Here is a 44230-nt window from a genome sequence, read left to right as displayed (position 1 = left end):
CTTTTGATTTGTTCTTCATTCTTTTCGGGCACGAGAGGCTTTCTCGCGTTACCTTTTGCTTTGTTCTTCATTCTTTTCGGGCACGCGAGACTTTCTCGCGTTACCTTTTGCTTTGTTCTTCATTCTTTTCGGGCACGAGAGGCTTTCTCGCGTTACCTTTTGAATTGTTCTTCATTCTTTTCGGGCACGCGAGACTTTCTCGCGTTACCTTTTGCTTTGTTCTTCATTCTTTTCGGGCACGAGAGGCTTTCTCGCGTTACCTTTTGAATTGTTCTTCATTCTTTTCGGGCACGCGAGACTTTCTCGCGTTAACTTTTGATTGGCGCGCTCCTCCGTTCGGGCACTTAACACCGCTTTTAGTTACCTTTTGAGCGGAATTCCCCCTATTTGAGTCACTAACTCTCACTTTTTAAACCTTATTTCTTTTTAATGAGTTTATTTTAAGTACATCTAACCCTACAACCACATTAGTGTAACAAAAAAGAACTAACACCACTGTTAGTTCTTTTCAATACTCAAAAATTATGTAACCACATAAAAAAAAAGGCTTTGTTAAAGTAACATAGCCAAAAAAAAAAAAAAAAAAAGAATGGCACGCCCTGAGAGATTCGAACTCCCGACCCTGGCATTAGAAGTGCCATGCTCTATCCAGCTGAGCTAAGGGCGCATGTGGTTATTCAATGAAAGATTGTTATATGAAAAAACTTCCAATTCCCAACTTCACAACATAAGTAATTAGGTAAGAAAAAACTTGGAAATTTACCAAGTTTTTTCTACAGATAGTACCGAGGGCCGGACTTGAACCGGCACGATAGTCACCTACCGCAGGATTTTAAGTCCTGTGTGTCTGCCAATTCCACCACCCCGGCATGTTACAAAAAAGACTTACAACTTTATATAATTTTTTAAATGGTGGCTCGGGACGGAATCGAACCGCCGACACGAGGATTTTCAGTCCTCTGCTCTACCGACTGAGCTACCGAGCCATTTTAACTTATTTCCTTCCAAAAATCTGTAAAACTTAAGAATGTAATCTAACTCACAAAAATTATTGCATTAATACTAATGGCGGACCCGACCGGGGTCGAACCGGCGATCTCCTGCGTGACAGGCAGGCATGTTAACCACTACACCACGGGTCCAAATTATATGGCGGAGGAAGAGGGATTCGAACCCCCGCGCGGTTTAACCCGCCTGTCGGTTTTCAAGACCGATCCCTTCAGCCGAACTTGGGTATTCCTCCACATATTTTAAAGTATAAAGTTAATTGGCTACCATTATCATTTTTTATTGAAAATTAGTGGGCCAACAAGAATATATACTATCAGGCAATGAATAATTTGTCAACAATTCTTGAAAAGTTTTTTTAATATATTTTTTTAAGGCTATTTGCGCTACATTTTCTTGCTAATTTTTGTACTACTTGCATTACTTTTTTTTGCATTGCTATTTTTGTACTACTTGCATTGCTTTTTTTGCTAAATCGCATTGCTATTTTTGGTACTTGTCTAGCTATTTATAAGCGTTACTTTCTTAATCTTCAATGCTCGCTAATAGCCAATATCTCATTTGTTTGTATTAAGATTAAACGCTGTTACAATATTCGTCTCACATTATAGTGACATAGAGTAAAACCGTTTTTGAATACCGTATTTTATTTTACATTTTTTTATTAAGTACAGCAACATATTTTTTTGTTTTTTGTCTGTGAAACTAATGCATATTGGTTAAGGAGCTCGTCCAACTCTTGACTATGTTTTAATGTGATTTCTGCACTCATACCATGATTTTTTGCAGCTTGGACCATCGTTTTTCTTTTACGTTCAATAAAGATTTTCATCGTTTGTTTCGATTCCACCTTCATCACACTCCTTGAGAGTTATCCCATTTCATTGATTTTACATCCTCCTGACTTTATAAACTGTGATAATAGTCACACTTTTGCGCTTTTTCAATAAAAAACTTCACAGTAATTTTCGACATTTTTTTTGTTTGACCTCCAACTTTTTAACCTCCTTAAAAAGTTAGAGAATGCAAACTCCTTAACACGTTACTTTCATTAAATATTGCTCTTAACCCATGATGAGAAATTTTATTCAAAAAAACGATCCATAAGCTCGAAATCTGTAAATTCCTAAGCAATAAGAAAAAAGCAAAGACCTTGAAATTTATATTTATAGTTCCCGCTAAAATAGGGATTCGTTTATAAATCTTGATTATGCAACAAAAAAACTGAGCACGAAAGCATTCGCCTTCTTACTCAGTTTTAGTGCATTGGTACTCGATTCGCTTGCAGATATTAAGTCGTAAAACACGTTACTTTTCGCAACGTACGACCTATTTTTACCGGACTCGTCTGTGACCAAATTTAATTGACATCGATCTTATTCATCAGCGAATCTTTTAACTGTTCTAAATTAAGTTGGCTTTTTTCGAGAGAATCGCTCGTTGTTCCGAAATAAAATTTAATTTTCGGTTCTGTGCCTGAAGGACGCACACAAAGCCAAGAGTTGCCTTCAAGAATGTATTTTAAAACGTTTGATTTTGGTAAATCAATTGCTTCTTTCTCACCTTTTCCAACGTCGAAGCGCTCTCTACTTAAATAATCTTCAACTGCGATTACATTCAATCCTGCAAATTGTTTAGGTGGATTTTCACGGAAGCCATTAATAATGGCATTCATTTTTCCAATTCCCGTTTTCCCTTTTAAAGTAATCGACTGTAAACCTTCTAAATAATACCCATATTTTCTAAAAACTTCCACCAAGCCTTCATACATCGTTTTTCCTTGCGATTTATAAAAAGTAGCAATTTCTGCAGCTAAAAGAACAGCTTGGATCGCATCTTTGTCACGAGCAAAATCTTTCACTAAGTAACCGTAGCTTTCTTCGTATCCAAAGAGGAATTCCTTTTCTCCTGTTTCTTCAAACTGTTTAATTTTTTCACCAATAAATTTAAACCCAGTTAAAGTATCTAACGCAGTTAAATTGTAGTGATTAGCAATAACTCGCCCTAACTCAGATGTTACGATCGTTTTAATTACTGCTCCATTTTCCGGAAGCACTCCTTGAGCTTGTTTTTGAGATAGTAAATACTCAAGCATAAGCGCACCTGTTTGGTTGCCTGTAAGTACAACATATTGCCCATCTAAGTCTTTCACAGCTACTCCAACTCGGTCTGCATCTGGATCAGTAGCAATCAAAACATCCGCATTCAGCTTCTCACCATGGTGGATCGCCAATTCAAAAGCTGCATGCTCTTCTGGATTTGGTGAAGCAACTGTTGAAAAGTTTGGATCTGGGACGGCTTGTTCTTCGATAATGTGGTAATTTGAAAAGCCAACCGCATCAAAACTACGTTGTACTGGTATTGTCGCAGTTCCATGTAGTGGTGTAAAAACAATTTTCACATCTTTGCCGTTTTTCTCCACGAGCTCTCGATTCACAACAACTGTCTTCAACTTCTCAACATAAGCATTATCGATTTCGTCTTCAACCATCACTAATTGGCCACATGAAACCATTTCATCATGATCGGCAATTTCAATCATTAATTCGTTTTCAATTTCATTTACTTTATTCACTAAGTCTTGAGCAGCGTCTGGAGTTAATTGAGCACCGTCATCACCATACACTTTAAAGCCATTATATTCAGGAGGGTTATGACTTGCTGTAATGACAATCCCTGAAAAAGCTCCTAAGTATCTTACCGCAAATGAAAGTTCTGGTGTCGGACGTAAATTTTTGAATAAATATGTTTTAATCCCATGTTTCCCTAATGTTAGCGCTGACTCTAAAGCAAATTCTCTCGACTTAAAGCGGTTGTCATAAGCAATAGCAACACCTTGTTCGATCGCTTTATCACCGTGAGATTTAATAAATTGTGCTAATCCTTCTGCAGCCTTACGAATTGTATAAACATTCATTCGGTTTGTTCCAGGTCCGATTTCGCCTCTCATTCCCCCGGTACCAAATTCTAAATTTTTATAAAAGCACTCCTCCAACAGCTCGTTATTACTTGCCATCTCTTGTAATTGAACTTTTAACTCACTGTCTAAACTTGCACAATTATTCCAAAGCTCATATGTACTCTTCCAACTCATTCGTGTTTATCCCCCGATTCAGTATTTTTTTCACTACAACAACCATTTTACCAATATTTTATGTAAAAAACATATGAAGTTGTCGACAGATTTTTTATGTAAAAAAAGAGTGTCCCATAAGTGTCTGACACCACGCGTTACTACTAAATATAGAAGTATAGATTTAACACCCGTCTATATTTGGCGTCTAACGGTGTCTGACACTTTGTTTAGGGACACCCTCTCAATCTTCAAGTAGCTATAGCACTGTAGATAGAATTCGATACACCGCTACCTTACCACGAAAAAACACTGTATTCGAGCTATTTTATAGTTATGCATTTTTTCTTAATTCAACCACTGCATCAACCGGTACTGTTGCATGCTCAATCTCTTCCTCAACTTTACCTTTGTGATATTGAAATTGTTCTGCTGACCAATGAAAGCGTTGTTTCATGTAATTTAAAACAGGTTGCTTCCATTCACGAACCCAATCAATATTAAAGAAAATTGCACTCGTACGGCGATTAAAAAAGTCAACAGGAGTTGCCACCATCTCTTCTTCAATCCCGTAAACGAGCGATGCAAACACAGCTGGTGATAAATCATGTTGCTTCGCCTCATCACCAATCGTACGAATGATTTCATAAACTCGATTTACGTTCGTACCGTATAAATTTGTCAGTCTTCTAGCTTCATCCGATGTCAGGCCTAATTGAATACCTTCATTCGTTTTTTCTTCTAAAAATTTCGCTAAGTTTTCAGATCCCCCAATGTCGCCACCTGAAAGTTTAATAGTTGCTGTTGTACAAGATTTGTTAATTCCTAATTCACTACTAATCAAATCAGCAATTTCCTCTGCCATTTTACGATAACCAGTTAGTTTACCACCAGCAATCGAAATTAAGCCTGAATCAGAGATAAATACTTCGTCTTTTCTTGAAATTTCTGAAGCACTCTTTCCTTCCTCATGAATTAACGGGCGTAATCCTGTCCAGCAAGATTCGACATCTTCCACTTTTAAGTTTACAGAAGGGAACATATAATTAACCGCTTTAATGATATAATCACGGTCAGCAACTGTCATTCGTGGATGAGTGATATCCTCATTATAAAAAGTATCCGTTGTACCTACATACGTTTTTCCATCACGCGGAACCGCAAACATCATACGACCATCATCTTCTGTATCAAAATAAACCGCTTGCTTTAACGGAAAACGTGATTGATCTATCACTAAATGGACACCTTTTGTTAAATGTAGATACTTTCCTTTTTTTGAATTGTCTTTTTCACGAAGTGTGTCTACCCACGGTCCAGCGGCATTAACGATTTTTTTTGCACGAATCAATGTTGTCTCACCTGATAATTGATCGACGACTTTAACTGCTACGACTTTTCCATTCTCGTAAACTAACTCTTCTGCTTTAGCGTAATTGGAAGCGACCACTCCACGCGCTACCGCTTCCTTTAATACTTCTAACGTTAATCTCGCATCATCTGTTTTATATTCGACATACACACCGCCCCCCTTTAATTTATCTTCACGAAGTAACGGCTCTTTTTCCAATGTTTGTTGTCGATTTAGCATGTAACGACGTTCTTGTTTTTTAACGCCCGCTAAAAAGTCATATACTTTAAGTCCAACAGATGTCGCGAACTTCCCAAATGTTCCGCCTTCAATCATTGGTAGTAACATCCATTCTGGCGTTGTTACGTGTGGAGCATTTTCATAAACGATCGCCCGCTCTTTCCCAACTTCTGCGACTAACTTTACTTCAAATTGCTTTAAATAACGTAATCCGCCATGTACGAGCTTCGTAGAACGACTTGAAGTACCTGCACCGAAATCTTGCATTTCAATTAAGCCTGTTTGAATGCCACGTACTTGAGCGTCCAAAGCGATACCTGCACCTGTGATCCCACCACCGATCACTAGTAGGTCTAACTCTTTACTACTCATTTCTTTTAAATAACTTCCTCGTTGTATACTTGAAAATGGATTTGCCATAACTATAACACTCCTTTTTTAAGGGGGAGAATAAAAGAGAAGCCAATACGCAGTGAATGGAGATGCTCAATTGTTTATCTATTTCCGATTTTACTTTAGAGCAAACAATATTGCGTTCATTTGTACACTTTTCAAACACCTAAATAGTGAAAACTTGAAAAAGTGTACAAAAAGACCACAACAGCCCTATCGCATTTCGCAATAGAGTGTTGTGGTCTCTCCTATTCTCCGACCGAATTTATTAACTTAATCTTATTATAACATAATGTGTCTAAATTGTGAACAATTATTTCAATTTAAATGCGGTCGTTGCTTCAATTGCTTTTTTCCAACCAGAATATAGCTTTTGTCGTTCAGATGCTTCCATATCCACTTCGAAAGTCCGCTCGACCTTCCATTGTTTCGCAATTTCTGATTGATCTTTCCAGAAACCTACAGCTAACCCTGCTAAATAGGCAGCACCAAGAGCAGTTGTTTCATTAATCACCGGGCGCTCGACTGGCACGTTTATAATGTCGCTTTGGAACTGCATTAAGAAGTTATTAGCCACTGCTCCGCCATCAACACGTAACGTCTTTAACTCAATACCAGAATCTGCTTCCATCGCTTTTAAAACGTCTTTCGTTTGATAAGCTAAAGATTCGACGGTTGCACGGATAAAGTGCTCTTTTTCCGTTCCACGAGTGAGGCCGAAAATCGCCCCACGAACTTCACTGTCCCAATAAGGTGTTCCTAATCCTACAAATGCCGGAACCATATATACACCATCAGTCGATGAAACACTAGTCGCATATTTTTCTGTTTCAGCAGCTGACTTAATCATGCGTAGCCCATCTCTTAGCCATTGGATTGCAGACCCCGCAACGAAAATACTTCCTTCTAGAGCATATGTCACTTTTCCGTCAATTCCCCAAGCTAACGTTGTCAGTAATCCGTGGTCAGATTTCACGGCTTTTTCTCCTGTGTTCATTAACATAAAGCAACCCGTACCGTATGTGTTTTTCGCCATTCCTTCTTCATAACACGCTTGACCAAATAACGCCGCTTGCTGATCTCCTGCTGCACCAGAAATCGGTACTGCTTCTCCGAAGAAATGATAGTCAACCGTGTGAGCATACACTTCTGATGAAGGGCGAACTTCCGGTAACATTGACTTAGGAACCGTTAACATTTCTAGTAATTCATCATCCCACTCTAAATCATAAATATTGTACATTAATGTACGAGAAGCATTAGAATAGTCTGTAACGTGAGCTTTTCCACCTGATAGTTTCCAAATCAACCACGTATCAATCGTTCCAAATAACAATTCTCCGTTTTCTGCTTTTTCACGAGTACCTTCAACGTTATCTAAAATCCACTTTACTTTCGTCCCTGAGAAGTAAGCATCGATTAATAAACCAGTTTTCTCACGAACCGTGTCGCTATATCCTTTTTCTTTTAACTCTTCACAAATTTCAGCCGTTTGGCGAGATTGCCAAACGATCGCATTATATACAGGGTGACCTGTTTCTTTTTCCCAAACAACGGTTGTTTCACGTTGATTTGTAATTCCAATTCCTGCGATTTCATTAGGTTTTATTTCATTTACTTCCATTACTTCTGCCATCACCGCTAAGACAGACGACCAAATTTCATTGGCATTATGTTCGACCCAGCCTGGCTTCGGAAATATTTGTTTAAATTCCCTTTGAGCAGAATCTACGATTTCCCCCGCTTTATTAAAAAGAATTGCTCTTGAGCTTGTTGTCCCTTGGTCTAGTGAAAGAATATACTTTTTTTCCATGATTGCGTTTCCCCCTAGTAAAAATAAATTGTAATTTATCATTATCTTTATTATAATTATTATAGTTTAGATTATCTATTTACGCCTTGTGGCCTATGCTGCAAGGTCTTTTTCTGTATTTGTAGTTGCCACTGGATTTTTATGAAAAAGAATTGAGGCGATCATTACAACTGCAAACGCTACCAAAAATATCCAAAGGGCCGAATAAACAATACCTTCAAATGCAGCTGCATAAAATAGTGCACCTAAGCCTCCACCAATAATTGGTCCAATTACTGGGACCCAAGCATACTTCCAATCTGAACTTCCTTTGCCTGCAATCGGTAATAAAAAGTGTGCGATACGAGGTCCTAAATCACGCGCTGGGTTAATCGCATAACCAGTAGTTCCTCCTAATGATAAACCGATAACTACAATTAAAAATCCAACAATTAATGGATTTAACCCTTCAGTAAATGCATTGGCTCCAATCGCTAAAAGGCCTAATACTAAGACAAATGTCCCTAAAATTTCACTAAATAAATTGGCTGGTGTGTGACGGATGGCTGGTCCTGTTGAAAACACGGCAAGTTTCGCCTCTTGATCTTGAGTTGCTTTCCAATGCGGATAATAATGTAACCAAACTAAAGTTGCCCCAATAAAAGCACCAATCATTTGTGCTGCAATATAACCAGGTACTTGAGACCAAGCAAATTCTCCTATTAAAGCAAACCCAACAGTTACTGCAGGGTTTAGGTGTGCTCCACTTATCTCCCCTACTGCGTAAACACCCATTGCTACTCCTAGTCCCCAACCCATCGTGATAACGATCCAACCTGAGTTTTCAGATTTCGTCCCTTTTAGAACAACACCTGCAACAACGCCCCCTCCAAGAATAATCAAAATCATAGTTCCTATTACTTCCCCTAAAAATGCTGACATAAGATTTCCTCCCTATTTTGTTTTTTTATGCGACAAAAAAAGGAGACCAAAAACAACTTATCTAGTAAACTACTAAATAAGAACTTGTTTGGTCTCCTTGTCTCCGTCACAAATTATTAACTTAGTTTATATTAAAACATGCTCTGAAACCGCTGTCAACATTTATTTTCCAAGTGATGGTTTGTGATTAATTCCACAAACCATCACTCAATCTCCTACGTTAGCTTGAGCAGGACTGCCCCATAAGGGTCTGACACTTTGTTCTGGAACACTTCCGTTCAAATACTAACGCCTTAGTTTTTAATTTTACGTCCACAACTCTCTCCTTGATGTCGTTACAGCTGAAGCTCCAGCTTTAAGCGCGTCTTCCACTTCTTTTTTTTCGCGGATCAAACCCCCAGCAACAATCGGAATTCCAGTTTTCTCATAAACTTCTTTAATAATATGTGGCATTACACCAGGTAACACTTCAATATAATCCGGTTTTGTTGTTTCTAACAACTTATAACTCGATTCAAGAGCGATTGAGTCTAACAAGAACAGCCGTTGGATCGAGATGAGACCATGTTTTTTTGCAGTTAGTACGACATTTTTCCGCGTTGAAATTAGACCAGCTGGCTTAACATCTTGACATAAAAACTGTGCGGCATATTCGTCATTTCGCAAGCCTTGAACTAAATCAGCATGAAGAAGCATTTTCTTCCCTTTACTTTTCGCTAATTGAACGAGACTTTTTAATTGACCAATATGGCTGTTTAGTAAGACTATGTATGTATAATTACTGTCAAGCATATCTTCTAGCTCTTTAATGCTGCGAGCAGCGGGTAAAGTCTTTTGCCCATGGAAATCCATTAAAACACCACCTATCCATTAATTTCTTACTACTTTACCACACGAAAGCTACTATACTCAATTACAGCTGAAAAACTTCTCGTAACTGCCACATAAAACGTCCCCTTGCAGAACTTTGCTCTCGATTGAACGATTTATGTTAGGTGGCGGCACTAGATTATGGGGCACATAATTTTTAATATGCTTCTACTAGTATCGGAAACGTTTCTTTTTGACGATATTTGCCGTCGTTTACCTCTACTTTCGCATGCCAGTTGCCTGATTGTAAAAATTGAACCTCAGTTTCATAAAGACCATTTTCTACATGGTAAAGGTTTTGCTTTATTGAATCCATCTCATTATTTTCGTCGCTTAAAGAAATACTTAACTTTGCTTTTTCTACAACTAAATTTTCGCTATCATAAACTAAAACTTGAAATGTTGTGCTATCACCGACTAAAATCGGCACATCAGTTGTATGTAGTTCAATGTTAAAATCAGCGACATCTTCAATTGTTGCATTAAAGTTTATATAGATGAACGCAGCCAAGAGAATCCCAATAACCACCAACAACTTATTTAGTTTTTGCTTACTTTGTTTTTCTACAGAAACTTCCACTTTTTTCAACTCCTATCACTAAAACTAGGATGAACGTAATAGAAGCAAGTTAAACGTTTCGACAAAATTTTTTCCAGCCTTCCATCTTTCCACTTTCCAACTAACCAACCAACTTACTTATCTCAACAAAAAAATAAACAGCCCACCACCTAGTGAGCTGCTCCCCCGCTACTTAATATTTATAATTAATTTCATACAAGTCTTTACGGCGGTCTCTTAACTGTGTGACATTACCAGACTTACGATGGCGGCGTAATATTTCTAAATCGACATCGCCGACAATGACTGTTTCAATGTTTGTCGGACACTCTCCTTCAATCCCATCTCGTGGGAACGTAAAGTCCGAAGGTGTGAATATCGCGGATTGTGCGTATTGAATGTCCATATTTTCTGCTTCTGAAAGATTACCAACTGTACCAGAGATGACGGTATACACTTGATTTTCTACCGCTCTTGCTTGTGCACAGTATTTGACTCGTAAAAATCCTTGTCGTTCGTCTGTACAAAACGGGACAAAAATAATATTTGCGCCGCGGTCTGTTGCAATTCGTCCTAGTTCAGGGAACTCGATGTCATAACAAATTTGGATCGCTACTTTTCCACAATCGGTATCAAAAACTTTCACGCGATCGCCTCCGGAGATCCCCCAATATTTCCGCTCATTTGGCGTAACATGGATTTTATATTGTTTTTCAATTGTACCATCACGTCTAAATAAATAAGCGATATTGAAAATTTTTCCTTCTTCCTCAACAAAGTGAGAACCACCTATAATATTAACGTTGTACTTTACTGCAAGGTCCGTAAATAGTGAAATATACTCTTCCGTGTATTCCGTCAACTTCCGAATAGATTGACTTGCCGATTTATCCTCTATAAAAGATAATAATTGCGTCGTAAATATTTCAGGAAACACAGCAAAATCCGACTGGTAACTTGCTGCAACATCGACATAAAACTCACATTGCTTTGCAAAATCGTCAAATGAATCGATTTTTTTCATTCGATATTGGATGACACAAATCCGTACTGGAAATGAAGTTTTAAAATGCCTTTTCGATTTCGGTTGGTAATCAACGTTATTCCATTCCATTAACGTTGCATATCTCATCGATGCTTTATCGTCTTCTAAGTAATTTCGATTAACACGCTTTAATGTAAATCCGTTCATTACTTGAAACGTTAGCACCGGATCATATATATTATGTAACATCACTTCTTCTACGTACTGCCGCGGCGTAAACTGATCTGCATGTTTATAATAATTCGGAATTCTACCACCGATAATAATACTTTTTAAGTTTAAATTTCTTGCTAAATCTTTACGAGCTTCATAGAGCCTACGCCCGATTTTCATACGACGGAACTCAGGGTCAACCATAACTTCCATACCATATAAATTATAACCTTCCGGGTCATGGTTTGTAATATAACCTTCATCCGTAATTTCGTCCCAAGTGTGTTGATCATCGTACTCATCAAAATTGACGATTAAACTAGAGCACGAGCCAATAATTTGCCCTTCATATTCAACACAAAACTGACCTTCGGGAAAAATTTCAATATGGCTTTCTAATTGTTGAATTTTCCACGGGTCCATATTCGGAAAACATTTCTTTTGAAGCTGTAAAATTTCCTGAAAATCGTCTTTCGTTATATTTCTTATTTCTATCTTCTTTTCATATTGTGATATATCTATTTTTTTCATCAAAAAGACTCTCCTTCAAACTGCTTAAATTAGCCTTACCTATAATTTAAACATAAAAAGAGAGTCTATCCAATTTATTTGCTTTTTTCAACTAGCTTAATAAATTTCATAATTCAATATTTTCGCCATTAAGTAAATATATGTAGTTACGTTAACCCGTTCGCAACTACATAATATTTTGATATGGCTCATTTTAGGTAATTATGAAATTCACTCACCTATTAATCATCTTCTTTAACTGATATATGAACATCAATAAGGCCGATTTTTGTATCTAACGGGACAGTAATAAACGTCTTCGTTGAACGAAAGTTTGACGTTCCTTCATTAATTACCGGTGGAGTTACGTCGATCATTACATCCTCTTTCGATAATTCCGTTGCCGTCGTACCTGCTACCCAATTGCCGAACTCTTGGATCGCACTCCAGCCCATATCGTCTAGCTCTTCAATTGTCATTCCGCCCATCATAACACCGACTATATTTTTAGCCGTTTGAACGTCTATCGTACAAATGATTTGTCCATTAAGATGTCCATTAACACCTAATATAACAGCTACTTGATTTGATGGTACAGCACTTTGTTGCACCCTAGGCTTTAACGGTGTTACCTCAACACCAAAATGGTTGACAAGTATCGATTCGGTTGCTCGACAAATTGCATTTACATGTTTTGCATTCAAAATTTTCGTCCCCTTTGCTGATCACCACTATCTCCACTAGTAGCTTGAATTCAAATTCCTTTATTATTACTAATTATATATGTTTTTACTACATATCGGCATAAAAACGACATTATGTAAGAAAAAATACACAATTATTCAGTTTCTTCCTGATCTTTTTCTCTAATTAAATACCATTGCTCGCGAGCCATATCAACGATTTTGGTCTCTAGAGAACGATTTTTATGTTCGATTACTTTTGAAAAATATTTAACAGCATCATTACGTAACCCTAAACGACGACTTAGCTCACCAATTAAATATAATATTCGCATTTCCGTCATTTGTGTACCGAGATAATCCGTCTCCATGTATGACTGTTTATATTTTTCCAATGATAGCTGCATAAAACGTTCCTCTTGCTCAGTGTCATTTTCCATTCGATAAAGCCATGACAATCTTAAACATAAACCAGCTAATACAATGCTTTTTTCTTGCTTTAATGATCCAGATAAAAGAGCTAATTTAAAAGTCTCGATCGCTTGTTGGAGCGTTCGTTCATCACCCAATTGACGTTCTTTCCAATTTGAACTTATTTGATCTTTTATTCGTTGTATCGCGCTCGCAGAAATCTTTTCAGAAAAATTATCGGCAAATGCATAACCACATTTAGGACAAACGTTTACTTCATATAGCATCGGATTTAATTCCTGATCTTTATAGACGGTAAAAAAGTCAGATTCAATTCTTTCAGTACGAAGAAACCTTGAACGCACTTTTTTCGATGAAAATGAACCGGAACAAATAGGACATTTTACCTTTTTATCATAAAGAGGCTTTAAATCTTCAGACATTATAACTCACCCTAACATCATTGTAGTATAAAAGTATATTTTTAAACTAGTGTATTACGCAAGAACACAACTAAAGTATCGTTTTTTCTAATACTTTCTATTGTACCTTGTTTTTTCCCGCCTCGCATAAGAAAATAGCACTATTATTTTAGAACCACTTTATCTCAGTTGATTTTTCAGCCTGAATCATTAAGAGCAATAAAAAAAGGGTCTGTCCAAAGGAAAGTATCTTACACCGTTAGCTAACTAAAATATAGACGGATGAAAAATCTATATTTATTAGTACCTAATAGTGTCACTTTCTGAACAGAACCCGAAAAATTATTTTCTTGTTACCTGAGCTAATTTCATAATTACCAAAAACGAGCCATATCACACAATATATAGTTCGTGAATGATTTTCACGCAACTATATATTGATCTCCGTGGCAAAAATAATGAATTATGAAATTCACTAACCTTAATGAATTTCACTTATCTACTACCTTTTTCATACGGTTTCCCGATCGCTTTAGGGGCTTCCGCTTTTCCAACAAAGCCTGCTAAAGCAAGGATCGTTAAGACGTATGGTGCAATTAATAAATATACTTGAGGAACGTTTGCTAAAAACGGTATAGCTTGCCCTGTAATACTAAGCGATTGAGCTAAACCGAAAAATAAAGCGGCTCCCAAAGCACCTAAAGGATGCCATTTTCCAAAGATTAAAGCGGCCAATGACATAAACCCTTGTCCCACAATCGTATTGCCGGCAAAGTTACCTGCCGTTGTTAAAGCAAATACGGCTCCACCCATTCCAGCAAAAGCTCCACTGAGCATGACACCGATATAGCGCATTCGATTTACTCGAATTCCCATCGTATCCGCTGCCATCGGATGCTCACCTACTGAACGAAGGCGTAAACCGAACGGTGTATAAAACACGATATACCAGACGATAAACGCTGCTGCAATCGCGATAAACGATGTGTAGTAAACTCTTTCGAAAAACAATGGTCCAATAATCGGGATGTCTTGTAAAACAGGAATATTCTCCCTAGATATTCGATTTGCTATATAATCCGTTTGACCTCTCCCGAAAATATTTCTTACTAAAAAGACAGATAAACCGACAGCTAAGAAGTTTAAAGCTACACCACTTACAATTTGATCCGCTTTTAAAGTAATCGAAGCTACAGCATGGAATAGGGAAAATAAAGCACCTACAATCACTGCAACTATTAAAGAAAGCCAAGGTGACCATGCCCCAAAACCGAGACCTTCTAAATAAAGAGTAGTCAAAATTGCTGTAAAAGCACCCATGACCATTAACCCTTCTAATCCTATATTAACGACCCCGGACCGTTCACTAAAAAGACCACCTGGTGCGGTAAAAATAAGAGGCGCTGCTAGGAAAATCATCGCTGGCACAACTAATGCTAAAATATCCATTACACCCATTTATTTTTCCTCCTTTTGGAGTCGGTTAATAACGATTCGAATTAAGTAACTAGAAGCTACAAAGAAAATAATTAATGCGATAACGATATCGACTAATTCTGGTGGAATTCCAGCTGCAGCTTGCATATTTGGTGCACCAATCTTCAAAGCACCGAAAAGACCTGCTGCTAAAAATACACCAATCGATGTATTTGCCCCTAGTAATGCAACCGCAATTCCATCAAATCCGGTTCCCGTAAAACCTGACAAAATCGACATATATCCGAACGTTCCTAAACCTTCCATTGCCCCAGCAACACCTGCGAATGCGCCTGATATAACCATCGATAATACGATGTTTCTATTGACATTCATCCCGGCGTAATGAGAAGCATGCTTATTATAGCCAACTGCCCGTAGTTCGAAGCCGATTGTTGTCTTCCATAAAATAAACCATAGAACGATACAAGCAATGATCGCAATGAAAAAACCATAATGTAGACGTGAGAAATCGGTTAAATTTTGTAGGAAAAATGATTGTAAAGAAGCAGTAGGACTAATTCGATCCGTCCGCTCCCCTGGAACTAATAAGTATGTACGAATCAAATAGTTACAGACGTATAAAGCTACATAGTTTAACATAATCGTCACAATAACTTCATGTACATAAAATCTTGCTTTTAGAAAGCCAGGTATAAACCCCCATAATGCTCCAGCTAAAGCACCTGCTAAAATTGCTAATGGTAAGTGAATGATCATTGGCGCTTCAATTAATACACCAACGGTTACAGAAGCAAACCATCCAACAATTAGTTGCCCTTCAACACCAATATTGAAAAGCCCTGTTCTAAACGCAAAAGCAACGGCTAAACCAGCTAAAATGAGTGGCGTCATCATTCGGAGCATTTCACCGAAGTAATAGGCATCACCAAAAGCACCATATAATAGTGCCCAATAGCCAGTAATAGGGTTTTGACCGATAAATAGCATGATGATTGCCCCAACAAGTATCCCTAGAAAAACTGCCAATATAGGAACTAAAATGTTGGTTGCTCTGTCATTTAACCATTTGTGAATCATTGTGCTTCACCTACTCTCTTACTCTTGCCACCAGCCATAAGTAAACCTAATTCTTTTTCATCTGTTTCCTTAGGGTTTACGACGGCAACAATTTTCCCTTCATAAATGACAGCAATTCGATCACTAACATTTAATACTTCGTCTAGTTCAAGTGAAACAAGTAAAACCGCTCTTCCCTTATCACGCTCTTCAATCAGTTTTCGATGAATAAATTCAATAGCCCCAACATCTAAGCCGCGTGTAGGTTGAGCCGCAATCAATAAATCAGGAGAACGGTCAATTTCTCTGGCAATGATAGCTTTTTGTTGGTTACCACCAGAAAGTGCACGGGCTTGTGTATGTTCACTTGGAGTACGAACGTCATACTCTTCAATTAGTTCATTAGCCTTTTTAAAAATCGCCGGGAAATTCATGATTTTATTTTTAGAGTACGGTTTTTGATAATACGTTTGTAACACGATATTTTCAGCAACTGAGAAATCAAGAACTAAACCATGTTTATGGCGGTCTTGAGGGATGTGAGCGACTCCAGATTCAGTGATTTTTCTTGTCTTTAATGCCGTTAAATCTTTGTCATTTAACGTGATCTTTCCACTGTCAATTTTCCTGAGGCCAGTAATTGCTTCAATGAATTCAGACTGACCGTTGCCGTCTACTCCGGCAATTCCTAAAATTTCTCCCGCCTTCACTTCTAAATTAAGACCATTGACGACTGGTACTTTCCTTACGTCTTGAACAACTAAATCATTCACTTTCAAAACAGGTTCCTTCGGCTTCGCTTCTTCACGCTCAACCGTAAAGTTAACTTCACGACCAACCATCATTGCCGCTAGTGAATCAGGATCAGATTCAGCAACTTCCACTGTCCCAATCCCTTTTCCGCGCCTGATCACGGTACAACGATCACATACAGCCATAATTTCTTTTAATTTATGAGTAATTAAAATGATGGATTTCCCTTCTTTGACTAACGCTTTCATAATTTGAATAAGTTCAGTTATTTCTTGTGGTGTAAGAGCTGCTGTCGGTTCATCAAAAATTAAAATTTCAGCACCACGGTACAACGTTTTTACAATCTCAACACGTTGTTGCATTCCGACAGAAATATCTTCTATCTTTGCTCGGGGATCTACTTTCAACCCATATTTTTCCGATAATTCAAGTACATCTTTTTCTGCTTTTTTAATATCAATTTTGGCGCCCTTTTTAGGTTCAGCTCCTAAAATGATATTTTCAGCGACCGTAAAATTATCAACAAGCATAAAATGTTGGTGAACCATGCCAATTCCTAGTTGATTAGCAACATTAGGGTCAGTAATATTTACTATTTCCCCTCGAACCTTTATTTCACCTTTTGTCGGTTGGTAAAGCCCAAACAATATATTCATTAACGTAGACTTCCCTGCTCCATTTTCCCCCAGAAGTGCATGAATCTCTCCTTGCCGCAGCTGGAGTGTAATATTATCATTGGCAACAATACCAGGAAATTCTCTCCTGATATTATTCATTTCAATCACGTTATTCAACAGAAACACTCCTAACGTTAATTGCATTATTAATTTCTTACTTAATTTAACTTATAAAGCCAAAAAATATACAATTATTTAACAAGGGCTGTCCCATAAGTGTCTGACACCAGGCGGAACTACTATCAATAGACGAAAAAACTGTACGTCCATCGATACTTCGGTGCCTAACGGTGTCTGACACTTATTTTAGGACAGCCCCATTATCCATTATATTTAATTATTGAATGAACGCTTCGTATTCTTCGTCTGTTTCTGGTACCTCAATTTCACCTTCAAGAATTTGGTTCTTGTAATCTTCAACTGCTTCTAAACTTTCTTCTGTTACGTTTTCAGTTGTCTCAGCAATGCCGACCCCTTCTTCTTCTAAACCAAACTCTACAATTTGTCCACCTGGGAATTCACCATTCATTGTTGTTTCAGAAACTTGATAAACCGCTTGGTCGACACGCTTAACCATAGAAGTTAGCGTTACATTTTCAGGCATTCCTTGTTCATGTTGATCGCGGTCAACACCGATTGCCCAAACATTTTCACCTGCTCTACTACGCTCTTGTGCTTCTGTGAAAAGACCGTTACCAGTTCCACCAGCTGCATGATAAATAATATCTGCGCCTTGTCCATATATAGTTCCAGCAATCGCTTGTCCACGACTTGCATCATTGAACGACTCTGCATATTGAACAATAATGTTAGCGTCTGGGTTTACTGCCTTAACACCTGCTTTAAAACCGTTCTCAAACTTTTTGATTAAACCACTTTCTACTCCACCGATAAAGCCAACAGTGTTCGTTTCAGTTTGTAATCCTGCTACAACTCCAACTAAAAATGATCCTTCGTGTTCTTTAAAAGTAATATGTGCAACGTTTTCTAAAGGATTGCCATCAGCACCTTCAACCACTGAGTCAACGATCGCAAGTTGTGCGTCTGGTTGCTGTTCAGAAATTGTTCGAACATCATCAGCCATTAAAAAACCAATCGCATAAACGATGTCATGCCCTTCACGCACAAGTCTGTTTAAGTTAGGTTGATAGTCAGCTGCGTCGCCAGATTGTAAGTAATTTACATCCACTCCGAAATCTTCTCCAAAACTTTGTAAGCCTTCCCATGCTGATTCGTTAAAAGAACGATCATCAACACCACCAACGTCGGTTACCATTCTTACAGAGAAATCTCCAGCTTCTTCAGTAGCCTCATCTCCTGGTTGATCACCAGGTGTTTCTGTAGGTGTTTCGTCTGGTGCTGGTTCTTCAGCAGGTCCACATGCTGAAAGTAGGATCCCTACTGCCAATGCAAAGGACATAAAGATAAGTATTTTTTTCATTTTATTGGTCCCCCTTCTAATTTAGGATTTTAGTTTCATGCTTACAATTTCCAAAAAGGTTAAATATTAATCAAACTTTTTTCATGTATGACGTCAGACATCATCCGTTATTTTAAATAAAGATAACATGTTTTTTTTTTGACAACATAAATTTTTTTATGGGAGTTTTCTATGAGTGAATTTCATAATTACCAAAAATGAGCCGCATCAAGCAATATAGTTTGCGAATGGTTTTGACGCAACTATATATTGAACTTAGTGGCGAGAATAATGAATTATGAAATTCATTGAATTTAAATACAAATACAGAGAAGTTTTTTCTTCATTTCGTTATTTTTATGGAAAAAACTTAAATGAGGAGTGGATATATGTTTTGTTCAATAGAAGACTTTAAAACAACTTTTAAAAAAAGGCTTGAAACGAAACTGAGTAAAAGTATTAACGACGCAACAAATAATGATGTTTATAAAACACTAGGGCAACTCGTGCGAGAAAACGTCTCAAAAAATTGGATTGATACGACAACTTATTATCAAGAAAATAAGCAAAAACAAGTTTACTATTTTTCAATGGAATTTTTAATGGGGCGACTTTTACAAACGAATATTGAAAACTCAGGACAATTTTTAATAATTAAAGAAGGATTAAAAGAGCTTGGATTTAACTTAGAAAATATTTTTGAAGAAGAACACGATGCCGGGCTTGGAAATGGTGGCTTAGGGAGACTTGCCGCTTGCTTTCTCGACTCCCTCGCCTCTCTCAACCTCCCTGGACACGGTTGCGGGATTCGCTACAAATATGGCTTGTTTGAACAAAAAATTATTAATGGGTACCAAGTTGAACTACCTGATTATTGGCTTCAAGAAAGTTATGTTTGGGAGGTAAGACGCCCTGATCGTGCCGTTGAAGTAAAGTTCGGTGGATATGTCGATATGGTTGAAGTCGATGAGAAACTTCAGTTTCACCATAAAAATTACGACACTGTATTAGCGGTCCCTTATGACGTTCCTGTTGTTGGATATCAAAACGAAACGGTCAATACGCTTCGGCTTTGGAGTGCTGAATCATGTAGAGAAGACTTCAATTTCTTCACTTCGAATAAAAATGACTATTACCATTTTTTACAATATAAACGTTCCATCGAAGATATTTCCGGATTTTTATATCCTGATGATTCAACGTATGATGGAAAGCTCTTAAGATTAAAACAGCAGTATTTCCTCGTTTCTGCAGGTATTCAAAGTATTATTAAACAGTTCAAAGCAAAATATAGTGCGGATTTATTACAACTCCCTGAAAAAATTGGTGTTCATATAAATGATACTCATCCTGTATTAGTAATCCCAGAATTAATGCGAATTCTCCTTGATGAAGAAGGTTTAAGCTGGGAAGATGCTTGGAGAATTACAAAACGGACCGTCTCATTTACGAACCATACAACATTAAGTGAAGCGCTAGAAAAATGGCCTGTCACAATGGTGAAAGAGTTATTGCCAAGAATATTTATGATCGTCGAAGAAATTAACGAACGTTATTGCCGTGAGCTTTGGGATCTTTATCCTTATGAGTGGAATAAAATTTCTGCTCTTGCGATTATTGGAAATGGCGAAATTCGCATGGCGCATTTAGCGATCGTTGCTTCCTATTCTGTTAATGGAGTTGCCAAAATTCATACAGAAATTTTAAAAACAAAAGAAATGAAAGATTTTTATAAACTTTATCCACAGAAATTTAATAATAAAACAAACGGTATTACCCATCGGCGCTGGCTTTTAAACGTTAACCCCGACCTTGCTTCTTTAATCACAGAGACGATTGGTAATAGATGGATTGCTCATCCGAAAGAACTGACTAACTTAATTAAATATTCGAAGGATACAGCATTCCAAGAAAAAGTCGCTCAAGTAAAAAGAATGAACAAAGAAAAGTTAGCAAGATATATTAAAGAGCACAACGGAATTACTGTAGATACCAATTCAATATTCGATGTTCAAGTAAAAAGGTTACATGCTTACAAACGACAATTACTAAATATATTTCACATCATTCACCTTTATCATATATTATCGGAAAATCCGAATATCGATATCACCCCTCGTACGTTTATTTTCGGTGGTAAGGCAGCACCTGGCTATCATTTTGCAAAAAAAATTATTAAGCTGATTAACGCTGTTGCTACAGTTGTTAATAAGGATCCACGTATCCAAAATAAACTAAAGGTTGTCTTTTTAGAAAACTATAGCGTTTCATTAGCTGAAAAAATTATGCCTGCTGCTGATGTTAGTGAACAAATTTCAACTGCTAGTAAAGAAGCCTCCGGTACGGGAAATATGAAATTTATGATGAACGGTGCGATCACACTTGGAACATTGGATGGAGCTAATATTGAGATAAGCGAATGCGTAGGGAACGACAATATATTTCTTTTCGGGCTGAAAGCAGAAGAAGTACTAAAACTTTATAGTGAAAAAACATATCGCGCCCGAGATATTTACAATATCGATTTCCGAATCAAAAAGGTGTTAGATGAACTGATGGGTAACCATCTTCCTGGTGGGGAAAGTGAATTTAAAGATATTTACTATTCCATCCTTTCTAACAACGACGAATATTTTGTGCTGAAAGATTTTGACTCATATTGTGAAGCTCACGAACTCGTTGATCAAACCTACCGCGACCAACAAAAATGGCTTTCGATGAGCATCACAAACATCGCTCATTCCGGAAAGTTTTCGAGCGATCGAACGATTCAACAGTATGCAACAGAGATTTGGGGGATCAGACCACGTTTTTAAGTATTAATTATGTAATTCTTTAGTTGTCCAATTTCTCGTTTTTGCTGTCCAATTCTTGTGGTTTGTTGTCCAGTTACTAGTTTTTGTTGTCCAATTATTTTAGTTTGTTGTCCAAAAGACCCTATTTGCTATCTAAAATCAAAAAAGAGATAATCAAGGGCTTTAAATTAGCTCTTGATTATCTCTTTTCCCATGTATATTTTTTCGGCAAAATTATTCAAAACTTTAAGAAAGGATCATCTGCTCTGATTTTGCATCGAAATCTAATTTTTTCCCTTCAAAATGCCATTGATCGTTTTCGGTGATAAAGAACTTAACTCCATTCACTTCGATTACGTGAGCTTCTTCTTCTAAAAGATCTTTTTCTACTCCTAAAAAGAAGCCTTCAGCACCTCGAACGAATAGACGAATTGCTTCATTTCCTTGTAATGAAAATTCATTTTTATAAAAGTTTGCTGCGTTTTGACTAATTTCAAGTAACATAAGAAGTTCCCCCTCAGATAGTTATTTCATTTAATTTGTGAACAACTTCACAATTCCTTTTAAAAAATTTTTATTAACTCCCAAAATAGTTCTCTCTATTAGTGAAGTCATTCACTTATCTTATAAATCTACTTTACTATTAAATCCTGGTTTATTCAATAGACTTCACAAATGCTACAAATATTTGCTAACATTTTCTAATTTATTGGAATTTATGCGAACATTTGTCGATGATAATTTCAATCTTTTAAACATATAAATTTAGAAGGAGCAAATTCAACAGAGAGATAGTTACTAGAGGGGGAAGCGTATTGAAGATGCCATATAAATTACCGAATAGCTGGAAGACATTCTGTTTTACTTATTGGATAAAATTTAAAATTCAATGGTACACGTTTTGGAGAAATTGGCACCATGTCAAATATTTTTATTACAATTCATCAAGACATCTTTTAAAAACGAGAAAGTATAACCGCAAACTTAGAAGTGTTAAAAAAATAATGGTACAATAAATGAAAGGTACTTTCTTAGCATGGCGTGTACCAAAAGCTAAAAGTTACCCTTTTAGTAAACACAAATAAAAAACGAGGTTGAAAACGATGAATTTTTATAAGCAATTAAGTGAATTTTACGACACTATTTTCCCACTAAATGAGCAATCGGTTACTTTTATAAAAAGTAAAATTACCAAAGGTCCTATTTTGGATTTAGCAGCTGGCACAGGAAATCATTCTATAGCTTTAGCTAAATTAGGATACAAAGTTACAGCGACGGATTTAGATCAGAATATGGTTGAAAAAATTAAAGAAAAAGCTGCAGCAAATAATGTTCCTATTGAGACACATCAATTAGCAATGGAAGAGCTTGATCAATTTCAAGAAACTCGTTTTACCACGATTATTTGCATTGGTAACTCGTTTGTTCACCTGCAAAGCTTCGAAGATGTAGCGAACGTAGTTTCCGAAATGTACGATTTATTAGATGCGGGTGGAAAGCTATTCATACAAACCGTCAATTATGATCGAGTGTTAAGCGATGGAATTACGAAGCTTCCAGACATAGAGCGTGAAAACATAGCCTTTTACCGTACGTATGAACACCAACAAGATAAAATTATCTTCAAAGGTACCCTAACCGTTGCAGACCAAACATATGAAAACGAAGTCTCATTACTCCCACTAACTAGTGAACAATTAGGCCAAATTTTGCGGGAAGCTAATTTCACGGTAAATATGTATGGATCTTTTAAAGGAGAACCATTCGAAATAACATCTCCTGCGTTAGTTGTTGAAGCTACGAAATAAATGAACGATGGTAGGGCTCCACATATATTGTTGCTTTATATTATGGGGGTTATGCGCAGTAATTCGCACTCGCTCGGTAGTATGCACTATGGGGAGAGTATGCTGTAGTTGGGTTCCTTATGGGGTCGGCATGCGAGAAGATCTTGCGTTCCTTTTGGTGAGTGTGACGCTTTGTTCGGGCACGGGAGAAGATCTCGCGTTACCTTTTGGGTAAAGTGACGCTTTGTTCGGGAACGCGAGAAGGTCTCGCGTTACCTTTTGGGTAAAGTGACGCTTTGTTCGGGAACGCGAGAAGATCTCGCGTTACCTTTTGGGTGAAGTGACGTTTTGTTCGGTAACGCGAGAAGGTCTCGCGTTACCTTTTGGGTAAAGTGACGTTTTGTTCGGGAACGCGAGAAGGTCTCGCGTTACCTTTTGGGTAAAGTGACGCTTTGTTCGGTAACGCGAGAAGGTCTCGCGTTACCTTTTGGGTGAAGTGACGTTTTGTTCGGGAACGCGAGAAGGTCTCGCGTTACCTTTTGGGTAAAGTGACGCTTTGTTCGGGAACGCGAGAAGGTCTCGCGTTACCTTTTGGGTGAAGTGACGTTTTGTTCGGGAACGCGAGATCATCTTGCGTTCCCTTTTGGGTGAAGTGACGTTTTGTTCGGGAACGCGAGATCATCTTGCGTTCCCTTTTAGTTGAATTCAGGCACTTACACTAATTTACACATCAATCCCTGTTTTACTGCACACTCCCCCCATACTTCGAAACATCATCGCTCAATGCATAAGCAAGATAAGACAGACCGAACCCAAAAAACATCAACTAATATTTTTGCAAATAATTAATAATTACTGTGTACGTTTTACGATCAACTTTAATGACTTGATGAAGGATGACCTGGTACTGTTTATTTTGGCTTTGCTCATGCTTTACAACTTCAAGTAATTCTCTTCCTAAGTCTTCATTTCCTAGTAATTCAATATCATAAATAATTTGGTCTACTATATTCATTGTCTCTCCCCCATTATAAAGAGTATTTATTTATATATACTCATAGCTTGTCTAAAACTTGAGGAAGTTTTTTCGACAAAAAAGACTCTCCCATAAGTGTCAGATCGCCCGGTAAACTATACTACTAAATATAGACGTATAGATTTAACATTCGTCTATATTGGTGTACCTTACCTAACGGTCCCTAACACTTTGTTTTTAGGACAGCCTCTCTGTTGAAAATTAAAACAATTTATTCACTTCTAAATTTTTATTTTCTAAAATCTCTATTTGATTTTTCGTCGTTTTACCAATCTCGATTGTTCGCTTCACTAAGGTTATTGTATTATGGTATGTTTGTTTGGCTCCTTTAACTAAAAGAGGGATACCAATAAAATCAATATGTAAACGTCTTGAAAACAAGCCTCCGAAAGTCATTGCTAAAGGGACCGTCGGGGATGCATTTGAGAATATCACTTTATCTGTTTTTGTACCGTCGTTAAGGAGTAAAAAAAGCTCATTCAAAGCAGGAATCATCGCTTTTGAACTACCGCGACCAAGTGTATATACTTTATGGCCGTCCTCATCTATCCCATGAAAAATAATTCTCCCCATATCTTTCGGGGTTAATTTATTGAAGATATCAATGTTTAAAATCTCTTCTTTACTAGGAATTCGGTCTTCAGGAAGTTTCTTTAAATGATATGCTGCGGCCATTGCTGAAGAATGAGTCCCCCCATAACAGTTATAAATGTAAATCATTTGCAACATCCTCTATCAAAGGTTTTTTACACTAAGGTCATCTAATCACAAAACAAAGGCTTTTTACTCCTTGTCAAAAAATATATTAGCTAAACGTCATATGTAAAATTTCCTTGATAGTATTTACTTACCAGCGTTTTTTTATGCTTGCCTCGAGACCTCTTTTCCATCTAACTGTCCAAGGCTCATGCTCCTCACCTAACGGATGCACGAGTACTGTTTTCATCCCTAGCATTTTCCCGCATAAAACGTCTGTAAATAATTGGTCACCTAAAAAAAGGCTATCTTCACTCGTTACACCGACTTCCTTCATAATTTTTTTTATTTTACTCGGCAACGGCTTTCCGCACATTCCATTGCCAATAATATTGTAAGGTTTTGTGAAACGATCCACTCTTCCTTGACTGTTATTTGAGACAACGATAAGCTTCACTCCGTTACTTTCTAACTTTTCATGCCATTTCGTAAACTCGTCATCACCTAATTCGTCATGCGCCGCAAGCGTACTATCTAAATCCGAAAAAATCGCTTTCACATTATGGTTTCTTAAAAAATCTAGAGATACATCGGTAAAATGTTCAAATTCATAATTCGGTTTTAAAAATTTCATTTCGAAATCACATCTTTCTGTTTAAAATTCGTCTATTTATTTTTCCACTTAACGATAGTATTACACATATTTTATTTATACCATTTATTAAAGCAAATAAACAAAGCAAAAATACCGACACACTGCGAAGCGAATGCTTCCATTTCCAACTATCCTACAAACCACAAACCACAAACCAACTGTACGCCTTTTTTTACACAAAAAACATGAAGGAAAGAAATTTTTCCTTCATGTAACTGAGTGAATTTCATAATTACCAAAAATGAGCCACATCACGCAATATATAATTTGCGAATGATTTTGACGCAACTATATATTGATCTAAGTAGCGAGAATAATGAATTATGAAATTCATTGAACTTAATCTCGATTTTCTACAAGGTCATCATTATACACTTTTTCAATAAACATCGTAGACTGTTCACTTAAATCGAGTTCTTTATTTATTCCTTGCACTTTAACAATTGGTCGGTGAAGATGACTTTCTATTCTAGTGACAATGCCAAGAAGCCCATTGTTTAGCCGTACATGTGTCCCTGGTGGGTAGCTAATAATTCCATTTGTAAAACTTAAAACAGCACTATGACTATACTTTTTCTCCGATAACGCCATAATTCTTTCTAGTGCTTCATGTGGTTGAACCTCTTCTTTAGAGATCATATTTTCATAGTCATTAGCTACACTGCACACTTGAGCGTAGTCAAGAATATCGTTTCCCTTTATTCCTCTAGGAAATCCAGAACCATCAAATGACTCGTGATGCTGAAAAGCGATATGGGTGACTAACAAACTTAATTCACGGTTTGACTTTAGAAGTTGAAACCCTTTTTCTGGATGTAGTGCATGATCATCTGTCACTGCTTTACCAATGTCATGGAGTAAACAACCTAATCCTAAGCCATTGAGCTTTAGTTGATCAAATTTTAATTTAATTCCAATTTGCAGAGAAATTAAGGCTACATTTACAGCATGAGCGTACTGTGCTAAGTTATCAGCGATCGTAGATGTTGGAATTAGTACGATTGCTTTACGTGCCGATACTTCACCAATTAATTTTTTTACCGTCTGTTGCAGTTCTATTAACGGTAATTCTTTTCCAGCTTTTACTTGATCAAAGGCTTTCTCAACAACAGCAATTGCGTCAATCCATGTTGGCATATCTATCATTTCATCAAGCGTTATTCCTGCTGATTTCGCATCCTCAATAATTAAACTTCTAATACCTATCTCTTTTAACTTCTCCATATACTTCGGATGAATAGTTGAGCCACTAGCAAGTAAAACCCTTTTCTTAAAATCATAAATAGGTTCTGCTAATTGCATCGTATTTTTATCATATTCATCGATACCGATCATTCTCATTTTAAAAACTCCTTACAGCTTTATCTAGACAATACTTTACCGATCGATTCGTTGATTCGTTCAGCATTGAACGGCTTTACGATAAAATCTGCAGCCCCCGACTGTATTGCCTCAATAACCATACCTTGTTGTCCCATCGCTGAACACATAACTATTTTCGCATTTGGATCAAAGTTTTTAATTTCTTTTAATGCCTCGATTCCATCCATTTCTGGCATCGTTATATCCATTGTTACTAGCTCAGGTTGTGTCGCTTTATATTGTTCAATCGCCTGTATTCCATCTCCAGCTTCCCCTACTACGTCATGACCAGCTTCTGTCATGATATTTTTTAACGTCATTCTCATAAATGCCGCATCATCGACTATCAAAACTCGTGCCAAGCTATTTCCCCTCCTGGTATTACATTGTATGTATAAAATCAAATCGAAATTGGACTTTTAAAGTAACAGAATAATATTTAATATAAAAATAGACTTTTTTCATAGTAACAAATAACTATGACTATCGATTTAATTCTATGTTCATTTTACTTTGAATTGAATGTCGTTTCAACATGTTTCATAATAAAACTTGTTGAAGTAGACAGATAAATCTATTTTTAGTAAGAAAACCGACCACCAGAGTTATTCTCCATACAAAACGCGCATGACGAAGTATCGCCACTATTTAATATGGAAAAGTCGAATGATTTCCTTCACTTCGCTTTGACCTTCTTCCGAATCTCAGAGGCTCGTTCACGAAATCATTCGACTTTTTTCATACAAAATCGTCATGACGTTACTCTGTCACCATCTAGTAAGCAAAAAAAACAAAAAATGTCAGTTCCCTTATATACTCGCTATGTGATAAAACACAACTAGAGTATAAAGAAGAACTGACATTTTCATATTTTTTCTATTTTAACTAGTTTTGTGCTGGGAAGAAGTTGTTTGTTGCGTGTGTATGTTTTTCAAACGGATCTTCTTCATTTAAAACAGCTTCTTTTACATTTTCAATTTCTGTACGGAGCTCACCTAGATCTACGTTTAAGTTCGATAGTTCTTCAATCGCTAGCTTTATTGCATTGTTAGATGCATCAGATGCCATCCTTAATGTGTCCATCGACCCTTGTGGGTTATGGAAGCCATCAGAGTTTTCTGCAGCAATAATATCTGTATACCATTGACCTTCACGAACATACTGCTGAGCTTGTTCAATTTTATCGTCTGGTGCACCTGCTGTAATCATTCGGTTAACAAAGTAATGTGCTTCAACCGTTAAATCTTGAGCCTCATGAACAGCCTCTAAGTGACGTTCCTGAATATCACCAACACGGTCAATAAGATACCTCTCAGTTTTATCAGAGTGACACGTGCGACAAGAGGTTTCAATGTTTTCTAAAGGAGAAGCCCAAAAGTGGGATGAAATCTTTCTTCGATCATCTCTTCGTTCAAATGGCATATGGCAATCTGCGCAAGAAACTTCTGCACGCCCATGCGAGCCATAACTCCACATTTCATATTCTGGGTGCTGTGCTTTTAAAATTGGTGCTCCCGATACGGCGTGAATATAATCATAATCAAACCCTTCCTCGATCGCCGTTGTTTCAAAATAATGCAACATTTCCTCAGGTTTTGTTCCGTAATCCCAAGGGAAACGTACTTTTTCTAACTCAGGTTCAAAATAATACTCAACGTGACATTGAGCACATACGTAAGTACGCATTTCATTTCTCGTTGCCTCGGTAACATCGATACCTTGGCGAGCCAAAGCATGTGTTAGTGACGGACGAGTTATTCTTAACTCCATCGTCACTGGATCATGACAATCAGAACAACCAATCGAAACATGTCCAAATTCACCAAGTTCTTCTGATGCTCCTACAGCAGCTAACTCTTCCATTCTCGGAACAATATCTCCTCTAAAATTAGCTGACCAATAATCATCACCGAATTCTTTTAATAATGGCGTTACTGTCGAACTTTTACACGTCATACACGAACCGATCGAGCGGTCACCGATTCTGGCAATTGACAATACATCTTCAACTGCATAAGGATGTCCTCTAGTCGTATTATATTCCTGTTCAAAAGGAAATCCGGCAAACAAAATAGGTAAGTACGGCTCATAGTCTGGGATAAACTTCGAAACCGGTGGTCTACCGTTGCCCATGTTTCTTAAGTAACTTTCATAATGTATCGGAAATGCATCTTTAAATGCAGTATTTACATATTCATCAGGAGATAAATCTGTTAAAGGTTCTGTTTCATCAACAGTTAAATCTTCTGGGCTTAAACAAGCTGGTAATATAAATAGCGCGAGAGCTAAAATAAATAGTTGTATTTTTTTCAAATTAAATCACCCTTTCTTCTATAAAAATTTTATTTCGCTGCGTCAATATTTAATTTCAAATGCCAATCTGACGTTTTAAAAATACCTAATCCATGTGGGACATGACGATGACAATCAATACAAGTACCTTTTGAATCGTGAGCGACATTATCAATCGTATATTGATGACAGCTAATGCAATTTTGATTGATTACATCAACAGAATCATCTGTTGCATGAAGAACATCAGGAATTTGACTGGCACCTATTGTGTTCATATATATATGTCCAATACCTGCTCTAGCTTTAAACGCCATTTTATTTACAACGTTATCTGTCGGTGCATGACAATCGTTACAGTCGAGCCTTGCATGTGGAGATTGCGTAAACGCTTCATAAACTGTCCCCATGACGTGACAACTTGAACAAAACTCGCCAGTATCGGTAGCTTTAATCGCTGTTACTGTTCCTGCATAAACAATGATACCGATCAAAACTCCTAATAACACGAAAAAAAGCAATTTATTATTCATGTCTTTAAACCTTTCTTTCAGCCTCTTCATTAGCACAACTCATCTCCTTTCCGTAAGTTTCTATCTTCATGTATTTCCAACTCACATATTTTTACACATTTTTTCATAGATTTTTTTCACTTTGTTATATGATTTTACAATTGGTGAAATCTATTTTATGATTTATTTAGCAAAGCGAATTAAATTCATATTCATTTAGGGGGATTTTCATGCAAGCATATATTAACGCGACAATTATTGTAGGAAATGGTGAAGTATTAAAAGAAGGGACGCTCCTCGTTGAAAGCGATAAAATTAAAGAAGTTGGTCTGAATATAGACATCCCAGACAATGCTGAAGTTTTTGATCTAACAGGAAAAACAATTACTCCTGGTATTATTGATGTACATACACATTTAGGGGTTCATGAAGAAGGTATTGGGCCAGCTGGTGCAGACTTTAATGAAATTACGTCAGCCTCTACACCTTATGTCCGTGCATTGGACGGAATTAACCCGATGGAAAAAGGGTTTGAAGTCGCACGTCAATCAGGAGTGACCACTGTTCAAATATTACCTGGAAGTGCTAACGTTATCGGTGGGGAAATTATTACGGTGAAAACGGTCGGAACGATTGTTGATGAAATGATTGTCAAAAGTCCATCTGGAATGAAAGCAGCATTCGGAGAAAACCCGAAACGAGTTCACGGCGAGAAAACAGCCAAAACGAGAATGGGAGTGGCTGCCGTATTTCGCCAAGAGTTCATTAAAGCACAAAATTATTTGCAAAAACTAGAAAATGGTGAAAATGTACCACGTGATTTAGGATTGGAAAATTTAGTAAAAGTCCTTAAAAAGGAAATTCCACTTCGTGCCCATGCTCATCGCGCTGATGATATTGTCACTCTCCTTCGCCTAGTGAAGGAATTTGATATCGATGTGACAATTGAGCATTGTACAGAAGGGCATAAAATAGCTGATTATATTAAAAAACATGATGTTATCGTTGCCGTCGGTCCGACAATGTCTTCGAGGTCAAAAGTAGAAAATGCTGATAAAGGTTGGCACACACTTCTTGCACTTGAAGAAGTCGGTGTTCCTTTTGCAATTACAACTGACCACCCAGTCGTTGGCATCGAGTATTTAATTACATCAGTTGCTCAAGCGGTGAAAAATGGCTTGAACGAAGCTAGTGCCTGGAAGTCGGTCACATTAAATGCTGCAAAACATATCGGCATTGAAGATCGCCTCGGGTCACTAGAAAAAGGGAAGGATGCAGATCTTGTCATTTGGAGTAGCCACCCATTCGACGTTACTGCTAACGTTGAAAAAACAATTATTGATGGCGAAGTTGTGTTTGAAGCGTAAAGGACTATAGCAAATTCGGTCAACGGTCTTAGAGTAAGGCGTCTTTCCAAGTACAAAAAATATAAAACTATTCTTTTTAAAAAAGGGTCTGTCCCAAAATAAGTGTCAAACACTTTTGGGACAGACCCTTTTTCGTTTTATAAAATAATCTGCCAAAACTTATTTAATCAAAAATCTTTTGCAGGCGCACAGTCGCCTTGCGTATTTCTAACATTCTTGCATTTTGTTCGTTTATTTGCTCACTGATTGAAATGATTTTGCCTGTGGTATCATCGTTTTTATTCGTAACGTCATCCAAAGCCGAAGCTACCTCTTGAGTAGAACTAGTAATTTTCTCAGTATTATCATTGATTTTGTTGATAAAATTCGTATTATTAAGGATTGTCTTCGTAATCTGCTCGAAACTCTCACTAATATCATTGACGTAATCCGTACTTTTAGAAATCGTTCCAGCTCTATCTTTGGAACGATTTACAGACACATCTACGTCCTCAATAATCGCATTGACCGTTTCCGTAATTTGCTTTGTTGCATTTCCCGAACTTTCCGCAAGCTTACGTACTTCATTAGCTACGACTTCAAAGCCCCTGCCGTGTTCACCAGCTCTTGCTGCTTCAATTGAAGCATTTAACGCTAGTAAATTCGTTTGCTCAGAAATCTCATTAATTAATGATAAAACTTCTTTAATTTCCGTTACCTTTTTTGATAACGTAACTAAGTCATTACTAGATACTTGCACTTCATTTGAAATATTATCCATTGTATCATTAATTCTCGTTATATTACCTTTGCCTTTTTTCGCCATATCGTTCATCATATTAAATGATTCTGTTAAACGGTCAAGCTGGTCATTAATCGTAACCATACTTTCGCCGACACTCTCAGCTGAAGAAGCAGTTTCTTCATAAACAGCTAACTGATTTTGAGTTTCCGCACTAATTTCATCAGTTACTTTATTAACCTCTGATGATTTGCCCGTTAAGTAATCTATTTGTTCATAAATATTTTCCGTTTCAACTTCTAGACGTTGAAGTTGATTTTGCTGCTTCGTTTGAAAACTTTCAATATTATCAAAAAGACGATCTAATCTTCGACCGAGTTTAGCGACTTCATCCTTCCCTTTAAAATTGACCCTCGTCGTCATGTCTCCCTCTTCAAACTGAGCCATTTTTTTCTCTAATATTTTAATCGGTTTTAAAATGAAGATGTTCATTAAAAAGCCAATTAAAGCCGTTGCAACAATCACATTCATAAAGGTTGATAAAAATACTCCAATAATCCCTAAGTCTAACCCCGCCAATTCTATCGCACCTAATATAAAACTAGAAATCGTTGAATTTACTAATAAAATAACAACAATTATCGTTATAAACCTTAGTTTTAAGCTATTCCAAAGCTTCATTAAAATTACTCCTCCTAAAACGAATTTCCTTCTATGTCTTTTATCCTAGATACTAGTCTACTATAAAAAATGAATGGAAGTCCACTGAAAACCTAGTAAACAATTAAGTTTTGAATGTTGAGTTTTGAGTTAATGATGCTTCGGAGTTTTCTCGTACGTATATAAATGAGTAAAAGTGGGTATCAGAATACTATAACTTAATTTTGTAACTTTTCATGATATGCAACGTCAAATGTATTAAGAGTGTAAACAACTATACCTCCTTATAAATGAAATGCATATTTTCACTTGAGAAGTAATAGTTTAAGAAAAAAGCTATTTTAATAGGGAACGGAGGAGAACGTGTGAAGCGTATACTTTTAATAACTTTTAGCCTCTTTTTAATAGGCTGTTCCGCAGCTGAAATACAGTATATAAATGAAGCAAGTCTTGAAAAATACCAACGAGCAGAAGCTGCGCAGCCAAATACCGTACATGACATTGATACAACAGTAGCTGAACAAATAAATAGTGATATGAATGAAGTCACAAAAGCTGATTTTAAAAATACTTATAACGACATTAATCACGGAGATGACCTTCCCAATTTCAAAAAGATTAACAATGAAATTTATCAAACTGTCAAACATGATGGTGATGATCCTAACGATGCTAGCTGGATTTTCAAAACTTGGCAGTTCGATCAAGCAACATCAACTTTTCTAGTCATTGACGAAACGGTTTATAACGATGATACCATCGAGCATGGCTATGAATTAGGTCAATATTGGTATGACTTATGGAAAAGTGCTGATGCTAATTATCACCCATACCACAATTTAACGTTAACGGAAGAAACCTTAATTAAAGCAGCAGAAGGAAAGTTAATTGGTGTTGAACACCCGATTGGAACGAATATCTCAACAATAAAAGAGGAACGCCCTCCAGCAATGGAACACGGGTTTTATGAAGGTAGCCCATACCTCTTTTATCCTGAAGATACTTATTTTTATAATGAGGACGACGATCGCGTGACAGCTGTCGCTTATAAAGGAGATCGCTTAAAAATCACATTGGACGAAGTTGAAGAAACCTTAGGAACGCCAACCTATGAAGGATTTAACGAGATGGAAAATGAACCGTATTTCCTTTATGAAGCAGGCGAATATACGTTATATATATCAGGCGATAAACAAACACAAAGCGTACGAGATGTGATTTTAACAGAGGGTAGTTGGTTTGTTGGTTTGTAGCTAGTTGGTTTGTTGGTTTGGCTGCGGCCTCGCCTGACTTTTACATCGTAAATGGTGACACTGCATCATCAGGATGGTTTTTTACGAAAAAAAGAATGAGTAATTTCCTGAACGAGCCTCTAAAATTCGATAGAATTTTCAGCGAAGTGAGGGAAATTGCTCGTTCTTTTCCATATTAGAAAGAAATGCTCCTACGGTTACTTATCGTAAAGTAAGCGGTTTACATTTCCCCGATAGCAATTAATCGTTTATAATGAATCCGTATACATTTTTAATTGTAAAGGGGTATCATAATGTTAAATTGCCGTGAGGAACTACTTTTTTTAACAAAACAACTTGTGAATATAGAGAGCATCGTTAATACAGAAGGAGAAAAAGAAATTAGCCAAGCGGTTTTTACGTTAATTTCTCAATATGATTATTTTAGAGAAAACCCAACTCAAGTAATGAAGCAACAAACAACAGATGATGAACAAGAACGCTATAATGTGATTGCTTATGTAAAAGGGACAAAGAGCAAAAGCAATAAAACCATCATTTTAATAGGACATATGGATACTGTTGGTACAGATGATTTTAATCATTTAAAAGATCAAGCTTGTGACCCTGATGAGCTGATGAACTCATTAAAGCAGGAGCAACTCCCTCCACTAGTAGAAGAGCATTTAAATTCCGATGATTACTTGTTTGGTAGAGGTGTGCTCGATATGAAAAGTGGGGTTGCTAGTAACTTATTTTTATTAAAATATTATTCTGAACACCCTGAAGAACTAGATGGGAACTTAGTCGTTGTCGTTGAATGCGATGAAGAAGACGGCTCACGCGGGATATTATCAGCTTTGGACGAGTTAAAAGCTTTAAAGGACGAACATTCCTTTGAGTATGTCGGTGCCATTAATTCTGATTTTGTCGCCCCACGTTTTGAAGGCGACGAAAACCGTTATATTTATAAAGGAACAGTCGGGAAATTACTTCCATCCTTTTTTATTACAGGATCTGAGACTCATGTCGGTGCATGTTTTGAAGGGATCGATCCGAATTTTATTGCCGCAGAACTAACGAGGCAAATCAACTACAATCCAGAACTTTGTAATGAAGCTTTCGGTGAAACGACGACACCACCTGTCTCTTTAAAGCAAATGGACTTAAAGCCTTCTTACACTGTACAAACAGCTTTATCAGCTTACGTATATTTTAACTTCTTTATTCACTCTTGGTCTCCTAAAGAAGTACTTGAAATATTAAAACGACAAGCAGAAATCGCCATGACGAATGCTTTAACAACTTTCAAACAACGATACGAGAAATTTAGTAAAATGAGTAAGCAGCCGTACGTTGAAGTTCCATGGCAAACGCGCGTAATGACTTATGAAGAGATGGAAAAGTGTATTATCGCAGAACACGGAGAGCGTTTCGTAACCCATATGACGGATTTTAAAGAAACGCTTTTATTGGACAAACAGTTAGACACACGGATGTTCAGTGCAAAAGTTGTTGAAGAAGCGTGGAAGTGGATGCCAGACCGTAGCCCTGCAATCATAGTTTTTTACTCATCATTATATTCACCTAGAATTGAAGTGACCGGTAAAAATGCATTAGAAGAAAACTTAATCACTTCATTAGAAAAAGCAGTGAATAAAATGCAACCAAACTATGCTCATCCTATTGAAACGAGAAACTTTTTCCCTTACATTTCTGATATGAGCTTCGTTGCTTTAAGTGATGATGTTGAGGGTATTAATGCCGTTTCTAACAACACTCCTTGTTGGGGTAAAAAGCTGTACGTTAACTACGAGGCCATCCGCGACATTAACGTACCTGTCATTAATATCGGACCTTATGGCTTTGATGCACATAAGCAATTCGAGCGCGTCGAACTAACGTACTCACTAGAAATTGTTCCCAATTTAACCAATGAAGTCATAAAAAACTTGTGTAAGTAATGAAATAATTGTAATAAGAAGATGGTGGTCGTGCTGCCATCTTCTTTTATGCAATAAAATTACAATTTCAGAAAAAACCCTGTATGTTGACTGCTTCAACGTACAGGGTTTTACTAGTTTTTTACTATTCCGTGCGTATTGAACGCTTCATTATGCATCATTCTACCATTTTTTTACTATTTCATGCGTATTGAACGCTTCATTACGCATAGTTTTTCCAGTTATTCACTATTCCGTGCGTATTGAACGCTTCATTACGCTCATTTTTCCCTTTAAGTTTCATCTTCCTTCGATGGAATTAAAATTTCACCATTTTTTTCCTTACGTAATAAAGTTTGCAGTATAAGCTTTGTTAATTGACTTGGTTGGTAAGGTTTTGTTAAATAGTAATCGGCTCCGAGTGCGAGTCCCTTATCTTTTTCATCGAGCGCTGTCGAAATAAAGATCGGCACATGGCGTAATTTTTCATCTTTTTTTACTTCCTTAATAACAGCCCAACCATCAAGATCACCTTCTAACAAAATATCTAAAACTACAGCATCAGGAAGATATTTTTTCATCATCGGTAGTGCCTTTGAACCGAAACTTGTATGATGAACATTAAAGCCGCTTTCATTAAATTCCTCTTTTAATAATGATGCTAAGCTCTCATCATCTTCTACAATCATTAATGTTGGTTTATTTTTATGATCGATAAGGTCATTCACTTCTAGGTCCAGCTCGATCGTTTCTAATACAGGAAGTTCAATAGTAAAAGTACTTCCTTTGGCGATTTCAGAAGTAAAATAAATCTCCCCTTCATGAGCCTTAACGATCTCTTTACAAATGGCTAAACCAAGTCCCGTCCCACCGATTTGTCGTCTATCAGAATTGTCAATTCTATAAAACTTAGTAAATATTTGCGTACGAACATCTTTTGGAATTCCTAAACCTTCATCCTTTATTTCCATCAATAATTGTTTTTCCTTATTTTTAAAAGTTAAGGTAACATTCCCACCATCAGGTGAATACTTAACTGCATTACTAATTAAATTCATTAACATTTGATTCATTTTGTCAAGGTCTGCTAGTACAATCGTATTTTTTGCCGTATTTTCAATGATAAATTTATGTAAAGGCGATTGAAGTTTAAATGACTCTACAACATCTTTTGCTAAGGTCATCACATCAAGCGATTTCTTTTCATATATGTGTTTTCCAGCTTCCATCCGTTGTACATCTAAAAAGTCATTGATTAATGAAGTTAATCGCTTCGCCTCTTTATGAATCGTCGTTAAATATTTTTTTTGCCGTTCAGGCTTTAAGTCTTTCGTTAGCATTAATTCTGTAAAGCCTAACACACTTGATAATGGTGTTCTTAACTCATGGTTAACCGTACTTATAAATTCCGATTTTAGTTGATCAACTTTAAATTCCTTCGTAATATCTCGGTACACAAACATTAATTCTTTGTAGTCTTCACTTTGCAAAAAAGTTTCGTAATACACTTGAAAAACGGAAGGATCTTGCGACTTCGTTTTTAAGACAAACATTTCTTGTGCTCTATTTTCTTGATTTAAAACAGTTTCAACAAATGCAATAAATTCATCACATTGTTGAAACTTTTTTTTCATATAAGATAGCCACTTCTCTTTTTTCATACCAATAACTTTGCTCATGTCATCTAAACCTATCATTTGACACCATTGTAAATTAACCTTAAGTAACGTACCGTCGTTACTTATAAACTGAATACCTACCGGGTCTGTATTAAGCTCACCTTGATATTTATTCACTTAAGATCTCTCCAACAATAGCGACTAATTCACTCGGGCTGAAAGGCTTTGCTAAGAAGTAATTTGCACCTGCTGATATTACTTTTTCTTGATCGGACTTTTGACTTTTTGCGGTAAGCATTAATATTTCTAAACCTTTAAATTTTTCAATGGCTCTCACTTTTTCAATAAGTTCCAAACCTGACATCCCAGGCATCATATAGTCTAATAAGACTAAGTCATAATCATTGGTTTGTAATAGCCCAAAAGCCTCAATACCATCAGCTGCTTCATCGATTTCGTAGCCTTCATCTTCAAGTGAATCAACGACAAGCATTCGTAGTACTTCTTCATCTTCTGCCAATAAAATCCGCTTCACATTTATCACTCCATATCATTTCGTTATTCACGACGCTTCAACAGGATGTTCAAAAAGTCCGGTAATCATAGCTGTCGAATCTCTTCGGATCTGATTATCCCCCTTTTTGAACACGCACTTCAAGATAAAGCGAAAAACATAATGATCTATACAAGACCATTGGAATATTCTACTTTAACGAATCACCCGTAATAATAACCGCTTCACCCTCGCTTCAAGTTCTCCCATCCCGAAAGGTTTCGTTAAATAGTCATCAGCACCTAATTCTAATGCTCGAACGATATCTTTTTCCGATTTACGTCCGGTTAACATTAAAACGGTAAATTGACTTTCAGGATATTGACAACCGATGGCTTGAAGAACTTCAAATCCGTCTAGTTCAGGCATCATCACATCAAGAATAATTAAATATTGCCCTTGCTGTTGACTCCATGGTGAGTTTAAAAATTCACTTCCACTATGAAAACGACAAACGTCAATATCATATGTATCGATGACTAAATTTGTAAAATGATCTCCAACAAGCTCTCTTACAACTTCATCATCATCAATTATTGCTATGTGAACAGGTTTTGATGCCGGTAAGTTTTTACTATTATCCGAGTCACTGATCATCACTTTATTTCGTCCTGCTCTTTTGGCTTCGTAAAGAGCATCATCAGCTAGCTTCATCCAATGGTTAACACATTTATCATGCCCTTCAACTTCAACTACCCCTGCAGAAAAAGTGACAGAAAAGCTGCGTCCGTGACTATTAAATACTTCTTTAGAAAAACCACTCAACAATCTTTTTACAACTTGCTCGCCATCTTTAGCCTTCGAACGGGGAAGTAATAAAACAAACTCTTCTCCACCGTATCGAATTAAGTAATCCGACTGTCGCTTTTGTTCGTTAATAAAACTAACAAACTTCTTTAAAACCTCATCACCAACTGCATGACCATACGTATCATTGACGTTTTTAAAATGGTCCAAATCAAGCATTGCAATCGTAAATGAAACATTAGAGCGTGTATATTCATATATTTCTCGTTCAATTTCTAAATTAAGGAATTTTCGATTGTAAGCACCTGTTAATTCATCTAGTAAAACTGCACAATCTATTAAATCTTTTCTTTGCAATTGTCTTTTTACACGGACAACGAATTCGTCCAAATCAAATGGTTTTACAATAAAGTCATCAGCCCCAGACTCGAACCCTTTAATCCGTGTTTTTTTCGACTGATCACCACTAATCATGACAATCGGGATAAAAAACGTATTTGCTTTTTCTTGAATCGTAGTTAATACGTCTAACCCATCTTGTTCCGGTAAATAGTAATCTATAATTACACAATCAGGCTTTTGATCGTAAAAAATGTTGATACCTTTTTCAGCGTCCATCGCCACTAAAACCATTAAACCGGCTTCTTCTAATGCGCTTTTTAATACCGTCAGCATACTAATATCGTCTTCTATTAATAAAACAAGTTTGTCTTTTTCACCTTCAAAAAGGATTTCTTTGTCGAGTGAAGGGCATAAAATATCATTTTGTTGTTCGTTACTAAGGTCAATGATCGAAGAAAGCAATGTTGTCACATCTTCTATTTCCCAATAAGAAGAGTCATCCTCATCCATATTTTCTAGTAGACCATTAGCCACTTCTGACCATTCAGGCAATTCAATAGATGCTGCTGTTCCTTTAATCGAATGTAAAAACCGATAAAGGTCTTTTCCTAACACTTTCTTTTCTTTAGACCATCGCGTCAACGTTTCATTCGTTCGCTTAAAAAGTAACTGTTGATATTTACTCACTTGTAAATCAATGCCCCTTTCACTTTAATGAATTTCATAATTTATTATTCTCGCCGCACTAAGATCAATATATAGTTGCGTCAAAACCATCGACAAACTATATATTGCGTGATGTGGCTCATTTTGGTATTTATGAAATTCACTCACTTAACTAAAAAAAAATCATTGTGAAAAATTCGATTTTTCGAACTATAAGTAACTATAAGTCGTAATATTCGACATCAATTTCAATTTACATTAAAATATTTGGTTATGCAATAAAATGTTACAGGACATCTTAGGAAAATAGAATTATATACTTTTAGAAAGGAAACTTTCCTATCTAGTTTTAATTTGATCAAGCTCTTCTAAAGAATCGTGGATCAAAGTAAATAGTAATTGTTTTTTCATGGCAAAAAAGCTTAGAGATAAAACATTCTCCAAGCCTTTTTAATAGATTTTTCTTGAGTTCATCTTTGCAAAGTCTCTGTTTTAATATTTTTCGGATTGTTTTACGTTATGACGGAGACTTTGAGTTTTTGAATGGCAGGTGAATTTTAACTTGTGTTCCTACGTCTTCTTCACTTTTAACATTAATCTTGCCACCGTGTTGTTGTACTATCTTATGGCTTACTGTTAAACCTAGCCCGGTTCCTTTTTCTTTTGAAGAATAGAAAGGTTCACCTAATCGCTTTTGAAACTCCTTAGGTATCCCACAACCATCGTCTTCAACAGTAACTAAAACATTTTTCTCGCTTCCTTTTTCTATATTTACCGTAACATTACCGTTCTCTTTGCACGCTTCAATGGCATTTTTGATAATATTAATGAATAGTTGTTTAAGTAGATTTTTTTCACAATCTATTAAAAGTGATTCTTGCGACTGAAAATGAATGGTAACTTCCTTCATATTCGCTTGAGTTTGTAGTAAAGAGACAATGTCTGCAACAATCTCTTTTACATCGTACGTCGAAAAAACAAGTTTTTGAGGTTTGGCTAAAAGTAATAATTCACCGACAATATGATCAATTCTCTCTAACTCTTTTGTCATAATGTCATAATACATCTCATCCTCTTTGTTCTTTTTCCCTAAAATTTGCACAAATCCTTTAATTGATGTTAACGGATTTTTTATCTCATGACCGACACTTGCTGCTAGTTCTCCGACGATTGAAAGCTTTTCTTTTTTTCGTAACTGTTCTTCAGCTAATTTCCGATCAGTAATATCACGACCGATCACCACTAACCCTTTTCTACTACCATCCTCATTAAATAGCGGAACTTTGATCGTTTCAAAGTATTTTTTTGTACCATCTGGGATAGGTAATGTTTGTTCAGAGCGTGATATATCCCGATTGAGCCAAGCTTCTTCATCCAATTTTTCACAATGCATTAACGCTTTATGATAAAAATCTGTGTATTTCGCAAGCTCACAATCTTTTTTTCCTTGGTAATCTATATTTTCTAATTGAAAGAGCTTTAAACAGGAAGCGTTCGCTTTTACCCAGCGCCCTTGACCATCTTTAAAGGCTACAAAGTCGACCATTGAGTTAATTAACGTAGAGAGCTTGTCTTCCTGCTCTTTACAGCAGTTTAGTTCTTCTATTTTTTTCAAAATATAATAAATACAAATTCCTGTTAAGACAATGAAAAAAATTCCTTTAGTTTTTTGAACAGTCATCGCCAATTCTATCGGAACATATTTTTCTACTAAAAAGTCAGTGATAATGATCCAAGAAATTCCAAACGTTATATATATCCATAAAATTTGTCTTTTTTTCAAGTGAAAGACTCCTTTTTTATTAAATAATAAATACGAAGTCTATTTTAACATTTTTATAAGTGTGAAAGTGTTGGTAATTTTTTAAGTAATACGAATACGCCACAGATCAGTCGGACATTTTTCATACAAAACGCTTTTGGCGATTAATCGACACCATCTAAAATGATAAGGTGGACACTTTCCCTCACTTCGCTGTGAAGCAACTGACCTCAATCACATCATGAGGTACATCTAAGAATTTACTTCAAGCAGTTTTGCGACGAGTAACCGCAGGAGCACTTCTATCGAATCTCAGAGGCTCGTTCACGAAAGCATCCACCTTTTTTTCATACAAAATCAAGATGACGGTAACCGTCACCAAAGCTACTGACCTCAATTACGTCATGAGACACATCTTAGATGCAGTTTTGCGACGAGTAACCGCAGCATTTCTTACTAATATGAGAAAGTCAGGTTTTGGGTTGGCCTAACCAACAAATTAACAAACTAACCAACTTTTCCTTACAAAACAAGGATACACATTCATTTGAATGAACGTGTATCCTTAATTTCGGCAGAATCATCATTTTTGTTATTCGATTATGCTGCATCTTTTTGTTTTATATTAAATTTGCTTGCAACCATTTGTCGTAAATAAGGAATTACCCAACGGTCACCACCGAATTTTCCAGCGTTATATCCTGCTGCTAAAACGAACATGGAGATTAATAGCATCCAAGGGTTTGTAGATACTGTACCAGCAAACATGAATGAGAAGTTCATCACGACACCGAAGAACACTGCTGCTGTAGTTAATACTCCTAAAATTAAGCCCAGTCCTACTAGTAACTCCCCCCATGCAACCATAATGCTAAACAAGTCTGCATTTGGAAGTGCGAAATTTTCAATAAATGCGTGATATCTTGGATAAGTTTCCATTACTGTTTCGTTATTGACGACACCGTTTAAATATCCACCTGCATTAAATGGATCACCTGTTACTTTTCCCCATCCCGCAGTTAACCATTGCCAACCTAAATATATTCTTAAAAATGTTAAAATACCTGCTGCATATACGTTATTTCTTAAAAAGTTCATAAACATAAGTTCTTCACTCCTTGTTTTGTATTTTTTACTAATTTGATAGTTTTTTGTTTTGTTAGTTTGTGTTAGTTAGCGCTATCTAACTTACTTTTATTATATTACATTCCCTTGTGAATGAATGAGCAAATAGTGACAACTCTGTTACCTTTCCTTGAATAAACTGTGACAAGCGAAAGTTAAGGGCTCCGGAACGTCTTTTTATGTCGTTATTTTTGTTTTTACCCCATAAAGTGGTTAACATAAACAATTTTAAGTTAATAAACTACGTTGTTTTTAAATCTACGAGTATATTTTAATGTTAAAGACATTTATATATTTTACGAGCATAAATATAATAAATGGTAAAATTTTCAACACATAACTGTATTTCTCTTTTTTTATAGATCACTGAATTGTTCAATTAGGAGGGAGAGCTATGTATCAGCAAGACGCACTAGCTAATATGGTTTCGATTATTCGAAAGGGGTTACCAAAAACAAATACACCTAAAAAAATCATTATAATCGGTGCAGGCTTAGCTGGATTAGTATCGGCCACATTATTAAAGGAAGCAGGACATCACGTCATAGTTTTAGAAGCTAGCAGTAGGGTTGGCGGACGAGTTTTCACGATGCGTGAACCTTTTTCGGAGGGACTTCACTTTGAAGCTGGAGCGAAACGGATTCCTACTACTCACTATCTCATGTGGGAGTATATTAATAAATTTAAATTAAAGTTTAATGAGTTTATAAACAGTACTCCAGATGACTGGCTTTATGTGAATGGCTTAAAAGCTCGGCGGTGGTACTACGAAGAAAATCCAGATTATTTCGGCTATCCAGTCGCACCTCACGAACGAGGAAAGACAGCTAGTGAATTATTAAGGTCTGTTGCCGAACCACTTTTCCCGTCCTTCGGAAGATATACTGATAGAAATATACCAACCCAAGTTGCTCAACATTTGGATCAATACTCCTTAGATTCTTTTTTGCGTCGAAACCCATTTGGTGAACCGTTGTCACCTGGGGCGATTGAAAAAGTAAACGTTATGATGGGGGTTCAAGGTTTTTCTGAATACAATGCCATTGACGTAATTAGGGCTTTCATGCCTGTCATCATGCCTGATGTAAGTTTTTATGAACTAACAGATGGTAATGATCAATTACCAAAAAAACTTTACCAACAATTAAAAGAAGAACTATATTTTAATGAGAGGGTTAGGAGCATTTGTTCGGACGTAAATGAAGTGAAAGTAACCGTTGAAAACACTAAAACAGGTCAATACTCAGAGGTAAGAGGCGATACGGCAGTTGTTGCTATCCCTTTTTCTGCTTTGCAACTCGTTGACCTTGAACCTTTTGATGCTTTTTCTAAGGAAAAGCGACGAGCAATTCGCGACCTTCGTTATATGCCAGCGACAAAAGTGGGGGTCGAATTTAAAAGTCGTTTCTGGGAGAAGGACGGTCTTTTTGGCGGTCACATGCTGACTGACCTCCCAAGTCGATTTACTTACTATCCTAGCCGCGACATAGGAAAGCCTGGACCTGCTATTGTTGTTGGTACTTATACGCTAGGAGATGATACGTTGCCTTGGGATAGTCA

General features: G+C 36.7%; 34 protein-coding genes and 5 tRNA genes (1 of these 39 running past the window's edge). 6 read left to right on the top strand and 33 right to left on the bottom strand.

Features of this window, described 5'->3' with window-relative positions:
- Window positions 1-590: 590 nt before the first annotated feature.
- The 19 genes from BKP35_RS11055 to BKP35_RS10965 form a co-directional block, all read right to left on the bottom strand.
- Window positions 591-667 (bottom strand) — tRNA-Arg (locus BKP35_RS11055).
- A 116-nt stretch (window positions 668-783) separates the two neighbouring features.
- Window positions 784-869, bottom strand: a tRNA-Leu gene (locus BKP35_RS11050).
- A gap of 41 nt (window positions 870-910) precedes the next feature.
- Window positions 911-986 (bottom strand) — tRNA-Phe (locus tag BKP35_RS11045).
- 80 nt (window positions 987-1066) lie between these two features.
- Window positions 1067-1142, bottom strand: a tRNA-Asp gene (locus tag BKP35_RS11040).
- 8 nt (window positions 1143-1150) lie between these two features.
- Window positions 1151-1243 (bottom strand) — tRNA-Ser (locus BKP35_RS11035).
- Between the two features lie 429 nt (window positions 1244-1672).
- Complete coding sequence (locus BKP35_RS11030) at window positions 1673-1858, bottom strand: aspartyl-phosphate phosphatase Spo0E family protein (RefSeq protein WP_071313409.1); 186 nt, start codon at window positions 1856-1858, stop codon at window positions 1673-1675.
- 510 nt (window positions 1859-2368) lie between these two features.
- Window positions 2369-4102, bottom strand: coding sequence for a phospho-sugar mutase (locus BKP35_RS11025; RefSeq protein WP_071313408.1), 1734 nt, complete (start codon window positions 4100-4102; stop codon window positions 2369-2371).
- Window positions 4103-4415: 313 nt separating this feature from the next.
- Window positions 4416-6092: a glycerol-3-phosphate dehydrogenase/oxidase gene (locus tag BKP35_RS11020; protein WP_071313407.1), complete on the bottom strand. Its 1677-nt coding sequence runs from the start codon at window positions 6090-6092 to the stop codon at window positions 4416-4418.
- Between the two features lie 286 nt (window positions 6093-6378).
- Window positions 6379-7878: a glycerol kinase GlpK gene (gene glpK, locus BKP35_RS11015; protein WP_071313406.1), complete on the bottom strand. Its 1500-nt coding sequence runs from the start codon at window positions 7876-7878 to the stop codon at window positions 6379-6381.
- A 93-nt stretch (window positions 7879-7971) separates the two neighbouring features.
- Complete coding sequence (locus BKP35_RS11010; protein ID WP_071313405.1) at window positions 7972-8799, bottom strand: MIP/aquaporin family protein; 828 nt, start codon at window positions 8797-8799, stop codon at window positions 7972-7974.
- A gap of 306 nt (window positions 8800-9105) precedes the next feature.
- On the bottom strand, window positions 9106-9651 hold the full coding sequence (locus BKP35_RS11005) for a glycerol-3-phosphate responsive antiterminator (protein ID WP_071313404.1): 546 nt from the start codon (window positions 9649-9651) through the stop codon (window positions 9106-9108).
- A 175-nt stretch (window positions 9652-9826) separates the two neighbouring features.
- Complete coding sequence (locus BKP35_RS11000) at window positions 9827-10249, bottom strand: FixH family protein (RefSeq protein ID WP_071313403.1); 423 nt, start codon at window positions 10247-10249, stop codon at window positions 9827-9829.
- A gap of 172 nt (window positions 10250-10421) precedes the next feature.
- On the bottom strand, window positions 10422-11957 hold the full coding sequence (locus tag BKP35_RS10995) for a bifunctional GNAT family N-acetyltransferase/carbon-nitrogen hydrolase family protein (RefSeq protein ID WP_071313402.1): 1536 nt from the start codon (window positions 11955-11957) through the stop codon (window positions 10422-10424).
- A gap of 221 nt (window positions 11958-12178) precedes the next feature.
- A complete protein-coding gene (locus BKP35_RS10990; RefSeq protein ID WP_071313401.1) occupies window positions 12179-12640 on the bottom strand; it encodes a chemotaxis protein CheX in 462 nt (153 codons plus the stop codon).
- Between the two features lie 134 nt (window positions 12641-12774).
- The gene (locus tag BKP35_RS10985) at window positions 12775-13473 is read right to left on the bottom strand and encodes a DUF2225 domain-containing protein (protein ID WP_071313400.1); all 699 of its coding nucleotides are present in this window, start codon (window positions 13471-13473) and stop codon (window positions 12775-12777) included.
- A gap of 474 nt (window positions 13474-13947) precedes the next feature.
- Entirely contained in the window at window positions 13948-14910 is a 963-nt protein-coding gene (locus tag BKP35_RS10980) for an ABC transporter permease (RefSeq protein WP_071313399.1), read from the bottom strand.
- Window positions 14911-15969 (bottom strand): ABC transporter permease, encoded by a 1059-nt coding sequence (locus tag BKP35_RS10975; protein ID WP_071313398.1) that lies wholly within the window; start codon window positions 15967-15969, stop codon window positions 14911-14913. It abuts the gene before it with no gap.
- Complete coding sequence (locus BKP35_RS10970) at window positions 15966-17495, bottom strand: ABC transporter ATP-binding protein (RefSeq protein WP_139192857.1); 1530 nt, start codon at window positions 17493-17495, stop codon at window positions 15966-15968. Before BKP35_RS10970 ends, BKP35_RS10975 begins: the two co-directional genes overlap by 4 nt.
- A 220-nt stretch (window positions 17496-17715) precedes the next feature.
- Complete coding sequence (locus tag BKP35_RS10965) at window positions 17716-18819, bottom strand: BMP family lipoprotein (protein ID WP_071313396.1); 1104 nt, start codon at window positions 18817-18819, stop codon at window positions 17716-17718.
- Between the two features lie 368 nt (window positions 18820-19187).
- On the opposite strand from BKP35_RS10965, the gene BKP35_RS10960 reads away from it, so the two are divergent.
- Window positions 19188-21614, top strand: a complete 2427-nt coding sequence (locus BKP35_RS10960; RefSeq protein ID WP_071313395.1) for a glycogen/starch/alpha-glucan phosphorylase — start codon at window positions 19188-19190, stop codon at window positions 21612-21614.
- A gap of 225 nt (window positions 21615-21839) precedes the next feature.
- Here the strand turns inward: BKP35_RS10960 and BKP35_RS10955 are convergent, their stop codons facing one another.
- A complete protein-coding gene (locus tag BKP35_RS10955; protein ID WP_071313394.1) occupies window positions 21840-22097 on the bottom strand; it encodes a hypothetical protein in 258 nt (85 codons plus the stop codon).
- A gap of 599 nt (window positions 22098-22696) precedes the next feature.
- On the opposite strand from BKP35_RS10955, the gene BKP35_RS10945 reads away from it, so the two are divergent.
- Window positions 22697-23401 (top strand): class I SAM-dependent methyltransferase, encoded by a 705-nt coding sequence (locus BKP35_RS10945; protein WP_071313392.1) that lies wholly within the window; start codon window positions 22697-22699, stop codon window positions 23399-23401.
- Window positions 23402-24206: 805 nt separating this feature from the next.
- Here BKP35_RS10945 and BKP35_RS10940 read toward each other — a convergent pair.
- The 7 genes from BKP35_RS10940 to BKP35_RS10910 all read right to left on the bottom strand — a co-directional run bounded on the left by BKP35_RS10940 (window position 24207) and on the right by BKP35_RS10910 (window position 29984).
- Complete coding sequence (locus BKP35_RS10940) at window positions 24207-24395, bottom strand: hypothetical protein (protein ID WP_071313391.1); 189 nt, start codon at window positions 24393-24395, stop codon at window positions 24207-24209.
- A gap of 222 nt (window positions 24396-24617) precedes the next feature.
- Window positions 24618-25136 carry a DUF3189 family protein gene (locus BKP35_RS10935; RefSeq protein WP_071313390.1) on the bottom strand — a complete coding sequence of 173 codons (519 nt, stop codon included), beginning with the start codon at window positions 25134-25136 and terminating at the stop codon, window positions 24618-24620.
- A 127-nt stretch (window positions 25137-25263) separates the two neighbouring features.
- Entirely contained in the window at window positions 25264-25746 is a 483-nt protein-coding gene (locus tag BKP35_RS10930; protein ID WP_071313389.1) for a YqeG family HAD IIIA-type phosphatase, read from the bottom strand.
- A 360-nt stretch (window positions 25747-26106) separates the two neighbouring features.
- Complete coding sequence (locus BKP35_RS10925) at window positions 26107-27108, bottom strand: HD-GYP domain-containing protein (RefSeq protein ID WP_071313388.1); 1002 nt, start codon at window positions 27106-27108, stop codon at window positions 26107-26109.
- Window positions 27109-27128: 20 nt separating this feature from the next.
- A complete protein-coding gene (locus tag BKP35_RS10920) occupies window positions 27129-27491 on the bottom strand; it encodes a response regulator (RefSeq protein ID WP_084031595.1) in 363 nt (120 codons plus the stop codon).
- A 523-nt stretch (window positions 27492-28014) separates the two neighbouring features.
- Window positions 28015-29442: an ammonia-forming cytochrome c nitrite reductase subunit c552 gene (locus tag BKP35_RS10915; protein WP_071313387.1), complete on the bottom strand. Its 1428-nt coding sequence runs from the start codon at window positions 29440-29442 to the stop codon at window positions 28015-28017.
- 29 nt (window positions 29443-29471) lie between these two features.
- Window positions 29472-29984, bottom strand: coding sequence for a cytochrome c3 family protein (locus BKP35_RS10910; RefSeq protein WP_139192856.1), 513 nt, complete (start codon window positions 29982-29984; stop codon window positions 29472-29474).
- 179 nt (window positions 29985-30163) lie between these two features.
- Between BKP35_RS10910 and BKP35_RS10905 the strand changes: the two genes are divergently transcribed.
- Window positions 30164-31300, top strand: coding sequence for an amidohydrolase (locus BKP35_RS10905; protein WP_071313386.1), 1137 nt, complete (start codon window positions 30164-30166; stop codon window positions 31298-31300).
- A 163-nt stretch (window positions 31301-31463) separates the two neighbouring features.
- On the opposite strand, the gene BKP35_RS10900 is transcribed toward BKP35_RS10905, so the two are convergent.
- Window positions 31464-32702, bottom strand: a complete 1239-nt coding sequence (locus BKP35_RS10900; RefSeq protein WP_071313385.1) for a methyl-accepting chemotaxis protein — start codon at window positions 32700-32702, stop codon at window positions 31464-31466.
- Between the two features lie 344 nt (window positions 32703-33046).
- Here BKP35_RS10900 and BKP35_RS10895 point away from each other — a divergent pair, with 344 nt between their 5' ends.
- Both BKP35_RS10895 and BKP35_RS10885 read left to right on the top strand, forming a co-directional pair.
- Window positions 33047-33934: a DUF4309 domain-containing protein gene (locus BKP35_RS10895; RefSeq protein ID WP_071313384.1), complete on the top strand. Its 888-nt coding sequence runs from the start codon at window positions 33047-33049 to the stop codon at window positions 33932-33934.
- Between the two features lie 293 nt (window positions 33935-34227).
- Window positions 34228-35877, top strand: a complete 1650-nt coding sequence (locus tag BKP35_RS10885) for a M20/M25/M40 family metallo-hydrolase (protein ID WP_071313382.1) — start codon at window positions 34228-34230, stop codon at window positions 35875-35877.
- A gap of 272 nt (window positions 35878-36149) precedes the next feature.
- Here the strand turns inward: BKP35_RS10885 and BKP35_RS10880 are convergent, their stop codons facing one another.
- From BKP35_RS10880 to BKP35_RS10860, 5 genes are all read right to left on the bottom strand, one after another.
- Window positions 36150-37652 carry an ATP-binding response regulator gene (locus tag BKP35_RS10880; RefSeq protein WP_071313381.1) on the bottom strand — a complete coding sequence of 501 codons (1503 nt, stop codon included), beginning with the start codon at window positions 37650-37652 and terminating at the stop codon, window positions 36150-36152.
- Complete coding sequence (locus BKP35_RS10875; RefSeq protein ID WP_071313380.1) at window positions 37645-38010, bottom strand: response regulator; 366 nt, start codon at window positions 38008-38010, stop codon at window positions 37645-37647. The genes BKP35_RS10880 and BKP35_RS10875 overlap by 8 nt, the downstream gene beginning before the upstream one ends.
- A 174-nt stretch (window positions 38011-38184) precedes the next feature.
- On the bottom strand, window positions 38185-39804 hold the full coding sequence (locus tag BKP35_RS10870) for a GGDEF domain-containing response regulator (RefSeq protein WP_084031594.1): 1620 nt from the start codon (window positions 39802-39804) through the stop codon (window positions 38185-38187).
- A gap of 496 nt (window positions 39805-40300) precedes the next feature.
- Window positions 40301-41566, bottom strand: coding sequence for an ATP-binding protein (locus BKP35_RS10865; RefSeq protein ID WP_071313378.1), 1266 nt, complete (start codon window positions 41564-41566; stop codon window positions 40301-40303).
- Between the two features lie 579 nt (window positions 41567-42145).
- Window positions 42146-42649 (bottom strand): DoxX family membrane protein, encoded by a 504-nt coding sequence (locus BKP35_RS10860; RefSeq protein WP_071313377.1) that lies wholly within the window; start codon window positions 42647-42649, stop codon window positions 42146-42148.
- A gap of 415 nt (window positions 42650-43064) precedes the next feature.
- On the opposite strand from BKP35_RS10860, the gene BKP35_RS10855 reads away from it, so the two are divergent.
- Window positions 43065-44230: the 5' portion of a flavin monoamine oxidase family protein gene (locus tag BKP35_RS10855; RefSeq protein ID WP_071313376.1), read on the top strand. Its footprint extends 292 nt past the window's final position; 1166 of the gene's 1458 nt are visible here — the first part of the coding sequence; its start codon is at window positions 43065-43067; its stop codon lies off the right edge, out of view.

Source organism: Anaerobacillus arseniciselenatis, assembly GCF_001865995.1.
GTDB lineage: Bacteria > Bacillota > Bacilli > Bacillales > Anaerobacillaceae > Anaerobacillus > Anaerobacillus arseniciselenatis.
This window is presented reverse-complemented; position numbering and strand designations above follow the sequence as displayed.

What these genes read in the sequence shown, in the direction of transcription:
- BKP35_RS10975 (WP_071313398.1), bottom strand. Translation starts at nt 15,969, where the DNA reads ATGATTCACAAATGGTTAAATGACAGAGCAACCAACATTTTAGTTCCT.
- BKP35_RS10980 (WP_071313399.1), bottom strand. Translation starts at nt 14,910, where the DNA reads ATGGGTGTAATGGATATTTTAGCATTAGTTGTGCCAGCGATGATTTTC.
- BKP35_RS11025 (WP_071313408.1), bottom strand. Translation starts at nt 4,102, where the DNA reads ATGAGTTGGAAGAGTACATATGAGCTTTGGAATAATTGTGCAAGTTTA.
- BKP35_RS10965 (WP_071313396.1), bottom strand. Translation starts at nt 18,819, where the DNA reads ATGAAAAAAATACTTATCTTTATGTCCTTTGCATTGGCAGTAGGGATC.
- BKP35_RS11005 (WP_071313404.1), bottom strand. Translation starts at nt 9,651, where the DNA reads ATGGATTTCCATGGGCAAAAGACTTTACCCGCTGCTCGCAGCATTAAA.
- BKP35_RS10940 (WP_071313391.1), bottom strand. Translation starts at nt 24,395, where the DNA reads ATGAATATAGTAGACCAAATTATTTATGATATTGAATTACTAGGAAAT.
- BKP35_RS10960 (WP_071313395.1), top strand. Translation starts at nt 19,188, where the DNA reads ATGTTTTGTTCAATAGAAGACTTTAAAACAACTTTTAAAAAAAGGCTT.
- BKP35_RS11020 (WP_071313407.1), bottom strand. Translation starts at nt 6,092, where the DNA reads ATGGCAAATCCATTTTCAAGTATACAACGAGGAAGTTATTTAAAAGAA.
- BKP35_RS10985 (WP_071313400.1), bottom strand. Translation starts at nt 13,473, where the DNA reads ATGTCTGAAGATTTAAAGCCTCTTTATGATAAAAAGGTAAAATGTCCT.
- BKP35_RS10885 (WP_071313382.1), top strand. Translation starts at nt 34,228, where the DNA reads ATGTTAAATTGCCGTGAGGAACTACTTTTTTTAACAAAACAACTTGTG.
- BKP35_RS10905 (WP_071313386.1), top strand. Translation starts at nt 30,164, where the DNA reads ATGCAAGCATATATTAACGCGACAATTATTGTAGGAAATGGTGAAGTA.
- glpK (WP_071313406.1), bottom strand. Translation starts at nt 7,878, where the DNA reads ATGGAAAAAAAGTATATTCTTTCACTAGACCAAGGGACAACAAGCTCA.
- BKP35_RS10955 (WP_071313394.1), bottom strand. Translation starts at nt 22,097, where the DNA reads ATGTTACTTGAAATTAGTCAAAACGCAGCAAACTTTTATAAAAATGAA.
- BKP35_RS10935 (WP_071313390.1), bottom strand. Translation starts at nt 25,136, where the DNA reads ATGATTTACATTTATAACTGTTATGGGGGGACTCATTCTTCAGCAATG.
- BKP35_RS11010 (WP_071313405.1), bottom strand. Translation starts at nt 8,799, where the DNA reads ATGTCAGCATTTTTAGGGGAAGTAATAGGAACTATGATTTTGATTATT.
- BKP35_RS10945 (WP_071313392.1), top strand. Translation starts at nt 22,697, where the DNA reads ATGAATTTTTATAAGCAATTAAGTGAATTTTACGACACTATTTTCCCA.
- BKP35_RS10995 (WP_071313402.1), bottom strand. Translation starts at nt 11,957, where the DNA reads ATGAAAAAAATAGATATATCACAATATGAAAAGAAGATAGAAATAAGA.
- BKP35_RS10930 (WP_071313389.1), bottom strand. Translation starts at nt 25,746, where the DNA reads ATGAAATTTTTAAAACCGAATTATGAATTTGAACATTTTACCGATGTA.
- BKP35_RS10925 (WP_071313388.1), bottom strand. Translation starts at nt 27,108, where the DNA reads ATGAGAATGATCGGTATCGATGAATATGATAAAAATACGATGCAATTA.
- BKP35_RS10860 (WP_071313377.1), bottom strand. Translation starts at nt 42,649, where the DNA reads ATGTTTATGAACTTTTTAAGAAATAACGTATATGCAGCAGGTATTTTA.
- BKP35_RS10900 (WP_071313385.1), bottom strand. Translation starts at nt 32,702, where the DNA reads ATGAAGCTTTGGAATAGCTTAAAACTAAGGTTTATAACGATAATTGTT.
- BKP35_RS10910 (WP_139192856.1), bottom strand. Translation starts at nt 29,984, where the DNA reads ATGAAGAGGCTGAAAGAAAGGTTTAAAGACATGAATAATAAATTGCTT.